The organism is Pseudomonas aestiva (assembly GCF_039908605.1).
Classification (GTDB): Bacteria; Pseudomonadota; Gammaproteobacteria; order Pseudomonadales; family Pseudomonadaceae; genus Chryseomonas; species Chryseomonas aestiva.
Genome location: NZ_CP150916.1, coordinates 3,659,504 through 3,715,430, shown reverse-complemented (window position 1 = coordinate 3,715,430; position 55,927 = coordinate 3,659,504). Strand labels below are relative to the sequence as shown.

The 55,927-nt window shown below is 66.1% G+C and carries 55 protein-coding genes and 1 pseudogene (1 of these 56 only partly in view); 46 read left to right on the top strand and 10 right to left on the bottom strand.

Annotation, left to right across the window (positions count from 1 at the left end; translation table 11 throughout):
• The 4 genes from AABM56_RS17265 to AABM56_RS17250 all read left to right on the top strand — a co-directional run.
• Positions 1 to 58, top strand: the final stretch of a protein-coding gene (locus tag AABM56_RS17265) for a DUF1653 domain-containing protein (protein ID WP_178083935.1). Its footprint begins 194 nt before the window's first position; 58 of the gene's 252 nt are visible here — the last part of the coding sequence; its start codon lies beyond the left edge, outside the window; it ends in the stop codon at positions 56 to 58.
• Positions 59 to 207: 149 nt separating this feature from the next.
• Positions 208 to 2,814, top strand: coding sequence for a type I DNA topoisomerase (gene topA / locus AABM56_RS17260; protein WP_133862800.1), 2,607 nt, complete (start codon positions 208 to 210; stop codon positions 2,812 to 2,814).
• 58 nt (positions 2,815 to 2,872) lie between these two features.
• Positions 2,873 to 3,391: a DUF6586 family protein gene (locus AABM56_RS17255; RefSeq protein ID WP_133862799.1), complete on the top strand. Its 519-nt coding sequence runs from the start codon at positions 2,873 to 2,875 to the stop codon at positions 3,389 to 3,391.
• A gap of 130 nt (positions 3,392 to 3,521) precedes the next feature.
• Complete coding sequence (locus tag AABM56_RS17250) at positions 3,522 to 3,758, top strand: hypothetical protein (protein ID WP_007162387.1); 237 nt, start codon at positions 3,522 to 3,524, stop codon at positions 3,756 to 3,758.
• A 63-nt stretch (positions 3,759 to 3,821) separates the two neighbouring features.
• On the opposite strand, the gene sulA is transcribed toward AABM56_RS17250, so the two are convergent.
• Positions 3,822 to 4,322 carry an SOS-induced cell division inhibitor SulA gene (sulA, locus tag AABM56_RS17245; RefSeq protein ID WP_133862798.1) on the bottom strand — a complete coding sequence of 167 codons (501 nt, stop codon included), beginning with the start codon at positions 4,320 to 4,322 and terminating at the stop codon, positions 3,822 to 3,824.
• 181 nt (positions 4,323 to 4,503) lie between these two features.
• Positions 4,504 to 5,115, bottom strand: coding sequence for a transcriptional repressor LexA (gene lexA, locus AABM56_RS17240; RefSeq protein WP_133862797.1), 612 nt, complete (start codon positions 5,113 to 5,115; stop codon positions 4,504 to 4,506).
• 236 nt (positions 5,116 to 5,351) lie between these two features.
• Here lexA and AABM56_RS17235 point away from each other — a divergent pair, with 236 nt between their 5' ends.
• From AABM56_RS17235 to AABM56_RS17225, 3 genes are all read left to right on the top strand, one after another.
• Positions 5,352 to 6,062 (top strand): TetR/AcrR family transcriptional regulator, encoded by a 711-nt coding sequence (locus AABM56_RS17235; protein WP_133862796.1) that lies wholly within the window; start codon positions 5,352 to 5,354, stop codon positions 6,060 to 6,062.
• Positions 6,063 to 6,142: 80 nt separating this feature from the next.
• Positions 6,143 to 7,135: a beta-N-acetylhexosaminidase gene (gene nagZ / locus AABM56_RS17230; protein WP_347883545.1), complete on the top strand. Its 993-nt coding sequence runs from the start codon at positions 6,143 to 6,145 to the stop codon at positions 7,133 to 7,135.
• An 11-nt stretch (positions 7,136 to 7,146) separates the two neighbouring features.
• A complete protein-coding gene (locus AABM56_RS17225) occupies positions 7,147 to 7,887 on the top strand; it encodes an S-methyl-5'-thioinosine phosphorylase (protein WP_133862794.1) in 741 nt (246 codons plus the stop codon).
• Positions 7,888 to 7,933: 46 nt separating this feature from the next.
• Here the strand turns inward: AABM56_RS17225 and mfd are convergent, their stop codons facing one another.
• Positions 7,934 to 11,383: a transcription-repair coupling factor gene (mfd, locus tag AABM56_RS17220; RefSeq protein ID WP_133862793.1), complete on the bottom strand. Its 3,450-nt coding sequence runs from the start codon at positions 11,381 to 11,383 to the stop codon at positions 7,934 to 7,936.
• A gap of 154 nt (positions 11,384 to 11,537) precedes the next feature.
• Between mfd and AABM56_RS17215 the strand changes: the two genes are divergently transcribed.
• Both AABM56_RS17215 and sthA read left to right on the top strand, forming a co-directional pair.
• Positions 11,538 to 12,980 carry a glyceraldehyde-3-phosphate dehydrogenase gene (locus tag AABM56_RS17215; RefSeq protein ID WP_158894588.1) on the top strand — a complete coding sequence of 481 codons (1,443 nt, stop codon included), beginning with the start codon at positions 11,538 to 11,540 and terminating at the stop codon, positions 12,978 to 12,980.
• Positions 12,981 to 13,190: 210 nt separating this feature from the next.
• Positions 13,191 to 14,585, top strand: coding sequence for a Si-specific NAD(P)(+) transhydrogenase (gene sthA / locus AABM56_RS17210; RefSeq protein ID WP_133862791.1), 1,395 nt, complete (start codon positions 13,191 to 13,193; stop codon positions 14,583 to 14,585).
• Positions 14,586 to 14,890: 305 nt separating this feature from the next.
• Here the strand turns inward: sthA and AABM56_RS17205 are convergent, their stop codons facing one another.
• The 3 genes from AABM56_RS17205 to AABM56_RS17195 are packed head-to-tail and all read right to left on the bottom strand — an operon-like array spanning position 14,891 to position 16,454.
• Entirely contained in the window at positions 14,891 to 15,607 is a 717-nt protein-coding gene (locus AABM56_RS17205; RefSeq protein WP_133862790.1) for a glycerophosphodiester phosphodiesterase, read from the bottom strand.
• An 8-nt stretch (positions 15,608 to 15,615) separates the two neighbouring features.
• A complete protein-coding gene (locus tag AABM56_RS17200; protein ID WP_133862789.1) occupies positions 15,616 to 15,906 on the bottom strand; it encodes a phosphodiesterase in 291 nt (96 codons plus the stop codon).
• Positions 15,903 to 16,454: a PilZ domain-containing protein gene (locus AABM56_RS17195; protein WP_133862788.1), complete on the bottom strand. Its 552-nt coding sequence runs from the start codon at positions 16,452 to 16,454 to the stop codon at positions 15,903 to 15,905. Before AABM56_RS17195 ends, AABM56_RS17200 begins: the two co-directional genes overlap by 4 nt.
• A 107-nt stretch (positions 16,455 to 16,561) precedes the next feature.
• Here AABM56_RS17195 and AABM56_RS17190 point away from each other — a divergent pair, with 107 nt between their 5' ends.
• The 16 genes and pseudogenes from AABM56_RS17190 to AABM56_RS17115 all read left to right on the top strand — a co-directional run bounded on the left by AABM56_RS17190 (position 16,562) and on the right by AABM56_RS17115 (position 30,362).
• Positions 16,562 to 17,812, top strand: coding sequence for a lipoprotein-releasing ABC transporter permease subunit (locus AABM56_RS17190; RefSeq protein WP_133862787.1), 1,251 nt, complete (start codon positions 16,562 to 16,564; stop codon positions 17,810 to 17,812).
• Positions 17,805 to 18,506 (top strand): lipoprotein-releasing ABC transporter ATP-binding protein LolD, encoded by a 702-nt coding sequence (lolD, locus tag AABM56_RS17185; RefSeq protein WP_026083696.1) that lies wholly within the window; start codon positions 17,805 to 17,807, stop codon positions 18,504 to 18,506. The genes AABM56_RS17190 and lolD overlap by 8 nt, the downstream gene beginning before the upstream one ends.
• A gap of 7 nt (positions 18,507 to 18,513) precedes the next feature.
• Positions 18,514 to 19,755 (top strand): lipoprotein-releasing ABC transporter permease subunit, encoded by a 1,242-nt coding sequence (locus tag AABM56_RS17180; RefSeq protein ID WP_133862786.1) that lies wholly within the window; start codon positions 18,514 to 18,516, stop codon positions 19,753 to 19,755.
• Between the two features lie 104 nt (positions 19,756 to 19,859).
• A pseudogene (locus AABM56_RS17175) lies at positions 19,860 to 22,100 on the top strand (DNA internalization-related competence protein ComEC/Rec2).
• Positions 22,101 to 22,148: 48 nt separating this feature from the next.
• Positions 22,149 to 22,784 (top strand): MotA/TolQ/ExbB proton channel family protein, encoded by a 636-nt coding sequence (locus tag AABM56_RS17170; protein WP_059315847.1) that lies wholly within the window; start codon positions 22,149 to 22,151, stop codon positions 22,782 to 22,784.
• The gene (locus tag AABM56_RS17165; RefSeq protein ID WP_133862784.1) at positions 22,781 to 23,221 is read left to right on the top strand and encodes a biopolymer transporter ExbD; all 441 of its coding nucleotides are present in this window, start codon (positions 22,781 to 22,783) and stop codon (positions 23,219 to 23,221) included. Before AABM56_RS17170 ends, AABM56_RS17165 begins: the two co-directional genes overlap by 4 nt.
• A complete protein-coding gene (gene lpxK / locus AABM56_RS17160) occupies positions 23,218 to 24,225 on the top strand; it encodes a tetraacyldisaccharide 4'-kinase (RefSeq protein WP_133862783.1) in 1,008 nt (335 codons plus the stop codon). Before AABM56_RS17165 ends, lpxK begins: the two co-directional genes overlap by 4 nt.
• A 14-nt stretch (positions 24,226 to 24,239) precedes the next feature.
• On the top strand, positions 24,240 to 24,425 hold the full coding sequence (locus AABM56_RS17155; protein ID WP_007162406.1) for a Trm112 family protein: 186 nt from the start codon (positions 24,240 to 24,242) through the stop codon (positions 24,423 to 24,425).
• Positions 24,422 to 25,186, top strand: coding sequence for a 3-deoxy-manno-octulosonate cytidylyltransferase (gene kdsB, locus AABM56_RS17150; protein WP_133862782.1), 765 nt, complete (start codon positions 24,422 to 24,424; stop codon positions 25,184 to 25,186). Before AABM56_RS17155 ends, kdsB begins: the two co-directional genes overlap by 4 nt.
• Positions 25,187 to 25,192: 6 nt before the next feature.
• Entirely contained in the window at positions 25,193 to 25,660 is a 468-nt protein-coding gene (locus tag AABM56_RS17145; protein WP_263259569.1) for a low molecular weight protein-tyrosine-phosphatase, read from the top strand.
• The gene (gene murB, locus AABM56_RS17140; RefSeq protein WP_133862780.1) at positions 25,650 to 26,672 is read left to right on the top strand and encodes a UDP-N-acetylmuramate dehydrogenase; all 1,023 of its coding nucleotides are present in this window, start codon (positions 25,650 to 25,652) and stop codon (positions 26,670 to 26,672) included. The genes AABM56_RS17145 and murB overlap by 11 nt, the downstream gene beginning before the upstream one ends.
• Complete coding sequence (gene petA / locus AABM56_RS17135; RefSeq protein ID WP_347883544.1) at positions 26,669 to 27,247, top strand: ubiquinol-cytochrome c reductase iron-sulfur subunit; 579 nt, start codon at positions 26,669 to 26,671, stop codon at positions 27,245 to 27,247. Before murB ends, petA begins: the two co-directional genes overlap by 4 nt.
• A complete protein-coding gene (locus AABM56_RS17130; RefSeq protein WP_133862778.1) occupies positions 27,244 to 28,437 on the top strand; it encodes a cytochrome bc complex cytochrome b subunit in 1,194 nt (397 codons plus the stop codon). Before petA ends, AABM56_RS17130 begins: the two co-directional genes overlap by 4 nt.
• The gene (locus tag AABM56_RS17125; protein ID WP_133862777.1) at positions 28,434 to 29,099 is read left to right on the top strand and encodes a cytochrome c1; all 666 of its coding nucleotides are present in this window, start codon (positions 28,434 to 28,436) and stop codon (positions 29,097 to 29,099) included. The genes AABM56_RS17130 and AABM56_RS17125 overlap by 4 nt, the downstream gene beginning before the upstream one ends.
• 232 nt (positions 29,100 to 29,331) lie before the next feature.
• On the top strand, positions 29,332 to 29,946 hold the full coding sequence (locus AABM56_RS17120) for a glutathione S-transferase N-terminal domain-containing protein (RefSeq protein ID WP_347883543.1): 615 nt from the start codon (positions 29,332 to 29,334) through the stop codon (positions 29,944 to 29,946).
• Between the two features lie 11 nt (positions 29,947 to 29,957).
• Positions 29,958 to 30,362, top strand: coding sequence for a ClpXP protease specificity-enhancing factor (locus tag AABM56_RS17115; protein WP_133862775.1), 405 nt, complete (start codon positions 29,958 to 29,960; stop codon positions 30,360 to 30,362).
• A gap of 94 nt (positions 30,363 to 30,456) precedes the next feature.
• On the opposite strand, the gene suhB is transcribed toward AABM56_RS17115, so the two are convergent.
• Positions 30,457 to 31,272 carry an inositol-phosphate phosphatase gene (gene suhB / locus AABM56_RS17110; RefSeq protein ID WP_133862774.1) on the bottom strand — a complete coding sequence of 272 codons (816 nt, stop codon included), beginning with the start codon at positions 31,270 to 31,272 and terminating at the stop codon, positions 30,457 to 30,459.
• 140 nt (positions 31,273 to 31,412) lie between these two features.
• On the opposite strand from suhB, the gene trmJ reads away from it, so the two are divergent.
• The 20 genes from trmJ (at position 31,413) to AABM56_RS17010 (ending at position 49,415) form a co-directional block, all read left to right on the top strand.
• Positions 31,413 to 32,201: a tRNA (cytosine(32)/uridine(32)-2'-O)-methyltransferase TrmJ gene (gene trmJ, locus AABM56_RS17105; protein WP_133862773.1), complete on the top strand. Its 789-nt coding sequence runs from the start codon at positions 31,413 to 31,415 to the stop codon at positions 32,199 to 32,201.
• An 84-nt stretch (positions 32,202 to 32,285) separates the two neighbouring features.
• Entirely contained in the window at positions 32,286 to 32,783 is a 498-nt protein-coding gene (iscR, locus tag AABM56_RS17100) for a Fe-S cluster assembly transcriptional regulator IscR (protein ID WP_017639755.1), read from the top strand.
• Positions 32,784 to 32,814: 31 nt separating this feature from the next.
• Positions 32,815 to 34,029: an IscS subfamily cysteine desulfurase gene (locus AABM56_RS17095; RefSeq protein ID WP_309741325.1), complete on the top strand. Its 1,215-nt coding sequence runs from the start codon at positions 32,815 to 32,817 to the stop codon at positions 34,027 to 34,029.
• Positions 34,030 to 34,056: 27 nt separating this feature from the next.
• Positions 34,057 to 34,443, top strand: a complete 387-nt coding sequence (gene iscU, locus AABM56_RS17090) for a Fe-S cluster assembly scaffold IscU (protein ID WP_007162419.1) — start codon at positions 34,057 to 34,059, stop codon at positions 34,441 to 34,443.
• Positions 34,444 to 34,452: 9 nt separating this feature from the next.
• Complete coding sequence (gene iscA / locus AABM56_RS17085; protein ID WP_133862771.1) at positions 34,453 to 34,776, top strand: iron-sulfur cluster assembly protein IscA; 324 nt, start codon at positions 34,453 to 34,455, stop codon at positions 34,774 to 34,776.
• Positions 34,777 to 34,784: 8 nt separating this feature from the next.
• A complete protein-coding gene (gene hscB / locus AABM56_RS17080; RefSeq protein WP_133862770.1) occupies positions 34,785 to 35,306 on the top strand; it encodes a co-chaperone HscB in 522 nt (173 codons plus the stop codon).
• 45 nt (positions 35,307 to 35,351) lie between these two features.
• The gene (gene hscA, locus AABM56_RS17075) at positions 35,352 to 37,211 is read left to right on the top strand and encodes a Fe-S protein assembly chaperone HscA (RefSeq protein ID WP_133862769.1); all 1,860 of its coding nucleotides are present in this window, start codon (positions 35,352 to 35,354) and stop codon (positions 37,209 to 37,211) included.
• Between the two features lie 7 nt (positions 37,212 to 37,218).
• Positions 37,219 to 37,557 carry an ISC system 2Fe-2S type ferredoxin gene (gene fdx, locus AABM56_RS17070; protein WP_133862768.1) on the top strand — a complete coding sequence of 113 codons (339 nt, stop codon included), beginning with the start codon at positions 37,219 to 37,221 and terminating at the stop codon, positions 37,555 to 37,557.
• Positions 37,558 to 37,568: 11 nt separating this feature from the next.
• Entirely contained in the window at positions 37,569 to 37,769 is a 201-nt protein-coding gene (iscX, locus tag AABM56_RS17065) for a Fe-S cluster assembly protein IscX (protein WP_133862767.1), read from the top strand.
• A gap of 91 nt (positions 37,770 to 37,860) precedes the next feature.
• Positions 37,861 to 38,292, top strand: coding sequence for a nucleoside-diphosphate kinase (gene ndk / locus AABM56_RS17060; protein ID WP_133862766.1), 432 nt, complete (start codon positions 37,861 to 37,863; stop codon positions 38,290 to 38,292).
• A gap of 93 nt (positions 38,293 to 38,385) precedes the next feature.
• Complete coding sequence (gene rlmN / locus AABM56_RS17055; RefSeq protein WP_273862940.1) at positions 38,386 to 39,525, top strand: 23S rRNA (adenine(2503)-C(2))-methyltransferase RlmN; 1,140 nt, start codon at positions 38,386 to 38,388, stop codon at positions 39,523 to 39,525.
• Positions 39,526 to 39,535: 10 nt separating this feature from the next.
• On the top strand, positions 39,536 to 40,306 hold the full coding sequence (gene pilW, locus AABM56_RS17050; protein ID WP_133862764.1) for a type IV pilus biogenesis/stability protein PilW: 771 nt from the start codon (positions 39,536 to 39,538) through the stop codon (positions 40,304 to 40,306).
• Complete coding sequence (locus AABM56_RS17045; RefSeq protein ID WP_133862763.1) at positions 40,303 to 41,280, top strand: helix-turn-helix domain-containing protein; 978 nt, start codon at positions 40,303 to 40,305, stop codon at positions 41,278 to 41,280. The genes pilW and AABM56_RS17045 overlap by 4 nt, the downstream gene beginning before the upstream one ends.
• A 27-nt stretch (positions 41,281 to 41,307) precedes the next feature.
• The gene (ispG, locus tag AABM56_RS17040; protein ID WP_133862762.1) at positions 41,308 to 42,420 is read left to right on the top strand and encodes a flavodoxin-dependent (E)-4-hydroxy-3-methylbut-2-enyl-diphosphate synthase; all 1,113 of its coding nucleotides are present in this window, start codon (positions 41,308 to 41,310) and stop codon (positions 42,418 to 42,420) included.
• 24 nt (positions 42,421 to 42,444) lie between these two features.
• Positions 42,445 to 43,752, top strand: a complete 1,308-nt coding sequence (gene hisS / locus AABM56_RS17035; protein WP_133862761.1) for a histidine--tRNA ligase — start codon at positions 42,445 to 42,447, stop codon at positions 43,750 to 43,752.
• Positions 43,753 to 43,763: 11 nt separating this feature from the next.
• On the top strand, positions 43,764 to 44,405 hold the full coding sequence (locus AABM56_RS17030; RefSeq protein ID WP_133862760.1) for a tetratricopeptide repeat protein: 642 nt from the start codon (positions 43,764 to 43,766) through the stop codon (positions 44,403 to 44,405).
• Positions 44,405 to 45,547: an outer membrane protein assembly factor BamB gene (gene bamB, locus AABM56_RS17025; protein ID WP_347883542.1), complete on the top strand. Its 1,143-nt coding sequence runs from the start codon at positions 44,405 to 44,407 to the stop codon at positions 45,545 to 45,547. The genes AABM56_RS17030 and bamB overlap by 1 nt, the downstream gene beginning before the upstream one ends.
• 78 nt (positions 45,548 to 45,625) lie before the next feature.
• Complete coding sequence (der, locus tag AABM56_RS17020; RefSeq protein ID WP_017639742.1) at positions 45,626 to 47,113, top strand: ribosome biogenesis GTPase Der; 1,488 nt, start codon at positions 45,626 to 45,628, stop codon at positions 47,111 to 47,113.
• A gap of 374 nt (positions 47,114 to 47,487) precedes the next feature.
• A complete protein-coding gene (locus AABM56_RS17015; protein ID WP_347883541.1) occupies positions 47,488 to 48,636 on the top strand; it encodes a pyridoxal phosphate-dependent aminotransferase in 1,149 nt (382 codons plus the stop codon).
• Positions 48,624 to 49,415, top strand: a complete 792-nt coding sequence (locus AABM56_RS17010) for an amidohydrolase (protein WP_347883540.1) — start codon at positions 48,624 to 48,626, stop codon at positions 49,413 to 49,415. The genes AABM56_RS17015 and AABM56_RS17010 overlap by 13 nt, the downstream gene beginning before the upstream one ends.
• On the opposite strand, the gene AABM56_RS17005 is transcribed toward AABM56_RS17010, so the two are convergent.
• Positions 49,416 to 50,564, bottom strand: coding sequence for an aminotransferase class V-fold PLP-dependent enzyme (locus tag AABM56_RS17005; protein WP_133862756.1), 1,149 nt, complete (start codon positions 50,562 to 50,564; stop codon positions 49,416 to 49,418). It lies immediately after the preceding gene.
• Positions 50,565 to 50,695: 131 nt separating this feature from the next.
• Between AABM56_RS17005 and AABM56_RS17000 the strand changes: the two genes are divergently transcribed.
• Positions 50,696 to 51,157 (top strand): Lrp/AsnC family transcriptional regulator, encoded by a 462-nt coding sequence (locus AABM56_RS17000; RefSeq protein WP_133862755.1) that lies wholly within the window; start codon positions 50,696 to 50,698, stop codon positions 51,155 to 51,157.
• A gap of 368 nt (positions 51,158 to 51,525) precedes the next feature.
• Here AABM56_RS17000 and AABM56_RS16995 read toward each other — a convergent pair whose 3' ends face one another.
• On the bottom strand, positions 51,526 to 52,476 hold the full coding sequence (locus tag AABM56_RS16995) for an aldo/keto reductase (protein WP_133862754.1): 951 nt from the start codon (positions 52,474 to 52,476) through the stop codon (positions 51,526 to 51,528).
• Between the two features lie 53 nt (positions 52,477 to 52,529).
• Positions 52,530 to 55,841 carry an EAL domain-containing protein gene (locus AABM56_RS16990; protein WP_347883539.1) on the bottom strand — a complete coding sequence of 1,104 codons (3,312 nt, stop codon included), beginning with the start codon at positions 55,839 to 55,841 and terminating at the stop codon, positions 52,530 to 52,532.
• Positions 55,842 to 55,927: the final 86 nt, after the last annotated feature.

The window sequence follows — 55,927 nt, the reverse complement described above, 5'->3', positions numbered from 1 at the left end:
CGCGCTGATCAGCGTCGAAGCCGATCCCTTGGGTCTGGATGCCACGCCGCAGCCTTGACCTTGCCGACATCGCCACTATATATAGCGGTGCCGCGTTGGCCGACCGCCCCCGGCGCACCAGACTGAAATCGGTCTGGTCCTCCATCCGCCGTTCCGGCGCTCGCCTTTCGCTCGCTTACCGCCTTCAAGCAGGAATCTGACTCTCCCATGGGTAAATCGCTGGTCATCGTGGAATCCCCGGCCAAGGCCAAGACCATCAACAAGTACCTGGGTAACCAGTACGTGGTGAAGTCGAGCATCGGCCATATCCGCGACCTTCCCACCAGCGGCGCCGGCACCGCCAAGGAGCCCGCCGCCAAGACGCGCAAGACCGCCGCCGAGGCGCCTGCGCTGTCACCCAAGGAAAAGGCCCGGCGTCAGCTGTTCGCCCGCATGGGTGTCGATCCGGAGCATGGCTGGAAGGCGCACTACGAGATCCTCCCCGGCAAGGAAAAGGTGATCGAGGAACTGCGCCGCCTGGCCAAGGACGCTGACACCGTCTATCTCGCAACCGACTTGGACCGCGAAGGGGAGGCCATCGCCTGGCACCTGCGGGAAGCCATCGGCGGCGACGACTCGCGCTACAAGCGCGTGGTCTTCAACGAAATCACCAAGAAGGCCATCCAGGAAGCCTTCTCCCGGCCCGGCGAACTGGACATCAATCGCGTCAACGCCCAGCAGGCGCGCCGCTTCCTTGACCGCGTGGTCGGCTATATGGTCTCGCCGCTGCTGTGGTCGAAGATTGCCCGCGGCCTGTCCGCCGGTCGGGTGCAGTCCGTCGCGGTCAAGCTGGTGGTGGAGCGTGAGCGCGAGATCCGCGCCTTCGTCCCCGAGGAATACTGGGAAATCCACGCCGACCTGGCCACGCCGAAAAAGGCCCAGGTGCGCTTCGAAGTGGTGCGCGAGAAGGGTGAAGCCTTCAAGCCGCTGAACGAAGCCCAGGCCAGGGCCGCCCTGACCAAGCTGGAGAAGGCTGCCTATCGCATCGCCAAGCGCGAAGACAAGCCGACCAGCAGCCGGCCCTCGGCACCCTTCATCACCTCCACCCTGCAGCAGGCCGCGAGCAATCGCCTGGGCTTCGGGGTGAAGAAGACCATGATGATGGCCCAGCGTCTCTATGAGGCCGGCTACATCACCTACATGCGTACCGACTCGACCAACCTGTCGGGCGATGCCATCGCCATGGCCCGCGGTTACATCGAGAGCGAATTCGGCAAGCAGTACCTGCCGGAAAAAGCCAATGTCTACGGCAGCCGCGAAGGCGCCCAGGAAGCGCACGAGGCCATCCGCCCATCCGACATTAACGTCAAGCCCAACAGCCTGTCGGGCATGGAGCGTGATGCCGAGCGTCTGTACGAACTGATCTGGCGCCAGTTCCTGGCCTGCCAGATGCCCCCAGCCGAATACCTGTCCACCACCGTGACTGCCGCGGCGGGTGACTTCGAGCTGCGTGCCCGTGGCCGCATCCTCAAGTTCGACGGCTATACCCGGGTCCTGCCGCAGCAGAGCAAGCCGGGCGACGATGACGTCTTGCCCGAGATGAAGCAGGGCGAGGACCTCGGCCTGGTCAAGCTCGATCCGAGCCAGCACTTCACCAAGCCGCCGGCCCGCTTCTCCGAAGCCAGCCTGGTCAAGGAGCTGGAGAAGCGCGGTATCGGCCGGCCGTCGACCTATGCCGCCATCATTTCCACCATCCAGGATCGCGGCTACGTGACGGTGCACAATCGCCGGTTCTATGCCGAGAAGATGGGCGACATCGTTACCGACCGGTTGAACGAAAGCTTCGCCAACCTGATGGACTTCAGCTTCACCGCCAACATGGAAGGCAATCTGGACAACGTCGCCCAGGGCGAACGGGACTGGAAGAATCTGCTCGACGAATTCTATGGGGATTTCAAGCAGAAGCTGGAATACGCCGAAGCGGGCGAGAAGGGCATGCGCGCCAATCAGCCGACCCTGACGGACATTCCCTGCCAGCTCTGCGGCCGGCCAATGATGATCCGTACCGCCTCCACTGGCGTCTTCCTGGGCTGCTCCGGTTACGCCCTGCCGCCCAAGGAACGCTGCAAGGCCACCATCAACCTGGTGCCCGGCGACGAGATCGCCGAAGACGACGAGGGCGAATCCGAATCTCTGGTCCTGCGTGGCAAGCATCGCTGCCCCATCTGCAGCACCGCGATGGATGCCTATCTGATCGACGAGCATCGCAAGCTGCACGTCTGCGGCAACAACCCGGATTGCCCGGGCTACGAGATCGAGGAAGGCAGCTATCGCATCAAGGGCTACGAAGGCCCGTCGCTGGAATGCGACAAGTGCGGCAGCGAGATGCAGCTCAAGACCGGCCGCTTCGGCAAGTTCTTCGGCTGTACCAACCCGGCCTGCAAGAACACCCGCAAGCTGCTCAAGAACGGTGAGCCGGCTCCGCCGAAGATGGACGCCGTACCCATGCCGGAGCTGCGTTGCGAAAAGGTCGACGACACCTATGTGTTGCGTGATGGCGCTTCGGGTCTGTTCCTGGCCGCCAGCGGCTTCCCGAAGAATCGCGAAACCCGTGCGCCGTTGGTCAGCGAATTGCTGCCCCATCGCGACGAGATCGATCCCAAGTACCATTATCTGCTCAGTGCTCCGGTGAAGGATGGCGAGGGTCGCCCGGCGGTGATCCGCTTCAGCCGCAAGACCAAGGAGCAGTACGTGCAGACCGAGGTCGAGGGCAAGCCCACCGGCTGGAAGGCGTTCTACGACGGCAAGAAGTGGCAGGTGGAAGAGAAGCGCTAGGGCCTCTGGCTTCGGCGCGAGACAGGCGGTCGGCGTGAGCCGGCCCGAGGAGAAGGGCATGGCCAACGAGCGTTACACCCGCACCAACCAGAAGCTCTATTTCGCCGGTCTGGCGCTGGACAGCTGGCGCTCGGCTCAGGCGGCACCTTCCGCGCAAAGCCAGGGCCGCATCATGGCCGAGCGCGAGGCCTGCCTGTTTCATCTGCATGGCGCCCTGCTGGGCCTCTGTCAGGAAGTGGCTGGTTTCTACCGTCATCCCACCATGGAGGCCACATCGCTCGCCATCCTGCTCTCACCCGAAGCCTTGAACGAAGCGCCCAGTCCGGAAATGGGTGAGCTGGTGGAGCTGGCTGGCAATTCGGAGACCTGGCTGGCACGGCTGATCGCCGAATACCAGCGGCTGCTGCAGCCGCCCCAGGCGCCACGACGGCCCAAGCAGGACCCGACGCTGGCCCTGATCGAGGCGGTCAGCCTGGAACCGGCCGAGCCGGAGCTGGGTCTTGAAGAAGTGGAAGCCTGGCGCGAATGCCTCAAGCAAACGGCGCTCAGATTCCGCGGTGCCATGACCGAGTGGTAGACCCGTTCCATTGGCAACTCATCCAAGGCCGTCAGGATGCTGGCCTTGCAGACCGTCGAAAAAGGCTCAGGCAAGTCGGCCTCTCAGACCCCACGCTGTTACACTATCCGCTTAGCTGTGGAGATACTGAATGACTACTGCCTACCTGGAAATCGTTGAACTCTCTGATGGTCGCATCGTGTTGCGCCGTGCGGACGACGAGGAAGCCCTCGTTACCCTTGAGTTTTCCAGCGATGCCAAGGATTTCCTGCATGGACAGCAGATAGAGGTGGCCAAGGCCATGTTCAACCTGGGCGTGCAGATGGCGGGTCGCCTGGCGGAAGGCGACAGTCTTCAGCGTGACGATCAACCCCGCGTCCTGCACTGACTCTCCGCCTGATCCGGCATTCCTCGCGGGAATGCCGCCGCTACATCCCTTTCTGCCTGCTGCCTATGCGAATCTGACGTTCAGACTCTGGCTGTTGCCCTGGGCCGCGGCGCGCGCCAGTTGCTGCTTGCCCGCATCGCTCAGGTCGTGCAGCCAGCTGATCACCGTATGACTCTGTCCCTTGCGCAACACCTCGCAGGCCAGTTGCAGGGTCTTGGCCGCGCTCGGCGTCTGCAGCAGCAGCACGCGCTCCGGATTCAGATGGGTACTGCGCAGCCAGGCGTTGCTGAGCAGCGACGGTGGCGTGACCAGGGTCAGCCAGCGGGCATCATCCTTGTCGCTCAGCTGGCGCAGGATGGGGGCCAGCAATTGCAGGCACTGCTCCTGGCTACCGTGCAGGGACATCTCGCTGAAAGTGTCCGGCAGCGGGGCGACCGGCAGCTCTCGTGCCGGCCTGCCGGGCTTGGGCAGAAAGGCGGTCAGCTCCTGCAGCAGGAGCTCGGGTGCCAGATCCAGCTCTTGAACGGACGAGCGCGGTGCATCGAACATCAGGGGAAATTGCATGGCGACCTCCTGGAGGCGACTCGATCAAATCCACTTGAGGTCATGTACCACGGATACATGACGTCACTGTGCTCAGCCTGGTCTTGAGCGCTTTCCGGAGCGCAAACAGATACCCCCGATCAAGACTTCGGCGTAAGGCAAAAGGCGTGATTAAGGCTGGCCCGAGGGCCAGCCTTAGACGTTAGCGGCGGATGACGCCAACGCTTAACCCTTCGATGGCGAATTCCTGGGTGGAAAGATCGACTTCGATAGGGGCGAACTCGGGATTCTCTGCCAGCAGGGTGACCTGATTGCCCGAGCGTTTGAATCTCTTCACGGTAACCTCGTCGCCCACCCGGGCCACGACAATCTGGCCGTTGTGCACCTCACGGGTCACATGGACGGCCAGGAGGTCGCCATCAAGGATGCCGACGTCTCTCATGCTCATGCCCTTGACCTTGAGCAGGTAGTCGGCACGTGGCTGGAAGAAAGCCGGATTGATGGCGCAGTTCTCTTCGACGTTCTGTTCGGCCAGGATGGGCGCGCCCGCAGCAACCCGACCGATAACCGGCAGGCTCTCGTCGGCTTTGCGCGTGGCATCCAGACCCGGAATGCGGATACCCCGAGAGGCGCCCGGCGTCATCTCGATGGCGCCCTTGCGTGCCAGGGCCTTGAGGTGCTCCTCGGCCGCGTTCGGCGATTTGAAACCAAGCTCCTGCGCGATCTCCGCGCGGGTAGGCGGAAAGCCATTGGCTTCGAGGCAACGCTTGATGAAGGCCAGGATCTCGGCTTGTCGCGGTGTCAGTTTCAGCATGATGCACGTCGCGTCGTCTAATGATGCTGTGATTATATACAGTAACTCCGGGTGCTAGGCAAGGCCGCTGCCCCTGGCTTCGGACGACAGGCCGAATTCACTGTAGATAGCGTTCAAATGACGGAATGACGTGCCTTCCGGGGCTTCGCATGGCTGTTCGCAGACCAGCCCGCGATTGACTTCGGTAGCGTTTGAAACATATGTTTCAAACGGAAATTCATCTATCGGGGAAGGTCATGGCGCAGTCGGATACCGTTGAACGCATTCTGGATGCGGCCGAGCAGCTGTTCGCCGAGCGCGGCTTTGCCGAAACCTCGTTGCGACTCATCACCACGCGAGCTGGGGTCAACCTGGCCGCGGTCAACTATCACTTCGGCTCGAAGAAGGCCCTGATCCAGGCGGTGTTCTCGCGCTTCCTCGATCCCTTCTGTTTCAACCTGGAGCGGGACCTCGATCAGTGGCAGCCGAAGCATGGCGAGGACGTGAGCCTGGAGGCGCTGTTGAATCTGCTGGTGGATCACTCCCTGGCCATCAAGCCGCGGCATGGCAATGACCTCTCGGTATTCATGCGTCTGCTGGGCCTGGCCTTCAGCCAGAGCCAGGGCCACCTGCGCAAGTACCTGGAACAGACCTACGGCCGCGCCTTCCGCCGCTTCCTGCTGCTGGTGAATCGAGCCGTGCCCGAGATCCCGCCGCTGGAGCTGTTCTGGCGCGCCCACTTCATGCTGGGCGCGGCGGTGTTCAGCATGTCCGGCATCAAGGCGCTGCGGGCGATCGGCGAAAACGATTTCGGCGTCGATACCCATACCGATCAGGTACTGCGACTCATGGTGCCCTTCCTCGCCAGCGGAATGCGCGCCCCCACGGCGATGCACGCGCCGGAGCTGGCTCAGGCGCAGTATCGGCCACGGCGGCCGGTGGTCGCGGAGACGGCCGAGAGCTACTAGGCTGCGAGGCCGGCGGTGCCTGGGGTAAGCTTGCGTCCCTTTCACGGCGCCGTGCGCCGGAGCATTCGGACGAGGTACCCATGCAAGGCTCTCTGATGGTCGATATCGCTGGCACCTGGCTCACCGCCGAGGATCGCCAGCTGCTGCGCCAGCCGGAGGTGGGCGGGCTGATCCTGTTCGCCCGCAACATCGAAACCCCGGGGCAGGTACGGGAACTGTGCCGTGCCATTCGCGCGGTGCGGCCGGAGCTGTTGCTGGCCGTGGACCAGGAAGGCGGTCGCGTGCAGCGCCTGCGCCGCGACGTGGTGCGGTTGCCGGCCATGGGGCAGCTGGGCGGGCGCGCGGACAGCGCGGAACTGGCCCGCCTCTGCGGCTGGCTGATGGCGACCGAGATCCTGGCAGTGGGGCTGGACTTCAGTTTCGCCCCGGTGCTGGACGTCGACCATGGGCGCAGCCAGGTCATCGGCGCCCGTTCCTTCGGCAGTACCAACCAGGTGATCGAGCTGGGCAGTGCCTTCATCGCGGGCATGGGCGACGCCGGTATGGCCGCCACCGGCAAGCACTTCCCCGGCCACGGCTGGGCCGAAGCCGACTCCCACTATGCCATTCCCACCGACGAGCGCGATCTGGACACCCTGTTGCGCACCGACCTGCGCCCGTTCCAGGCTCTCTTGCTGACCTTGGGTGCGGTGATGCCCGCTCACGTCATCTATCCTGCGGTGGATCCCCAGCCAGCCGGCTTTTCCCGCCGCTGGCTGCAGGACATCCTGCGCGGCGAGCTGGATTACCGTGGCGTAATCTTCAGCGACGACCTGTCGATGGCGGGTGCCCACGTCGCAGGCGATGCCGGCCAGCGCGTCGAGGCGGCGCTCACCGCCGGCTGCGACATGGGGCTGGTGTGCAATGACCGCGCAGCGGCCGAGCTGGCCCTGATCCGGGTGCAGCAGCTGGGCGTCTCGCCCGCGCCACGACTGGCCATCATGAGAGCCCGCCGCCTCGTCGATCTCGATTACCGCCAGCAACCGCAGTGGAGTCTTGCCCTGCGGCGGTTGCGCCAGGCTGAACTCATCTAAAGGACGTTTCCATGACTACCTACGCCATCATCGGCGGCACCGGTCTCACCGCGCTCGCCGGCCTGGAGCTGGACCAGGCCCAGACCTTCGCGACGCCCTGGGGTGTGCCCTCGGCGCCCGTGCAGCGCGGCCACTATGCCGGCCTACCGGTGCTGTTCCTGGCCCGCCATGGCCATCCGCACCGCATTCCGCCGCACCAGGTCAACTACCGCGCCAATCTCTGGGCACTCAAGGAAGCCGGCGCCGAGGCCATCGTCGCGGTGAATGCCGTGGGTGGCATCCATGCCGCCATGGGCAGCGGCCATCTGTGCGTGCCCCACCAGCTGGTGGACTACACCTGGGGGCGCGGCCATACCTTCTTCGAAGGCGCGGACCTTGCGCATGTCACCCACATCGACTTCAGCTTTCCCTACGACGAGTCCTTGCGCCAGCGGCTGCTGAATGCGCTGCGCAAGCTGCAGCTGCCGCACAGCGACCATGGCGTCTATGCCGCTACCCAGGGGCCACGCCTGGAGACGGCAGGAGAGATCGTCCGGCTGGAACGCGACGGCTGCGACATCGTCGGCATGACCGGGATGCCGGAAGCGGCCCTGGCGCGCGAACTGGGCCTGCCCTATGCCTGTCTGGCGCTGGTGGTGAATCCGGCGGCCGGTAAGGTGCAGCGGGAAATCACCATGGCCGAGATCGAAGCGGTCCTGGCCAGCGGCATCGACGAGGTGCGGCAGGTGCTGGCCGAGGTGCTGACGGGCTGATAGCGACCGAGCCGCTCCCGGGGATACCCGGCGAGCGGCTCTTCGATCAGCTGGCGGCGGGCGTCAGGCGATCGAACAGGGCTTCCAGGACGTTGAAGCGCTCTTCCGCCCGCTCCATCGGTACCTGGAATTTGAACAGGGTCGCGCCCTCCAGCCGATACTTCTTCGGCTGCGCCTGGATCATCTTCACCAGCACCAGTGGATCCACCTGGGTATCGGCGGCGAATTCCAGCCGCCCGCCCTGGGGGCCCGCATCCACCTTGACGATGCCCAGGCCTTCCGCGCGCAGCTTGAGCAGCGTCAGGCGCACCAGATTCTTGGTCGGTTCCGGCAGCAGTCCGAAGCGATCGATCATCTCCACCTGCAATTCCTTGAGCGCGTCTTCGTCCGCTGCCGAGGCGATGCGCTTGTAGAGGATCAGCCGTGCATGGACATCGGGCAGGTAGTCTTCCGGGATCAGCGCGGGGACGCGCATGTTGATGTCCGGACCGCCCCCCAGGGGCTTTTCTAGGTTGGGCTGCTCGCCTTTGCGGATGGCCTTGACCGCGCGCTCCAGCATTTCCATGTAGAGGGTGAAACCCACCGCCTGGATCTGTCCGCTCTGGCCTTCGCCGAGCAGCTCGCCGGCGCCACGGATTTCCAGGTCGTGGGTCGCCAGGATGAAGCCGGCCCCCAGGTCCTGGGCGCCGGCAATGGCTTCCAGGCGCTTTTCGGCATCCGGCGTCATGCCCTTGCGGGGCGGCGTGAGCAGGTAGGCGTAGGCCTGGTGGTGACTGCGCCCGACCCGGCCGCGCAGCTGGTGCAGCTGGGCCAGGCCGAACTTGTCGGCGCGCTCGATGATGATGGTGTTGGCATTGGGCACGTCGATGCCGGTCTCGATGATGGTCGAGGCCACCAGCACGTTGAATCTCTTGTGGTAGAAGTCGCTCATCACCTGTTCGAGATCGCGTTCGCGCATCTGCCCGTGGCCGATGCCGACGCGGGCCTCGGGCACCAGCTCGGCCAGTTCGCGGGCGCGCTTCTCGATGGTCTTGACCTCGTTGTGCAGGAAGTACACCTGGCCGCCGCGCAGGAGCTCGCGCAGCAGGGCTTCCTTGATCACCGCGTTCTGCTCCTCCATGACGAAGGTGCGCACTGAAAGCCGGCGGGCTGGGGGCGTGGCGATGATGGACAGGTCGCGCATGCCGGCCACGGCCATGTTCAGGGTGCGCGGAATCGGCGTGGCGGTGAGGGTGAGGATGTCCACCTCGCTGCGCAGCGACTTCAGCTGTTCCTTCTGACGCACCCCGAAGCGGTGCTCCTCGTCGATGATGGCCAGGCCCAGGTCCTTGAACTTCACATCGCCCTGCAGCAGCTTGTGGGTGCCGATGATGATGTCGATCTTGCCATCGGCCAGCTCCCGCGCGGCGGCGGCGACTTCCTGGGCCGACTTGAAGCGGCTCATCACCTCGACCCGTACCGGCCAGTCGGCGAAGCGGTCGCGGAAGCTGTTGTAGTGCTGCTGGGCGAGGAGGGTGGTGGGGACCAGCACCGCCACCTGGCGACCGCCGTGCACGGCGATGAAGGCTGCGCGCATGGCCACCTCGGTCTTGCCGAAGCCCACGTCGCCGCAGACCAGGCGATCCATGGGCGTGCCCGCCAGCATGTCCTTGTGCACCGCCTCGATGGCGGCCTGCTGGTCCGGCGTCTCCTCGAAGGGGAAGCCGGCGGAGAAGGTGGCGTAGTCGACGGCCGGGTCCCTGAAGGCATAGCCCTTGCGCGCGGCGCGGCGGGCATAGATGTCGAGCAGTTCGGCGGCCACGTCGCGCACCTGTTCGGCGGCCTTGCGCTTGGCCTTCTGCCAGGTCTCGGAACCCAGCTTGTGAAGCGGCGCGAGGGCATCGTCGGTGCCTGAATAGCGGGCGATCAGGTGCAGGCTGGCCACCGGCACATAGAGCTTGGCGTCGTCGGCGTATTCGAGCAGGAGGAATTCCTGGGGCTGGTCGTCCAGCTCCAGGGTGATCAGGCCCATGTAGCGGCCAACGCCATGGTCGATGTGCACTACCGGCGCGCCTTCGCGCAACTCGGTGAGATTCTTGATGACGTTCTCGCCGGCATCGCGACCCTTCTCGCGGCGGCGGCGCTGCATGATGCGCTGGCCGAACAGCGGATTTTCCGGAATCAGGGCGACGCCGGCGTCATCCAGCACCAGGCCCTCGTCCAGTGGCGCCAGGGCGATGGCGATGCGCTCGGCGCTGGCCTGGAAGGCCGCCCAGCCCTCGACCTGGCCGGGGCGCAGATTCAGGCGGGCCAGCAACTCCAGCAGCACTTCGCGGCGGCCGGCGCTTTCCGCGGTGAACAGCACCCGGCCGGGGAAGTCGGTGATGAAGTGCTCCAGGGCCGCCAGCGGCTGGCTGGCCTTGGCGTCGATGGCCAGGTCCGGCAGGGCGCGGGCGGCGAAGCGCTCACGGCCCACGCCGGATTCCAGGTCGTCCGCGCCAATGACCACCCGCGGCCAGTTCTTCAGGCGGGCGAAGCAGTCTTCCACCGGCAGGAAGACATCGGCCGGCGGCAGCAGCGGCCGCTCCGGATCGACCCGGCGGTCTTCGTAGCGATTGCGGACATCGGTCCAGAATTGCTCGGCGGCCTGCTCGATGCCGGGCAGGGAAAACACCTGGGTGTTGGCCGGCAGATAGTCGAAGAGGGTCGAGGTTTCATCGAAGAACAGCGGCAGGTAGTACTCGATGCCCGCCGGCGTGATGCCGCTGGCCAGGTCCTGGTAGATGGGACAGCGGCGATAGTCTACGTCGAAGCGCTCGCGGAATCGCGCGCGAAAGCCGGTCACGGCTTCTTTATGCAGCGGAAATTCCCGCGCCGGCAGCAGGCGGATGCTGTCGACCTTGTCGATGGATCGCTGCGTTTCCGGATCGAAGGTGCGCAGTGTCTCGATCTCGTCGTCGAACAGGTCGATGCGGTAGGGCAGGTTGCTGCCCATGGGGAAGAGGTCGATCAGGGCGCCACGCACGGCGAACTCGCCATGTTCGTACACCGTGTCCACATATCTATAGCCGGCTGCTTCCAGCCGTCCGCGGGTGGCTTCCACGTCCAGCCGCTGGCCGACGTCCAGCACCAGGCTGCTGCCGAGCAGGAAACGGGTGGGTGCCAGGCGGTGTAGGGCGGTCGCCAGAGGGACTACCAAAATACCGTGGGAGAGCTCCGGCAACCGATAAAGAGTCGCGACGCGCTGGGAGATGATGTCCTGATGCGGCGAGAAGACATCGTAGGGCAGCGTCTCCCAATCGGGAAAATTCAGCACCGGCAACTCGGGGGCGAAGAAGCGCAGTTCCTGCTCCAGGCGATCAGCGGTTTGGCTGTCCTGGGTGATCAGCAGGGTGAAGCGGCGAGTCGCGGCCTTGGCGGCTTCAGCGATGGCGAGGGCTAGCGCGGCGCCGGGCAGATTGCCCCACTGCTGGCGGCCGGCGGTTTCAGGAATTGACGGGGTACGCAAAACTGACACGCGGGCGGAACTCCGGTGGATTTCGGGAGGGTTGGGATTGTAACGACCGGCCTTTCGCGCTGTCAGTGCAGCGACGCGCGTCGATTGCCTGGGAGAGGCAGCGCGGTCATAATGTAGTTCCTTTTTTCAGCTCCTACATAGGGAAGGATTTGTCGTGAGTCAGAAGCCTGAGCAGTGCCTTGAAGAATGGATCGATCGCGAAGCGCTCGCCGAGGCCATGATTCCCCTGATTGGTCAGCTGTACCGTAACAACAATGTTGTGACCTCGATTTACGGTCGCGGTTTGGTCAACCGTTCGGTGATCTCCATTCTCAAGGCCCACCGGTTCGCCCGCCAGATCGACAACGTCGAGCTGTCCGTGCAGGACACCTACCCGCTGGTGAAGGCCCTGAGCGAGCTGGAACTGGGCGCCGCCTCCATCGACCTGGCCCGCCTGAGCCTGAAGTTCAAGGCCGAAGCCGCCGGGCGTGACCTCAAGGACTTCCTGCGCAGCGAGCTGTCCGCCGTGGTCGGCAAGCAGGGCGTCGAGCAGCGCAAGGGCAAGGACGTCGTGCTCTACGGCTTCGGTCGTATCGGCCGGCTGCTGGCGCGCATCCTCATCGAGCACCAGGGTAGCGGCGACGGCCTGCGCCTGCGCGCCATCGTCGTGCGCAAGGGCGCCGACAACGACCTGGTCAAGCGTGCCAGCCTGCTGCGTCGCGATTCCGTGCACGGTTCCTTCGACGGCACCATCACCGTCGACGAAGCCAACAGCACCCTGTGCGCCAACGGCACCCTGATCAAGGTGATCTACTCCAACGATCCCACCACTGTGGACTACACCGCGTACGGCATCCAGGATGCCATCGTGGTCGATAACACCGGCAGATGGCGCGATGCCGAAGGCCTGGGCCAGCACCTCAAGTGCAAGGGCGTCTCCCGCGTGGTGCTGACCGCACCCGGCAAGGGCAGCCTGAAGAACATCGTGCATGGCATCAACCATGACACCATCACCGCAGAAGACACCATCGTCACCGCGGCCTCCTGCACCACCAACGCCATTGTGCCGATCCTGAAGGCGGTCAACGACAAGTACGGCATCGTCAACGGTCACGTCGAGACCGTGCACTCGTACACCAACGACCAGAACCTGATCGACAACTTCCACAAGGGCGATCGCCGTGGCCGCAGCGCCGCGCTGAACATGGTGATCACCGAGACCGGCGCCGCCAAGGCCGTGGCCAAGGCCCTGCCGGAACTGGCTGGCAAGCTGACCGGCAACGCCATCCGCGTGCCGACGCCCAACGTTTCCATGGCGATCCTCAACCTGAACCTGGAAAACGGCACCAGCAAGGACGAGATCAACGAGTACCTGCGCGAAATGGCGCTGCACTCGCCGCTGCACAAGCAGATCGATTTCGTGAACTCGCCGGAAGTGGTCTCCAGCGACTTCGTCGGCTCCCGTCATGCGGGCGTGGTCGATGCCGGTGCCACCATCGTCAGCGACAACCGTGTCGTCCTCTATGTCTGGTACGACAACGAGTTCGGTTACAGCTGCCAGGTCGTGCGGGTACTGGAAGAGATGGCGGGGGTCAATCCGCCGGCCTTCCCGGCCTGAGTCTTGCGCGCTAGGCAAGGCTGACTTGCAAGAAAAAACGGGAGCCCACGCGGCTCCCGTTTTCGTTTTGACCGGGTTTTGCGCCACAATAGCGGCCCGTGACAAGAGGTCGTAGCCCCCTGGGGGCGATCTCGCGTCGGACCCGGCCTCGCATGAGGCGGTCCGGCTCCAGCCGTCGCCTGCGGACGGCTAACCTTCTGAGGAGAAAGCATGGCGGTCTATAGCTACGACGTGGTGGTACTGGGTTCGGGACCGGCCGGCGAGGGCGCGGCGATGAACGCCGCCAAGAATGGCCGCCGCGTGGCGGTGGTGGACAATCGCCAGGTGGTCGGCGGCAACTGCACCCACCTGGGCACCATTCCCTCCAAGGCCCTGCGCCATTCGGTCAAGCAGATCATCCAGTTCAACACCAACGAGATGTTCCGCTCCATCGGCGAGCCGCGCTGGTTCTCCTTTCCCGACGTGCTGCGCAGCGCCGAGCGGGTGATCGCCCGGCAGGTGTCGTCTCGTACCGGCTACTACGCGCGCAACCGGGTCGACCTGTTCTTCGGCACCGCCAGCTTCGCCGACGACAACACCATCGAGATCGTCAACCTGCGCGGTGACCTGGAGCGCCTGGTGGCCAAGCAGGTCGTCATCGCCACCGGTTCGCGTCCCTATCGCCCGGTGGACGTGGACTTCAGCCATCCGCGCATCTACGACAGCGACACCATCCTGTCGCTGACCCATACCCCGCGCCGGCTGATCATCTACGGCGCCGGGGTGATCGGCAGCGAATACGCCTCCATCTTCAGCGGCCTCGGCGTGCTGGTGGACCTGATCGACAACCGCGACCAGCTGCTCAGCTTCCTCGACGACGAAATCTCCGACGCCCTGAGTTATCACCTGCAGAACAACAATGTGCTCATTCGCCACAACGAGGAGTACGAGCGCATCGAAGGCCAGGAAAACGGCGTCGTCCTGCATCTGAAGTCCGGCAAGAAGCTGCGCGCCGATGCCCTGCTGTGGTGTAACGGCCGGACCGGCAATACCGACCAGCTGGGCCTGCAGAACGTGGGCATCTCGGTCAACAGCCGGGGCCAGGTCACCGTCGACGAGAACTACCGGACCTCGGTCGCCAACATCTATGCGGCGGGCGACGTCATCGGCTGGCCAAGCCTGGCCAGTGCCGCCTACGACCAGGGGCGTTCGGCGTCGGACAACATCCTGCACGACAACAATGGGCGGGTGGTCAACGACATCCCCACCGGCATCTACACCATTCCCGAGATCAGTTCGCTGGGCAAGACCGAGCGCGAGCTGACCCAGGAAAAGGTGCCCTACGAGGTTGGCAAGGCCTTCTTCAAGAGCATGGCGCGGGCGCAGATCTCCGGCGAACCGGTGGGCATGCTGAAGATCCTTTTCCACCGCGAGACCCTGCAGGTGCTGGGCGTGCACTGCTTCGGCGACCAGGCGTCGGAGATCCTGCACATCGGCCAGGCGATCATGAACCAGGAAGGTGCGGCGAACAGCATCCGCTATTTCGTCAACACCACCTTCAACTACCCGACCATGGCCGAGGCCTACCGGGTGGCGGCCTTCGATGGGTTGAATCGGCTGTTCTGAGTCGGCCTAGGTTGGGCGGACGGAGGCAAATGTCCGCTCGGCTAGCCCCCTCTCCCCTCGGGAGAGGGCTGGGGTGAGGGTACCCCCGTAGCAGCCTCCAGTGGAAAAGGCTGCGCCGTTTTCCACGCTACGGTTCTGCGTCGGCTTATATCGCGGCCATGGCGGTCCGCCGATGCGGCCGCTCCTACGGTAACGTTCGTGCCTGTAGGAGCGGCCCATGGCCGCGATGGCCAGATTTGGCTTTCGTAGGTTGGGTTGAGCGCAGCGAAGCCCAACACGTCCCGGGCTTCGACCTGCGCCAGCGCCTACCCCAACGTCCGTCGTGCCAGGCTCGGGAAGTCGGTGATCAGGCTGTCCGCGCCGAAGTCGGCCAGGCGGCGCATCAGGCTGGCGTCGTTCACCGTCCAGACCGAGACGTGCAAGCCCTGGCGCTGGGCCTTGAGCAGCCGCTCCGGGGTGCACAGCGTCCAGTTCAGCGCCAGCAGGTGGCAGTCGTAGTGAGCGGCCACCTTGAGCGGATCCAGCCAGGCGTACTCCGCCACCAGCCCACGCGCCAGATGCGGCGTATCGCGCTGCAGGGCGCGCAGGACCTCGCGCGAGGCGCTGGTCACGGTGATCCTGTCCTGCAGGCCGAATTCCTCGACCAGCTGGGCGATGGCCCTGACGGTCTGCGCCGCCCGCACCCGCGAGGCGCTCTTCACCTCCAGCTGCCAGTGTTCGAAGGCGCACTTCTCGAACAATTCGCGCAGGGTCGGAATGGGGCAGGGGCGTGGCCAGACCGGGCCGCCTTGGCGGGCATCCAGGGCGACCAGATCGGCGACGGCCTTTTCGCTGACCTTGCCGCCTCGCCCGGTGGTACGTTTCAGGGTCGGGTCATGAATCACCACCAGCTCGCCGTCCCGGGAGAGGTGCAGATCCAGTTCGCAGCGCCGGACGCCCAGCTCCAGGCACAGCTCGAAACCGGCCAGGGTATTTTCCGGTGCTTCGCCGCGGGCACCGCGGTGTCCGTAAATGAGGGTCATGGGGGCTCCTAGGGTGACTGGACCGGGCGCCGCGGTTCACGGACCGCGTCCAGCACCCGATCGTTTTCGAAATAGACGCTGAAATCTCTGTAGTCCCAGCGGCGAATCGCCGGGCGTCCGACCGGAGGATGCTCCTGGTCGGGCAGGCCGAAGCGCTCCAGAACCTGGCTGCGACTGTCGCCGCGCAGGGGCAGCGGGGTACTGCCATCGCCCTGCTGGCCCAGCGGGATCTGCAGGGTCTCGGCCCAGCCGGGCAGGGCGATACCGAGCAGCAAGGCCGCCAGCCAGGGGCGTTTCACGCCTCGTCTCCACGGTCGGCGCGGCGTACCCGGGCCTGCTGACGCAGGACATGGCGCGCCAGCAACTGGCGCTGGGCGTCTTCCAGGTCGATGAAGCTGGTGCCGATCTCGTACCCGCCGGCCACGGCCTGGCAACCGGTCACCTCCGCCAGCACCTGCAGGCCCAGGCCTTGGGGCGGCAATGCCATGCGCAGGTCGAGTCGGGTGCCCAGGGTGTAGGGCTCGGCATCGACGAAGGCCAGGCCGCCCTCGGACAGCACCACGTCGCGGGTGGCGCCGCTGTCGTGCAGCAGATTCCAAGTAAAGGCCTGGCCGAGCAGGTCCAGGCGCTTGTTCACCAGGCGCAGGCAGGCGGTGACGGCGCGGTCGCGCTCGTCCAGATTGCGCAGCAGGTGACGGGATTCGAATTCCAGCTGATGCAGTTCGCTCAGGAGTGCGAACAAGGGCGCGGTCTCGCCGGGGACCCCGTCGGCAGGGCTGATTTGCAGTGCGATACGGTCGGTGATGCGATAGTATTCCCGCCGTTCACGCGCGTCTGGGGTGGTCATGTCGGGCCGCTCCGTGGGTGATGGCCCCGAGTGTAGCCGGCGAGCCGGCACGGTGTCGCCGTCCAACCCGCAGGGCGCCTACGTCTTTCCGCCGTGCAAGCGAGCCTATGTTCAGACCCCTGCCGATCTACCTTGGCCTGCGTTACGTCCGCGCCAAGCGCCGCAACCATTTCGTCTCCTTCATCTCGCTCACCTCCATGATCGGCCTGGCCCTCGGCGTGGTCGTCATGATCGTGGTGCTGTCGGTCATGAACGGCTTCGATCGCGAGATGCGCGATCGCGTCCTCGGCATGATTCCCCATGCCACGGTGGAGTCCTACCAGCCGGTGCCCGACTGGCGCAGCGTGCGCGAGCTGGCGCTGCAGAACAGCCAGGTGGCCGCGGTGGCGCCCTTCACCCAGTTGCAGGGCATGCTGGCCCACGACAAGGCGGTGCAGACGGTGTTGCTCAACGCCATCGATCCGGCCGAGGAGCCCAAGGTCTCGATCATCCCCAGCTTCATGCGCGAGGGCCGGCTCGACGACCTCAAGCCGGGTGAATTCGGCATCATCATCGGTTCCCTGGCCGCCGAGAAACTGGGCGTGAAGGTTGGCGACAAGCTCACCTACATCGCCCCGGAAGTGGCCGTGACCCCCGCCGGCATGTTTCCGCGCATGAAGAGATTCACCGTGGTGGGCATCTTCAGCGTCGGCGCCGGCGAGCTGGACGGCTCGGTGGGCCTGATCGACATCGAAGACGCCGCGCGGCTGCAGCGCTGGCCGGCGAACGCGGTGCAGGGCGTGCGCCTCAAGCTGCACGACCTGTTCCAGGCGCCGGACGTGTCCTGGAACATCGCTCGCCAGCTGCCGGGCAAGGACTGGTACGCCCGCGACTGGACCCGGACTCACGGCAATCTCTACCAGGCCATCGGCATGGAAAAGACCATGATCGGCCTGCTGCTGCTGCTGATCGTCGCCGTGGCCGCCTTCAACATCGTCTCCACCCTGGTGATGGTGGTGACCGACAAGAAATCCGACATCGCCATCCTGCGCACCCTGGGCGCCACGCCCCGGCAGATCATGGCGGTGTTCATGGTCCAGGGGACCTTCATCGGCGTCATCGGCACCGCCATCGGCTGCCTGCTGGGCGTGCTCGCCGCGCTCAATGTCAGTGCCGCCCTGGCCTGGGTGCAACGGATCACCGGGCACCAGTTCCTCAACGCCGAGGTGTATTTCATCGACTACCTGCCGGCGCAGCTGCAGCTGCACGACGTTCTGCTGGTCTGCGGCGCGTCCTTCGCCCTGAGCTTCCTGGCCACGCTCTATCCCTCCTGGAGCGCCGCCCGTACCCAACCCGCCGAGGCCCTGCGTTATGAATGATCGAGCCGTTTTGCGTTGCCAGGACCTGGGCAAGCGCTACGAGGAAGGCCCCCAGACCGTCGAGGTGCTGAGCAACGTCCAGCTGACCCTGCAACCGGGCGAGCGGGTATCCATCGTCGGCAGTTCGGGGTCCGGCAAGACCACCCTGCTGAATCTGCTTGGCGGCCTCGACACCCCCAGCAGCGGCAGTGTCTGGCTCGATGGCGAGGAGCTGTCGGCGCTGAACGAGAAGGCCCGTGGCCTCTTGCGCAATCGCGCCATGGGCTTCGTCTACCAGTTCCACCACCTGCTGCCCGAATTCAGCGCCCTGGAAAACGTCTGCATGCCGCTGCTGATCGGCAAGGCCTCCATCGGCGAAGCCCGCGAGCGCGCCGCCAAGTTGCTGGAGCGGGTCGGTCTCGGTCATCGTCTGGGCCACAAGCCGGCCGAGCTGTCCGGTGGCGAGCGCCAGCGCGTGGCCATCGCCCGGGCGCTGGTCAACCAGCCCAAGCTGGTACTGCTCGACGAACCCACCGGCAACCTCGACCAGCACACCGCCCACGGCATCCAGGACCTGATGCTGGAGCTGTCCACCTCGCTGCGCACCGCCTTCCTGGTGGTGACCCACGACCAGGTGCTGGCTGGCCAGATGGACCGGATGCTGCGCCTGGACGAAGGCCATCTGGTCGACGCCACGCCGGCCCGGCAGGTCTGAGGTCGCCATGTTCAGACCGCTTTCGCTGTTCATCGGCCTGAGATACACCCGCGCCAAGCGGCGCAAGTCGTTCATCTCCTTCTTCTCGCTGGTTTCCATGTTCGGCCTGGCACTGGGCGTGCTGGCCATGATCCTGGTGCTGTCGGTGATGAACGGCTTCCAGGAAGAAATGCGCGGCCGCATCCTCGGCATGGTGCCCCATGCCTTCATCAGTGGTGCCCAGCCGCTGGACGACTGGCGCCCGCTGGCGGCCAAGGCCGAGCAGCAGCCCCATGTGCTGGCGGCGGTGCCCTATACCCAGTTGCAGGGCATGCTTTCGGTACGGGGTCGCATGCAGCCGCTGCTGGTGGACGGCATCGATCCGGCCCAGGAAAAGCGCGTGTCCATCGTCGGCGAACGCATGACCCAGGGCAGTCTCGACGCCCTCAAGCCCGGTGAGTTCGGCATCGTGCTGGGCGAGATCGCCGCGCGGCGTTTCCAGCTGGAGCTGGGCAGCCAGGTCACGGTGATCATCCCCGAGGTCGGTGCCACCGGCAGCATCACCCCGCGGCTACGGCGCTTCACCGTGGTCGGTACCTTCAAGGTCGGCGCCGAGCTGGATGCCTCCCTGGCCCTGATCAACGTCGCCGATGCCGCCCCGCTCAAGGGCTGGCAGCCGGGCCAGGTGGAAAGCATCCGCCTGGCGCTGGACGATCTGTTCCAGGCGCCGCGCATCTCCCGCGATGTGGCCAAGGCCCTCGGCGACGGCTACCAGGCGCGTGACTGGACGATCTCCCAGGGCAGTCTGTTCCAGGCCATGCAGATGGAAAAGACCATGATCGGCCTGTTGCTCCTGCTGATCGTCGCCGTGGCCGCCTTCAACATCATCGCCACCCTCATCATGGTGGTGGCCGACAAGAAGGCCGATATCGCCATCCTGCGCACCCTGGGTGCCACGCCCGGGCAGATCATGGCGGTGTTCATGGTGCAGGGCACGGTGATCGGCCTGGTCGGTACCCTGATCGGCGGCGTGCTGGGCGTCATCGCGGCACTCAACGTCAGCAGCTGGATCGCCGCCCTGGAGCACCTGGTCGGCCACAAGCTGTTTGGTGGTGACATGTACTTCATCAGCAACCTGCCGTCGCGGCTGGAGCTGGAAGACGTGGTGCTGATCGCCGTGGCCGCCCTGAGCATGAGTTTCCTGGCGACCCTCTATCCCGCCTGGCGCGCCTCGCGCACCTCACCGGCCGAAGCCCTGCGCTACGACTGATCTCCTGCCGGGCCAGGCGGCGCTACGCCCCTGGCTCTACGGCGTCCAAGCTGCTCTAATCCGCGCTTCCGAAGCCCTTTCGGCTCTCCAAGGATGGAGTCCTGATGCGCGCCGCTCTGCTGTCCTTCGCCCTGGGCGTGCTGCTCCTGCGCGCCTTCGCCACACTGCCGTCGCTATCCCTGCTGGCGGCCCTCGCGGCGGTGGAACTGGTGCTCCTGTTCACCCGCTTCCTGGCGCTCGGTGCCTTCGGGCTGGGCCTGGCCTGGGCGCTGCTCAATGGTCACTGGGCGCTGGACGATCGCCTGGATCCGACGCTGGAGCAGCGGGTGCTGTGGATCGACGGCGAGATCAGCGGCCTGCCCACGGTGGAGGCCGACTCGGTGGGTTTCGTGCTCGCCGGGGCAACCAGCCGCCGCGCGCTGAAGCTGCCGGCGCGGATCCGCCTGAGCTGGCACGGCGGGCCGCGCCCACTGCCCGGCGAACGCTGGCGCCTGGCCGCGGAGCTGCGCGGCCCCGCGGGTCTGGTCAACCCCCTCGGGCAGGATCGCGAAGCCTGGCTGCTGGCCCAGGGCATAGGCGCCACCGGCAGCGTCAAGGATGGCCAGCGCCTGGCCGCCGCCAGTGGCCTGGCGACCTGGCGCGACGGCATCCGGCAATACCTGCAGACGCGGGATCCGGCGGGGCAGGGTGGGCTGCTCGCCGCCCTGGTGGTGGGCTACGGCTCGGGTATCACCGCTGCCCAGTGGCAGCTGTTCCAGGACACCGGCACCGTGCACCTGATGGTGATCTCCGGGCAGCACATCGGCCTGATCGCCCTGGGCGTCTATGCCGGGGTGGTCCTTCTGGCACGCCGTGGTCTCTGGCCGCGTCAACTGCCCTGGCGCCTGTCCGCGGCGGTGCTGACGATCGCCACCGCACTGGGCTACGGACTGCTGGCCGGCTTCGAGGTGCCGGTGCAGCGGGCCTGCGTCATGGTCACCCTGGGCCTGCTCTGGCAACTCAGGCGCCAGCAGGTGCGGCTGGCGGACGCCGTGCTGCTGGCCCTGGCACTGGTGCTGGCCGCCAATCCGCTGGTCAGTCTGCTGCCCGGGTTCTGGCTGTCCTTTGGCGCCGTGCTGTTGCTGCTGTGGAGCTTTGCCGGCCGCCTGGGCCGACTGCCCTGGTGGCTCACCCTCGGGCGCGCCCAGTGGTGCATGGCCGTGGGCCTGGCGCCGCTGCTCCTGGCGCTGGGCCTGCCCCTGAGTCCGAGCGGCCCGCTGGCCAATGCCCTGGCCGTGCCACTGATGGACCTGGCCATCGTGCCCCTGGCGCTGGCAGGGACCCTGCTGTCCCTGCTCTGGTCGCCGCTGGGGATTCCGGCCTTGCTGCTGGCGGGTGGCCTGCTGCAGGGACTGCTCTGGCTGCTGAGCGGATTAGCGCACCTGGCTGCGGCCTGGCAGCCGGTCCTCGCGCCCACCTGGGCGCTGTGGCTGGCAGGGCTGGGGGCGCTGCTGGCGCTACTGCCCGCGGGTGTGCCGCTAAGAGGCTTCGGCGCGCTGCTGATGCTGCCGGGGCTGTTTCCCCCGCCGCCGGTACCCGCGGAGGGGCTGGCGCGGATCACCGTGCTGGACGTGGGGTAGGGCCTGGCGGTGCTGGTGCGCACCCGCGACCATGCGCTGCTCTACGACGCCGGTCCGCGCCAGGGTAGCTATGACAGCGGCGCCCGGGTCGTCCTGCCCAACCTGCAGGCTCTCCGCATCGGTGCCCTGGACGTCATGCTGCTCAGTCATGCCGATGCCGACCACGCCGGCGGTGCGCCGGCCGTGGCCAGGGGACTGCCGCCAGGGCAGGTACTCAGTGGCGAGGCGGGTCGGCTCACGCCGGAATTGCACGCGCGGGACTGCACGGACGGCGCCGAGTGGCGCTGGAACGAGGTTGTCTTCACCACCTGGTGGCACCCCGCGGCGGATTCCAATGCCTCCTCCTGCGTGCTCAGCGTCGCCGCGAGGGGCGAGCGCCTGCTGCTGACCGGCGACATCGATGCCCGCCGTGAAGCGGAGCTGGTGGCCAGCGGGGTACCGCTGGCGGCGGAGTGGCTGGTCGCTCCGCACCATGGCAGTCGCAGCGGTTCCAGCGCCGCCTTCATCGACGCCGTCCAGCCGCGCGGCGTACTGATCTCCCGGGGGCTGAACAATCGCTATGGCCATCCCCATCCCCAGGTGCTGGCGCGCTATCGCGAGCGCGGCGTGCTGCCCTACGACACCGCCGCGCTGGGCGCCCTGAGCTGGACCCTCGGTCGCTGGGAGGTACCACACGGGCAGCGCCAGGTGCGGCATTGGTGGCGGATAGCCCCGCCGACACCCTGAGGCGTTCGTGCTAGAGTGGCCGCATTTTGCGGCAGGGGTAACGCTCTCGTGTTCGAAATGGTCAAAGCTGGCGGCTGGATGATGCTGCCAATCATCCTCAGTTCCATCCTGGCCACGGCCATCATCGCCGAGCGGCTGTGGACCCTGAGACGCAGCCGGGTCGCACCGCCGACGCTGCTCGCCCAGGTCTGGCGCTGGATCCAGGACAAGCAGCTCAATGCCGAGCGGCTGCGCGAATTGCGCGCCGGATCGCCCCTGGGCGACATCCTCGCCGCGGGCCTGACCAACTCCCGTCACGGCCGCGACATCATGAAGGAAGCCATCGAGGAAGCCGGCAGCCGCGTGGTGCACGACCTCGAGCGCTATCTCAACACCCTCGGCAGCATCGCCGCCCTGGCACCCCTGATGGGCCTGCTGGGCACGGTGTTCGGCATGATCGACATCTTCAGCGCCTTCATGAACGACGGCATGGCCAATGCGCCCATCCTCGCCGGCGGCATCTCCAAGGCCCTGGTCACCACCGCCACCGGCCTGCTGGTGGCGATTCCCGCGGTGTTCTTCCATCGCTACCTGCTGCGACGGGTCGATGAGCTGGTGGTCGGAATGGAGCAGGAAGCGGTCAAGCTGGTGGACATCCTCCACGGCGATCGCGAGGTGGACGTCCGCGAAGGGGCTCCGGCGTGAAATTCCGTCGCCGCGCCGGGGGCGCCGCCCGCGAAGAGGTCTACATCAACCTGGCCTCCTTCATCGACGTCATCTTCGTCCTGCTGCTGTTCTTCGTGGTGACCGCGACCTTCAGCAAGCCCAGCCAGCTGAAGATCGAACTGCCCGAGGCCGACAGCGCCGCGGCGGCCGCCAACCAGGCCAAGACCCTGGAAATCAGCATCACCGCCGAAGGCCAGATGGCGCTCAACGGCCAGACCCTGGCGCGCAACGACCTGACCGGCCTGACCACCGCGCTGCAGCGTGAATCCGGCGGCGACAACAGCCTGCCGCTGGTGATCACCGCCGATGGCCGCGCGACCCACCAGTCGGTGGTCATGGCCATGGACGCTGCCGGCAAGCTGGGTTTCAGCCAGTTGCGCATCACCACCCTCGAGGCCCAGGCGAAGCGTCCGTGAGCCTGGGCGAGCGCCTGGTTCGCGCCTGGTACCAGGGGCATCCGGCCCTGGGCCTGCTGACGCCGCTCGAAGCCCTCTATCGCCAGATCGCTCGGCGCAAGCGCCAGCGTTTCCTGGCGGGGCAGGGCAGCATCCATCGCGCGCCGGTGCCGGTCATCGTGGTGGGCAATCTCACCGTCGGCGGTACCGGCAAGACGCCCATGATCCTCTGGCTGATCGGCCACCTGCGCGCGCGCGGGCTGAGGGTCGGGGTGGTCAGCCGAGGCTATGGCGCCACGCCGCCGAGTCTACCCTGGCGGGTGCGGGCCACCGACACCGCCGCCGTCGCCGGCGACGAGCCGCTGCTGATCGTGCAGCGCACCGGGGTGGCCCTGGTCACGGATCCCGATCGTGGGCGCGCCGTCGAACGCCTGCTCGCCGAGGAGCGGCTCGATATCATTCTCAGCGACGACGGCCTGCAGCACTATCGCCTGGCCCGCGACCTGGAACTGGTGATGGTCGATGCGGCGCGCGGCTTCGGCAATGGCCACTGCCTGCCGGCCGGGCCGCTGCGCGAACCCCTGGAGCGGCTGGCCGAGGTGGACGCCGTGATCCACAACGGCGCCACTGTCGATCCTGCCGACGGCTACGGCCTGACCCTGCAGCCCAGCGCCCTGGTCAATCTGCGCAGCGGCGAGACGCGATCGCTGGATTTCTTTCCCCCGGGGCAGCGCCTGCACGCCCTGGCCGGCATCGGCAACCCCGGCCGTTTCTTCGCCACCCTCGAAGGACTACACTGGCAGCCGTTGCCCCATGCCTTCGCCGATCACGCCACCTACAGCGCGGCAGAGCTGGCCTTCACCCCGGCACTGCCGCTGGTGATGACCGAGAAGGACGCGGTCAAGTGCCGGTCCTTCGCCACCGCCGACTGGTGGTACCTGGCGGTGGACGCCCAGCCCTCGGCCGCCTTCGTCGCCTGGCTGGATGGGCGTCTCGACCGGCTCCTGCCCGAACACTCTCACTGACGGAATCTTCGCCCATGGATCTCAAGCTGCTGGACATCCTCGCCTGCCCCCTGACCAAGAGCCCGCTGATCTTGAGCGACGACAAGACCGAGCTCATCAGCAAGGCCGCCGGCCTGGCCTTCCCGATTCGCGACGGCATCCCGGTGATGCTGGAAAGCGAGGCGCGCATCATCACCACGGACGAGCGTCTGGACAAATGAGCACCGCGTTCACCGTCGTCATCCCGGCGCGGCTCGCCAGCACCCGACTGCCCAACAAGCCGCTGCTCGACATCGCCGGCAAGCCGATGATCCAGCACGTCTGGGAGCAGGCCCGGCGCAGTGGCGCCGAGCAGGTAGTGGTGGCGACCGACCACGACGACATCCTGCGTGCCTGCGAAGGCTTTGGCGCCCGGGTCCTGCTGACCCGTGCCGACCATGCCTCGGGCACCGATCGCCTGGCCGAGGTGGCCGAGCTGCTCGGCCTGGCCGCTGACGCCCTGGTGGTCAACGTCCAGGGCGACGAGCCGCTGATACCACCGGCGGTGATCGACCAGGTGGCCAATAATCTCGCTGCCCATCCCGAAGCCGGCGTGGCCACCCTGGCCGAGCCGATCGCGGACGTCGACAGCCTGTTCAATCCCAATGTGGTCAAGGTGAGCACCGACCTGAACGGCCTGGCGCTGACCTTCAGCCGGGCGCCGCTGCCCTGGGCGCGCAATGCCTTCGCCGCTGATCGCGCGCAGCTGCCCCAGGGCTTTCCCTACCGCCGCCACATCGGCATCTACGCCTATCGCGCCGGCTTCCTCGCCGATTTCGTCAGCTGGGGTCCCTGCGCCCTGGAAGAGACCGAAGCCTTGGAGCAATTGCGCGCCCTCTGGCACGGCGTGCGTATCCATGTCGCCGATGCCCTGGAAGCGCCCCAGGCCGGCGTGGATACCCGAGAAGATCTCGAGCGCGTCAGACGCCTGCTGGGAGCCTAGATGACCCTGCGCATCCTGTTCGTCTGCATGGGCAACATCTGCCGTTCGCCCACCGCCGAAGGCATCCTCAGGGCCAAGCTGGACGCCGCCGGCCTGACCGAGGTGGTGGAGCTGGATTCGGCCGGCACCGGTGACTGGCATGTCGGCAAGGCCCCGGATCCCCGTGCCATCCAGGCCGCGGCGGGTCGCGGCTATGCCATCGGTGACCTGCGCGCGCGTCAGGTCGCCGAGGATGATTTCCAGCGTTTCGACCTGATCCTGGCCATGGACCAGGACAACCTCGCCTGGCTGGAACAGCTGCGCCCGGATGAAGGCGCCGTGCCCGAACTCTTCCTGGCGCGCCAGGGCCTGGCGGTGGACGAGGTGCCGGATCCCTATTACGGCGGTGCAGTCGGCTTCGAGCGGGTCCTCGACCTGCTGGAAAGCGCCTGCGATGGCCTGGTCGCCGAGGTGGCTGCCCGTCATGGTCGCTGAGCTGCAACAGCAGGTCCCCCTGCAAGGCCTCAACACCTTCGGCCTGGTGGCGCAAGCCGATCGCTATCTGGAAGCCGCCAGCGACGCCGAGGTCCGCGCGGCCCTGGCGTTGGCCCGGCAACTGGACGTGCCCCTGCGGGTGCTGGGCGGTGGCAGCAACCTGGTCCTGCCCGAACGGGTCGAGGGTCTGGTGCTGCGGTTGACGTCCCGCGGCATTCGTCTGCTGGCGGAGGAGGGCGATGCCCTGCTGGTGGAAGCCGAAGCCGGCGAGCCCTGGCATCCCTTCGTCATGGCCACCCTGGCCAATGGCTGGTACGGGCTGGAAAATCTCAGCCTGATCCCAGGCACCGTGGGCGCCTCACCGATCCAGAACATCGGCGCCTATGGCGTCGAACTGAAGGACAGATGCGCCGGGGTCACGGCACTCGATCGCCACAGCGGCGAGCTCCATGACCTCGGCCCGGCCGATTGCGCCTTCGCCTATCGCGAGAGTCGCTTCAAGGCCGAGGCCGGGCGCTGGATCGTGCTGCGGGTACGCTTCCGGCTCAGTCGCAAGCCGCAGCTGGTGCTGGACTATGGTCCGGTACGCCAGGCGCTCAACGCGGCGGGCGTCACGCAGCCAACGCCCGAAGCCGTCAGCGCGGCCATCTGCAGCATTCGCCGGAGCAAGCTGCCCGACCCTGCGGTGCTGGGCAATGCCGGCAGCTTCTTCAAGAATCCGGTGGTGACCGCCGCCGAAGCCGCAGCTCTGCATGAGCGCTATCCAGGCCTGCCGATCTATCCCCAGGCCGATGGCAGCGTCAAGCTGGCCGCTGGCTGGCTGATCGATCAGGCCGGCTGGCGCGGCCATCGCGACGGCGCCGTGGGGGTGCATGCCGCCCAGGCGCTGGTGCTGGTCAACTTCGGTGGCGCCCGCAGTCGCGACGTCCTGGCCCTGGCCGAGCGCATCCGCGCCTCGGTGCGCGAGCGCTTCGGCGTGACGCTGGAGATGGAGCCGGGAAGCCTGACGTGACCGCTGACGCCCCCGATGCCCAACGCCGTCGCCTGCTGATCGCCACCACCTCCGCCGTCGGCGGTCTGGGCCTGGCGGCGGGCAGCGTGCCCTTCGTCTGCGCCCTGCGGCCCAGTCGGTCGGCGGAGGTGGCGGCGGCGCCGGTCGAGGTGGATCTCCAGGCCTTGCGCGAAGGCGAGCAACTCACGGTGCAATGGCGTGGCCAGCCGGTCTGCGTCCTGCGCCGCAGCGCGGCGGACCAGGCCCGCCTGCTGACCGACGAGGCAGGGCTGGCCGACCCGGATTCCCGGGAATCCAGCCAGCCACCCTATGTCGATCCGCGCCTGAGATCGCGGCGGCCGGACATCTTCGTCGTCACCGCGATCTGCACCCACCTGGGCTGCATTCCCTCCCTGGCACCAGGCGCGGCGGACCGGGACGGGGGCTATCTCTGTCCCTGCCATGGCTCCCACTTCGATCTCGCCGGGCGGGTCTATCGTGACCAGCCGGCACCGCTGAATCTGGCCGTGCCGCCCCATCATTTTCGCGGCGACAATCTGCTGGTGATCGGCAGCGACGAGGAGGGCGCGACATGAGCAACGACGAGCCCGGCTGGCTGGAGCGACGGCTGCCCCTGGGCGCCTTCTGGCGCCGGCACTTCAGTGACTACCGGGTGCCGCGCAATCTCAACGTCTTCTACCTGTTCGGCTCGCTGCTGCTCTTCATCCTGGCGCTGCAGGTGCTGACCGGACTCTGGCTGCTGTTCGGCTATGAGCCGACGGTGAAGGGCGCCTTCGCCTCGGTCCAGCTGTTCATGCGCGAGGTGCCCTTCGGCTGGCTGATCCGCTACCTGCACGCGGTGGGCGCCTCGGCGCTGTTCGTCTGCCTCTACCTGCACATGCTGCGCGGCCTGCTCTATGGCTCCTGTCGGGCGCCGCGCGAGCTGGTCTGGAGCTTTGGCGTGCTGCTCTACCTGCTCCTGCTGGCCCAGGCCTTCTTTGGCTATCTGCTACCCTGGGGGCAACTCTCCTACTGGGGCGCCCAGGTGTCTCTGAGCGCGGTCGAGGCGCTGCCCCTGGTGGGCCCGACCCTGGCCGATCTGCTGCGCGGCGGGGTGGTGCTGTCCGACGCCACCCTGCGGCGCTTCCAGGCCCTGCATGTGGTCGGGCTGCCGCTGCTGATCCTTGCGCTGGTGAGCCTGCACGTCGTCGCCCTGCGCCAGACCGGCTCGAACAACCCCGAGGGTGACGAGCGCGATGTCCGAGGTGCAGCCGGGGTGCCTTTCCATCCCTATCTGACGCTCAAGGACCTCTGTGGTCTGGCAGTCTTCCTGCTGGTGTTTCTCGCCGTGGTGCTGCTGGCGCCGGACCTGGGCGGACTGGTGCTGGAACCGGCCAACCAGCAGCCGGCCGATCCGCTGGTGACCCCTGCGCACATCGCCCCGCCCTGGTACCTGTCGCCCTTCTATGCGCTGCTGCGGGCGGTGCCGAGCAAGGCCGGCGGTCTCGGCCTGGCGGCTCTGGCCATCGCCCTGCTGTTCGTGCTGCCCTGGCTGGATCGCAGCGCGGCCCGCTCGATCCGCCACAAGGCCTGGCCGGCGCGGCTGGGGCTGTACCTGGTCTGCCTGGCCTTTGTCGCCCTGGGAATACTGGGCGTGGTCGCGCTGACCGATGGGCGTCTGTGGCTGGCGCGCCTGGCCGCGGGTGTCTATTTCATCGGCCTGCTGGGCATGCCCTGGTACAGTCGGCTGGGTCGTCCGCGTGCCTCCGCGGAGTCCCGGTCATGAGTCGCGGGCTGCTGCTGGGCCTGCTTCTGCTGTGCAGCGGTCTGGCCATCGGTGCCGACGGTGATCCCCGGGCTGGGGCCATCAGCTTCGGCCGCTATTGCCTGGCCTGTCATGGCCAGGAGTACCAGCGCTTCGACCGGGTCGCCGCCGATCTGCACCTGGACCTCGCCAGCTGGGCGCCCGGACGCACTGTCAGCGCGCCCATGCTCGGCCTGCTCAAGCCCGAGGATGCCCGGCGTGCCTTCGGCAGCGTGCCGCCGGATCTCACTCTGATCGCCGCGGTGCGCGGCGAGGCCTGGCTGCGCGCCTTCCTGCAGGAGTTCTACGTGGCGCCCGGGCGGCCACTCGGGGTCGACAACCTCAGGGCGCCCGGCACCCGCATGCCCGATGTTCTGGCCGCCTTGCGCGGCCGCCAGGTGCGCGACTGCAGCGCGGGACGTTGCGTGCTGCGTCTGGAACCCGGCAGCGGCGCCCAGACGCCCGAACAGTTCGCCCGTACCGTCGACGATCTGGTCGCCTACCTCGGCTATTCGGCGGCGCCGGAACGTAGTCTGGCCTGGCGCCTCGCGCCCTGGGTGCTGGGCTATCTGCTGCTGTTCGCCGTCCTGGCCTTCCGGCTCAAGCGCGAATTCTGGCGGCGATTGCCCGACAGTGAGCGATGAGACGGAGGCTTGTCTGAAAAGTAGCCGAGCGAAGGTAAGGCAGGGCAAAAATCAGCGAGGAAGCGGACCGGGCTCGCGCTCGAGTTTGCAAAGGGTAAATGAGCATTCCGAGCTGATTTTTAACGCAGCATCACCGATGCGCAGGCAGTTTTTAGACAAAGCCTAGGTCTCGGGCGGCAAGGTGCGAGATAATCCCGCCTTTGCAGCTTCGCCCCCAACGGGGGAGGGACCCATGGGCGCCATAACCCGCCTGACCTGTTTCCATGATGCCGAGGATCACTACAGCCACCGGATCCGTCTGATCCTGGCGGAAAAGAACGTCGAGGGCGAGCTGATCGCCGTACGCCGTGGCGAATGCCCGCGGCAGCTGGCCGAGCACAATCCCTATGGCACCGTGCCGACGCTGATGGATCGCGACCTGGTGCTCTATGGCACCGAGGTGCTCATGGAGTATCTCGAGGAGCGCTATCCGCACCCGCCGCTGTTGCCGGCCTATCCGGTCACCCGCGGTCAGTCACGGCTGCTGATGCACCGCATCGGGCGCGACTGGTGCACCCTGGTGGACGCCATCCTGCAGGCGGCGCCGGGCGCCGACCTCGCCGCCGCGCGCAAGGAATTGCGCGAGAGCCTGACCGGCGTGGCGCCGATCTTCGCGGAAAAACCCTTTTTCCTGAGCGACGACTTTTCCCTGGTGGACTGTTGCCTGCTCCCCCTCCTGTGGCGACTGCCGCGCCTGGGCATCGAATTGCCCCGGGCCGCCAAGCCGCTGCAGGACTACATGGATCGCATGTTCGCGCGCGACAGTTTCCGATCCAGTCTTTCGGTCACCGAGCGTGAGATGCGCTAGAGGAGAACCCCATGAATTCCAGTCGCCCCTACCTGGTCCGCGCGCTCTACGAGTGGATCGTGGACAACGACTGCACGCCCCATCTGCTGGTCAATGCCGACTACGCCGAGGTGCGCGTGCCGCCGGGCTATGCCAACGACGGCCAGATCGTGCTGAACGCCTCGCCCAGTGCCGTGCGTGACCTGCACATGGACAACGAAGCCGTGAGCTTCAACGGTCGCTTCGGCGGCGTGGCCTACAACCTCTATGTCCCGATCGGCGCCATCCTGGCCATCTATGCCCGGGAGAACGGCCAGGGCATGGTCTTCGACAGCGAGCCCACCCCGCCGGATGACCAGGGTCCCGACAGCGGCGGCAGCAAGCCCGAGGCACCCAAGCCGGCACCGGCGCGGCCGAGTCTGAAAGTGGTCAAGTGAGCCCTGACGGCCTGCCGCGGAGTCTCGCTGCGGCAGGCAGGAAAAAGCCCCTGTCGGCGCTGCCGGCAGGGGCTTTTTCGTAAGCCAGGTGAACTCAGCGCTTGAGCGAGGCCGGCAGGTGCGGCTGGATCTGCGTCAGCAGGCCACGGAAGCACTTGGGGTTGCCGGCGACGATGTGGCCCTTCTCGAGGAAGTCGTGGCCGCCATTGAAGTCACCGATCAGGCCACCGGCTTCCTGGACCAGCAGAGCGCCTGCGGCCATGTCCCATTCCGACAGCCCCATTTCCCAGAAGGCGTCGAAACGACCGGCGGCGACATAGGCCAGGTCCAGCGCGGCGGAGCCGGCGCGGCGGATGCCGGCGGTCTGGCCGATCAGGCTGCGAAACATGCCCAGGTAGTTGTCCAGGTGGTCGACGTCATTGGCGCGGAAGGGGAAGCCGGTACCCAGCAGGGCACCTTCCAGGCTGCGCCGATTGGTGACACGGATGCGCCGGCCGTTCAGGGCGGCGCCGCGGCCACGGCTGGCGGTGAATTCTTCCTGGCGCACCGGATCCAGCACCACGGCGTGTTCCAGGCGGCCCTTGTACTTGCAGGCGATGCTGACCGAGAAATGCGGGACGCCACGCAGGAAGTTGGTGGTGCCATCCAGCGGATCGACGACCCAGACGTAGTCGGCGCCTTCGCCTTCGCCCGCCAGGTAGCCGGATTCCTCACCGTAGAAACCATGAGTGGGGTAGGCCTTGCGCAGGGTGGCGAGGATGGTCTGCTCGGCGGCTCGGTCGACTTCGGAGACGAAGTCGTTGGCGCCTTTTTCATCGACGGCGATCACGTCCAGGCGCTCAATCGAACGGAAAATCAGTTCACCGGCGCTGCGGGCCGCGCGCAGTGCGATGTTCAGCATGGGCTGCATGGATAAATCACCTGGGTTGTATAAGGAAAGCCGGCAATGATAGCAGACTTCGCGGCGCTGGAAGGGGTATTCGTGGCCAGCGGGCGCGTGTGGGCGTAGTATACGGCGCCGATTTCCCGCGTCCGCTCGAGGATAGCCACGTGCTGAATAACATCCGCGTCGTTCTGGTCAATACCAGCCATCCCGGCAACATCGGCGGTGCCGCCCGGGCAATGAAGAACATGGGCCTGTCGCGCCTCTATCTGGTCGATCCCGAGGACTTTCCCAGTGGCGAGGCCAATGCCCGCGCCTCCGGGGCCAATGACGTGCTCGACGCCGCCATTGTGGTCGATACCCTGGAAGAAGCCCTGACCGGCTGCAGCCTGGTGCTGGGCACCAGTGCCCGCGATCGCCGCATCCCCTGGCCGCTGCTCGATCCGCGGGAATGCGCGACTACCTCCCTGGCCCAGGTGGAGCAGGGCGGCGAGGTGGCCCTGGTATTCGGGCGCGAGTATGCCGGCCTGACCAACGAAGAGTTGCAGCGCTGCCACTACCACGTGCACATCCCCTCCGATCCGGCGTTCGGCTCCCTCAATCTCGCTGCGGCGGTCCAGGTGCTGGTGTACGAGGTGCGCATGGCCTGGCTGGCGGCGCAGAACCAGCCGACCAAGATGAACAAGGTCGAGGCCACCGCCATGCTCAACACCCAGCCGGTGACGGTGGAAGAGCTGGAGCTCTATTACGAGCACCTGGAGCAGACCCTGGTGGAGATCGGCTTCCTCGATCCGGCCAAGCCGCGCCACCTGATGAGTCGCTTGCGGCGCCTCTATGGCCGGGCCGGCATCAGCAAGCTGGAGATGAACATCCTGCGTGGCATCCTGACCGAAACCCAGAAGGCTGCCCGCGGCGAATCCCACCTGCGGACTATCCCGCCGATAGATAATGCCTGAGTGATTTGGTTGGTTTTATAGTTGACCTTTTTTGTCGGGAATCCGATAATCGAGGTCATCCGATGCAACCCGCTCGAGTTCGTCATGAGACTGACCACCAAAGGCCGCTATGCCGTAACCGCCATGCTCGACCTGGCGCTGCACGCCCAGCGGGGCCCGGTGTCGCTGGCCGACATTTCCGAGCGGCAGGGCATTTCGCTGTCCTATCTGGAGCAGCTGTTTGCCCGGCTGCGCCGCGGTGCGCTGGTCAACAGCGTACGCGGCCCCGGCGGCGGCTATCAGCTAGCGCGCGACATGGGCGGTATCCATGTGGCCCAGGTGATCGATGCCGTCAACGAATCCGTGGATGCCACCCGCTGTCAGGGCGGTGGGGGCTGTCACCAGGGTGATACCTGCCTGACCCACCACCTCTGGTGCGACCTGAGCGATCAGATCCACACCTTTTTGAGTGGCATCACCCTGGCCGACCTGGTCGCCCGCAACGAGATCCAGCAGGTGGCCAAGCGTCAGGACACCAAGGCCTGTGCCAGCAAGCAATCGCCCTTAGCGGTCGAAAAAATCGAAGCGTCCACCATCGACTGAGCAGAGACGCCCGTCTGATTAGGAGTAACCGATGAAATTGCCGATCTACCTAGACTATTCCGCCACCACGCCCGTCGATCCGCGCGTCGCTCAGAAGATGAGCGAGTGCCTGCTGGTGGACGGCAACTTTGGCAACCCCGCATCGCGCTCCCACCTGTTCGGCTGGAAGGCCGAGGAAGCCGTGGAAAACGCCCGTCGTCAGGTGGCCGAACTGGTCAACGCCGACCCGCGCGAGATCGTCTGGACCTCCGGTGCCACCGAGTCCGACAACCTCGCCATCAAGGGCGCCGCGCACTTCTACCAGAACAAGGGCAAGCACCTGATCACCTCCAAGATCGAGCACAAGGCGGTGTTGGACACCACCCGCCAGCTCGAGCGCGAAGGCTTCGAGGTCACCTATCTCGAGCCGGGCGAAGACGGCCTGATCACCCCCGACATGGTCGAGGCGGCCCTGCGTGACGACACCACCCTGGTGTCCATCATGCACGTCAACAACGAGATCGGTACCGTCAATGACATCGCCGCCATCGGCGAGCTGACCCGCTCCCGTGGCGTGCTCTTCCACGTCGACGCGGCCCAGTCCACCGGCAAGGTCGAGATCGATCTGGAAAAGCTCAAGGTCGACATGATGTCCTTCTCGGCGCACAAGACCTATGGTCCCAAGGGCATTGGCGCCCTCTACGTCCGTCGCAAGCCGCGCGTGCGTATCGAGGCCCAGACCCACGGTGGCGGCCATGAGCGTGGCATGCGTTCGGGCACCCTGGCGACCCACCAGATCGTCGGCATGGGCGAAGCCTTCCGCATCGCCAAGGAAGAGATGGTCCAGGAAAATACCCGCATCAAGGCCCTGAGCGATCGCTTCTACCGGCAGTTCGAAGGCCTGGAAGAGGTCTACCTGAACGGCAGCCTGATCCATCGTGTACCGCACAACCTGAACCTGAGCTTCAACTACGTCGAAGGCGAGTCGCTGATCATGGCGCTCAAGGATCTGGCGGTCTCGTCCGGTTCGGCCTGTACCTCGGCGTCCCTGGAGCCGTCCTACGTCCTGCGCGCCCTGGGCCGCAACGACGAGCTGGCGCACAGCTCCATTCGCTTTACCTTCGGTCGCTTCACCACCGAAGAAGACGTTGACTACGCCGCGAGCAAGGTCACCGAAGCCGTCAACAAGTTGCGCGAATTGTCTCCGCTGTGGGACATGTTCAAAGAAGGCGTAGACCTGAGTCAGGTCGAGTGGCAAGCCCACTGACCCACCCTGATAAGCGAGGATTGAACCATGGCATACAGTGAAAAGGTCATCGACCACTACGAAAATCCGCGCAACGTCGGCAAGTTCGACGCGGCCGATCCCGATGTCGGCACCGGCATGGTCGGCGCCCCGGCCTGCGGCGATGTGATGCGCCTGCAGATCAAGGTCAACGAGCAGGGCATCATCGAAGACGCCAAGTTCAAGACCTACGGCTGTGGCTCCGCCATCGCGTCCAGCTCCCTGGCCACCGAGTGGATGAAGGGCAAGAGCATCGAGGAAGCGGCGTCGATCAAGAACAGCATGATCGCCGAAGAACTGGCTCTGCCGCCGGTGAAGATCCACTGCTCGGTACTCGCCGAAGACGCCATCAAGGCGGCGGTCAGCGACTACAAGCAGAAGAAAGGCCTGCTCTAAGGAGGAACCATGGCGATCAGCATGACCGAGTCCGCCGCCCGCCACGTGCAGCGTTCCCTCGAGGGGCGCGGCAAGGGGGAGGGCATCCGCCTGGGCGTTCGTACCACGGGCTGCTCGGGACTGGCCTACGTGCTCGAATTCGTCGATGAATTCGCGCACGAGGACCAGGTGTTCGAGAGCCATGGCGTCAAGGTCATCATCGACCCCAAGAGCCTGGTCTACCTGGACGGCACCGAGCTGGATTTCGTGCGTGAAGGCCTCAACGAGGGCTTCAAGTTCAACAATCCCAACGTGCGTGGCGAGTGTGGCTGCGGCGAAAGCTTCAACATCTGAGGCCGGCCATGGGTAAGCCCTGTCACTTCGCGCTGTTCGAGATCAGGCCCGCCTTCGAGATCGACCAGGCGGGCCTGGCCTCGCGTTACCGCGATCTGGCGCGCACGGTCCATCCGGATCGGTTCGCCGATGCGCCGGAGCGTGAGCGTCGCCAGGCGCTGGAGCGCTCGGCCGAGCTCAACGAGGCCTATCACGTGCTGCGCGCCCCGTCGCGCCGCGCGCGCTATCTGCTGGAGCTCGAAGGGCACGAGATGCCGCTCGAAGCGACCATCCAGGACACCGACTTCCTCATGCAGCAATTGCAGTGGCGCGAGGAACTGGAGGACCTGCAGGACGCGGGCGACAGCGCGGGCATCCCCGCCTTTCGCCAGCGGCTCAAGGATGCGCAGCGCGACATCGAACAGGCCTTCGCCGCGATCTGGCAGGACCCCGCCCAGCGTGAGCCTGCCGAGCGCCTGGTCCGTCGCATGCAGTTTCTCGACAAGCTGGCCAGCGAAATCCGCCAGCTCGAAGAGCGTCTGGACGATTAATCACAGGTGTCGCTCAGGCACCGACAACCATAAGCCGACTAGCCAATGGCTCTATTGCAGATAGCCGAACCCGGAATGGCGCCCAAGCCGCACCAGCGCAAGCTGGCGGTGGGTATCGATCTGGGCACCACCAATTCCCTCGTGGCCGCCGTCCGCAGTGGCGTGGCCGAGACCCTGCCCGATCTGCAGGGCGAGGTGATCCTGCCGTCCGCCGTGCGCTACACCGCCGCTGGCGTGGAAGTGGGAGCGGGCGCCAAGGCCGCTGCCGCCCAGGATCCCTTCAACACTATCCTTTCCGTCAAGCGCCTCATGGGGCGTGGCATCGCCGACGTCAAGCAACTGGGCGAGCAGTTGCCCTATCGCTTCGTCGCCGGTGAATCGGAAATGCCCTTCATCGATACCGCTGCCGGGCGCAAGAGTCCGGTGGAGGTCTCTGCCGACATCCTGCGGGTGCTGCGCGAGCGGGCCGAGGCGACCCTGGGTGGCGAACTGGTCGGTGCGGTCATCACCGTGCCGGCCTATTTCGACGATGCCCAGCGCCAGGCCACCAAGGACGCCGCCCGCTTTGCCGGCCTGAATGTCCTGCGCCTGCTCAACGAGCCGACCGCGGCCGCCGTGGCCTATGGCCTGGACCGGGGCGAGGAGGGCGTGGTCGCCATCTACGACCTGGGCGGCGGTACCTTCGACATCTCCATCCTGCGCCTGACCCGCGGTGTCTTCGAGGTCATGGCCACCGGTGGCGACAGCGCCCTGGGCGGTGACGACTTCGATCACGCCATCGCCAGCTGGATCGTCCAGCAGGCCGGGCTGTCCAGCGATCTGGATCCGGGCACCCAGCGGCGCCTGCTGCAGAGTGCCTGCGCCGCCAAGGAAGCCCTGTCCGCTGCCGAGCGCGTCGAGGTCGGTCATGGCGACTGGTCGGGCGTGCTGGAACGCAGCACCTTCCAAGAACTCATCGCGCCGCTGGTCGCGCGCAGCCTCAAGGCCTGTCGCCGCGCCCTGCGCGATGCGGAAGTGGAACCGGCGGACATCGCCGCCGTGGTCATGGTCGGCGGTTCCACCCGCATGCCCTATGTCCGTGAAGCCGTGGGCGAGCTGTTCGACTGCACCCCGCTCACCGACATCGATCCGGATCGCGTGGTCGCCATCGGGGCCGCTCTGCAGGCCGATTCCCTGGCCGGCAATCGCGCTGGCGAAGAATTGCTGCTGCTGGACGTCATCCCGCTGTCCCTGGGACTCGAGACCATGGGCGGCCTGATGGAGAAGATCATTCCGCGCAACACCACCATTCCCGTGGCGCGGGGCCAGGACTTCACCACCTATCGCGACGGCCAGACCGCCATGCTGGTGCATGTGCTGCAGGGCGAGCGCGAACTGGTCAAGGACGCCCGCTCCCTGGCCCGTTTCGAATTGCGCGGTTTCCCGCCCATGGTCGCCGGTGCCGCCAAAATCCGCGTCACCTTCCAGGTCGATGCCGATGGCCTGCTCGGCGTCAGCGCCCGCGAGCTGTCCAGCGGCGTGGAAGCCAGCGTCCAGGTCAAGCCGTCCTACGGCCTGACCGACGGCGAGATCGCCAACATGCTGCAGGACTCCTTCCGTCATGCCGGTGACGACATGCAGGCCCGCGCGCTGCGCGAGCAGCAGGTCGAGGCCCGGCGGCTGATCGAGGCGGTCACCGCCGCGCTGGCCGCCGACGGCGAGCGCCTGCTGGACGCCGAGGAGCGTCAGGTGATCGAGCTGGAAATCGGCCAGTTGGCCGAGCTGCTGGACGCCACCGACCTCCAGGCGCTCGAAGACCAGACCAAGCGTCTTTCTCACGTAACCGATGCCTTCGCCGCCCGGCGGATGAACGCCTCGGTCAAGGCGGCCCTGGCGGGTCGTCGTCTCAACGATATCGAGGAGTAGTTCCATCATGCCGCAGATCACCCTGCTGCCCCACGCCGAGCACTGCCCCGAGGGGGCGGTCTTCGAAGCCAGCGAAGGCGAAACCATCATCGCCGCGGCCATGCGCAACGGCATCGACATCGAGCACGCCTGCGAGATGTCCTGTGCCTGCACCACCTGCCATGTGGTCGTCCAGGAAGGCTTCGATTCCCTCGCGCCCTCCGATGAGCTCGAAGACGACATGCTGGACAAGGCCTGGGGTCTGGAGATGCGTTCGCGCCTGTCCTGCCAGGCGGTAGTAGGCAGCGAAGACCTGGTGGTGGAGATTCCGCGCTACACCATCAACCAGGTTTCCGAAGGTCACTGAGGACAGCTGTCATGGCATTGAAATGGACCGATGTGCTGGATATCGCCATCGAACTCAACGACACCCATCCCGACGTGGATCCGCGCTACGTGAATTTCGTCAAGTTGCGCAACTGGGTCGTGGAGCTGCCGGAGTTCGACGACGATCCCCAGCGGGGTGGCGAGAAGGTGCTGGAGGCCATCCAGGCCGCCTGGATCGAAGAGTCCGCCTGACGCATCGCCCGTACCGCGCTACGCTTTTCACCGGGACCCGCGTATAATCCGCGGGTTTCGTTTTTGCTCTATTCCCACATTCGGAGTTCACATGTCTGTTCAACGTACCCTGTCGATCATCAAGCCCGATGCCGTAGCCAAGAATGTCGTCGGTGAGATCGTCACCCGCTTCGAGAAGGCTGGCCTGCGCGTCGTCGCTGCCAAGATGGTCCAGCTGTCCGAGCGCGAAGCCGGTGGCTTCTACGCCGAACACAAAGAGCGTCCCTTCTTCAAGGATCTGGTCTCCTTCATGACCTCCGGTCCGGTCGTGGTCCAGGTGCTGGAAGGCGACAACGCCATCGCCAAGAACCGTGAGCTGATGGGCGCCACCGATCCCAAGAAGGCCGACGCCGGTACCATCCGCGCCGACTTCGCCGTCTCCATCGACGAGAACGCCGTCCACGGTTCGGACTCCGAAGCGTCCGCCGCTCGCGAGATCTCCTACTTCTTCGCAGCCACCGAAGTCTGCGAGCGCGTCCGCTAAGGATGAGCGCCGGCCAGGGAAGCGGCCAGCCCGCCTTCCTGGCACCGCCCGCGTCTTGCGCGGGTTTCAAACAGATTTCGTCGAGGTGATCCCATGACCACAGCCACCGATAAGGTCAATCTGCTGGGCCTGACCCAGCCGCAACTCGAGTCGTTCTTCGAGTCCATCGGGGAGAAGCGCTTTCGCGCCGGCCAGGTCATGAAGTGGATCCATCACTTCGGCATCGACGATTTCGACGCCATGAGCAACCTGGGCAAGGCGCTCAAGGAAAAGCTCAAGGCCGCCGCGGAAATCCGTGGCCCCGAGATCGTCAGCGAAGACATCTCCCGCGACGGCACCCGCAAGTGGGTGATCCGCGTCGCCTCCGGCAGCTGCGTCGAGACCGTCTACATCCCGCAGAATGGCCGCGGCACCCTGTGCGTGTCGTCCCAGGCCGGTTGCGCGCTGGACTGCAGCTTCTGCTCCACCGGCAAGCAGGGCTTCAACAGCAACCTCACCGCCGCCGAGGTGATCGGTCAGGTGTGGATCGCCAACAAGTCCTTTGGCAGCGTACCGGCCAAGATCGACCGCGCCATCACCAACGTGGTGATGATGGGCATGGGCGAGCCGCTGCTGAACTTCGACAACGTCGTCGCCGCCATGCGCATCATGATGGACGACCTCGGCTACGGCATCTCCAAGCGCAAGGTCACCCTGTCGACCTCGGGCGTGGTGCCGATGATTGAAGAGCTGGCCAAGCACATCGACGTCTCCCTGGCGCTGTCGCTGCACGCGCCCAATGACGAGTTGCGCAACGAGCTGGTGCCGATCAACCGCAAGTATCCGCTGGCCATGCTGCTCGACGCCTGCCAGAGATACATCCGGCAACTGGGCGAGAAGCGCGTCCTGACCATCGAATACACCCTGCTCAAGGACGTCAACGACCTGCCCGAGCACGCGCTGCAGATGATCGAGCTGCTGCGCAACGTGCCCTGCAAGATCAACCTGATTCCCTTCAATCCCTTCCCGCACTCCGGGTACGAGCGGCCGAGCAAGAACGCCACCCGCCGGTTCCAGGAGCTGCTGGTGCAGGCCGGTTTCAACGTCACGGTACGGACCACCCGCGGTGACGACATCGATGCCGCTTGTGGCCAGCTGGTAGGGCAGGTCATGGACCGCACCCGCCGCAGCCAGCGCTATATCGCCGTTCGCCAGCTCGACGGTGCCGAAACCGTAACGCCGCTCCAGGGCTGAGGGCGCGACCATGGCGATCACGCGCTTTGCGGCTGTCGCGCTCGCCCTGCTGGTCGGTGGCCTCGCCGGCTGCGTGACCGAGGGTGATCGCAACCCCATGGATACCCGCCAGGGACGGATGCAGGCTCGTGATGCCTATATCCAGCTCGGCCTCGGCTATGTCCAGCAGGGCAATACCGAGCAGGCCAAGGTGCCGCTGAAGAAGGCCCTGGAGCTGGATTCGTCCAGCGCCGACGCCCATGCCGCGCTCGGACTGGTGTTCCAGGCCCAGGGCGAAACCGACCTGGCCGATCAGGAATACCGCCTGGCCCTGCGCGAGCGGCCCCACGATGCCCGCATCCTCAACAACTACGGCAGCTTCCTCTATGAGCAGGGGCGCTACAAGGATGCCTACGAACGCTTTACCCAGGCCGCCGAGGACAGCCTCTATCCGGAGCGCGCCCGGGTGTTCGAGAATCTCGGCCTGACCGCCCTGCGACTCAATCAGGTCGACTTGGGCAAGGAAAATCTGGAAAAATCCCTGCGGCTGGATCGCAATCAGCCCAGGGCCCTGTTCGAATTGGCTCAATTGGCCTACCAGACGCGCGATTACGTGCCGTCCCGGAGCTATTACCAGGCCTTCAGCCAGCTAAGCCCCCAGGATGCCCGCAGCCTGCTGCTCGGGATCCGTCTTGCCGAGGTGTTCAATGATCGCAACACCGCCGCGAGTTACGCCCTGCAGCTGAAGCGCCTCTACCCGAACTCACCTGAATATCGTCAACTTCAGTCGGAGCAGAAATGACCGCAGTGCAATCCGAAGCGGTACACGCCGGACGGGGCAATCCCGGTGAGATCTTGCGTCAGAAGCGGCTGGAGCTTGGCTGGAGCCAGGCCCAGGTCGCTCAAAATCTCAATCTCAGTGAGCGCATCATCGAGCAGCTCGAGTCCGGCAACTATCAGCAGATGCCGGGGCACACCTTTGCCCGCGGCTACACCAAGGCCTATGGCAAGCTGCTCGGCCTGGACCAGATCGAGCTGGTGCGGACCTTCGACGGCTATACCGGCACCGATGCCAAGGGCAGCACCGTGCACAGCCTGGGGCGTCTCGACGAGCCGGTGCGGCTGTCGCGCAATGTCCTGAGGTTCGTCAGTTTCATCCTGGTGGTGCTGATCATCGCCATGGGCCTGTTCTGGTGGCAGGAGCGCAGTCGCCAGGCCTCCAGCGCCAGTGCCGTGAGCATGGAGCATGTCGAGGTCGAGGGCGCCGACGGCAAGACCGAGATCCATCCCATCGACGAGCCGGAAGAACAGCCCCCGGTCGCCGCCCAGCAGCCGGCGACCACCGTGCCTTCCCCGGTGGGCACGCCGATGCCGGATGCCAATGCCGTCGCCGCCATGACTGCACCTACCGCCGCGCCCACCCCGGCCCCGGTAACGGGTTCAACCACGCCTGCTCCCACGGCGCCCACCGCTGCGGCCCCTGCCGCGCCGGCCAGCGCGCCTGCCGCGGCGCCCGTCGCCGGCAGCGACAGCCTGAACATCCGGTTCACCGCCAGTTGCTGGACGCAGGTCAGCGACGGTACCGGCAAGATCCTCTTCAGTGGCGTGAAGAAGGGCGGCGAGAGCCTGGATTACGCCTCGATCAAGGCACCGGTGAACATCCGTCTCGGTTTCGCCCGCGGTGCCCAGATCTCCTACAACGGCCAGGTCGTCGACCTCGCGCCCTACACCAAGGGCGAGACCGCCCGCATCAAACTCGGTCAGGCCGGACAATGACGTCCGGCGACCCCATGGGAAACCAGCATGCATAGCGAATCGCCCATCAAACGTCGGTTGTCCCGCAAGATCTGGGTCGGCTCGGTGCCGGTCGGCGGCGATGCCCCCATCGCCGTGCAGAGCATGACCAACACCGAAACCTGCGACGTCGATGCCACCGTGGCCCAGGTCCAGCGCCTGCAGGACGCCGGTGCCGACATCGTGCGCATCTCGGTGCCCGACATGGACGCCGCCGAAGCCTTCGGTCGCATCAAGCAACGTGTCAGCCTGCCGCTGGTGGCCGACATCCACTTCGACTACAAGATCGCTCTGCGCGTCGCCGAGCTGGGTGTGGACTGCCTGCGCATCAACCCGGGCAACATCGGTCGCGAAGACCGGGTCAGGGCGGTGGTCGACGCGGCCCGCGAGCGCGGCATCCCGATCCGCATCGGCGTCAACGCCGGTTCGCTGGAAAAGGACCTGCAGAAGAAGTACGGCGAGCCCACCCCGGAAGCCCTGGTGGAGTCGGCCATGCGCCACGTCGACCACCTGGAGAAGCTGGACTATCCGGACTTCAAGGTGAGCGTGAAGGCCAGTGACGTCTTCATGGCCGTGGCCGCCTATCGCCAGCTGGCCACCCGCATCGAGCAGCCGCTGCACCTGGGCATCACCGAAGCCGGTGGCCTGCGCTCGGGTACGGTGAAATCCGCCGTGGGTCTGGGCATGCTCTTGGCCGAAGGCATCGGCGACACCATCCGCATCTCGCTCGCGGCCGATCCGGTCGAGGAGATCAAGGTCGGTTTCGACATCCTGAAATCCCTCCGCCTGCGTTCGCGGGGTATCAACTTCATCGCCTGCCCGAGCTGCTCGCGGCAGAACTTCGATGTGGTCAAGACCATGAACGAGCTGGAAGGGCGCCTGGAGGACCTTCTGGTCCCCTTGGACGTCGCGGTGATCGGCTGCGTGGTCAACGGCCCCGGCGAAGCCAAGGAGGCCCACGTCGGCCTGACCGGGGGTTCGCCGAACAACCTGGTGTACATCGACGGCAAGCCGGCCTCCAAGCTGAACAACGACAATCTGGTGGACGAGCTGGAAGGGCTCATCCGCCGCAAGGCGGCCGAAAAGGCCGAAGCGGATGCCGCACTCATCGCGCGCAGCTGAAAGATCAAGGAATAAGGCCCTTTCGTGAGCAAGTCCCTGCAAGCCATCCGTGGCATGAACGATATCCTGCCGGAGCAGACTCCGGCCTGGCGCTACCTGGAACGTACCTTCGCGACGCTGCTCGATGGCTATGGCTACCACGAGATTCGTCTGCCCATCATGGAGTTCACCGAACTCTTCGCCCGCGGCATTGGCGAGGGCACCGACGTGGTCGACAAGGAGATGTACACCTTCCTCGATCGCAACGAGGAGTCCCTGACCCTGAGGCCGGAAGGCACCGCGGGTTGCGTGCGGGCCGTGCTCGAACACGGCATGACCGGCGGTGGCCAGGTGCAGAAGCTCTGGTACGCCGGGCCGATGTTCCGCTACGAGAAGCCGCAGAAGGGCCGCTATCGCCAGTTCCACCAGATCGGCGTCGAGGTCTTCAACCTGCCCGGTCCGGACATCGACGCCGAGCTGATCGTGCTCACTGCGCGCCTCTGGCAGCGCCTGGGTCTGACCGACGCCGTCACCCTGCAGCTCAACAGCCTGGGTTCCAGTGCCGATCGCGTGCGCTATCGCGAAGCCCTGGTGGCCTATCTGCAGGACCGCTTCGAGCAGCTCGACGAAGACAGCCAGCGCCGCCTGACCACTAATCCGCTGCGCATCCTCGACAGCAAGAACGCCCAGACCCAGGCGCTGCTGCAGGACGCCCCGACCCTGGCGGATTATCTGGACGACGAATCCCGCGCCCACTTCGACGGCCTGAAAGGCCGCCTGGACGCCGCCGGCATCCGCTACCAGATCAATCCCAAGCTGGTACGTGGCCTGGACTACTACGGCCGTACCGTCTTCGAGTGGGTCACCGACAAGCTGGGTGCCCAGGGCACCGTCTGCGCCGGTGGCCGCTACGACGGCCTGATCACCCAGTTCGGCGGCAAGCCCACCCCAGGGGTCGGCTTCGCCATGGGCGTCGAGCGCCTGGTGCTGCTGCTGGAAACCCTGGAGCGGCTGCCCGGTGATCTGCAGCGCCCCGCCGATCTCTATCTCTGCGCCTTTGGCGAGGCGGCCGAACTGGCCGGCCTCAAGCTGGCCGAGCAGCTGCGCGACGCCCGTCCCGACCTGCGGCTGCTGGTCAACGCCGGCGCCGGCAGTTTCAAGAGCCAGTTCAAGAAGGCCGACAAGAGCGGCGCGCTCTGGGCGATGATCCTGGGCGACGACGAATTGGCCACGCAACAGGTGGCACTCAAGCCGCTGCGTGGCGACGCGCCCCAGGAAAAGGTCGACTTCGCGGCCCTGGCCGCCCGTCTGGACGAGATTTTGCCCCCGGCCGGTTCCGGTCGCGGGAATTGAGGAGAACGGATTTGAGTTCCATCGACGACGACAATCTGGTGGTCGCCAAGGCCTGGTGGCAGCGTAATGGCAAGCCGCTGCTGGCCGGTGGCGTCATCGCCCTGGTGGCGGTACTGGGCTGGCAGGGCTGGCAGCGCTATCAGAACAACCAGGCGCAAGGCGCCTCGGTGCTCTATCAGCAACTGGTGGAAGCCGCTCTGGCGCCCGGCGGCAAGGTCGACACCGCTCGGGTGACCGATACCTACGGCAAGCTCAAGCAGGATTATTCCGGTACCGCCTACGCCCAGTACGGAAGTCTCTTCGTCGCCAAGGTGGCGGTGGAGAACAATCGCCTGGACGACGCCGCCGCCGAGCTCAAGGCCGTGGTGGACAAGCCCCACGACGCCGAACTCGGCGAGCTGGCGCGTCAGCGTCTGGCCCGGGTGCTGGCGGCCCAGGGCAAGGCCGAAGAAGGCCTCAAGCTGCTGGATGGCGAGGCACCCAAGGCCTATGTCGCCAATCGTGAAGAATTGCGTGGCGACCTGCTGGTGGCGCTGAAGAAGCCGACCGAGGCCCGCGCCGCCTACGAAAAAGCCCGCGCCGCGCTGCCCAACGATGCAGCCGAAGGCGTGCTGCAGATGAAACTCGATGATCTCGCCAAAGGAGACGCCTGATGTTGCGCTGGAAGCCTATCGCGGTACTGGGTCTCGCCCTTGCGGTCGTCGGGTGCAGCAGCACCGGCAAGAAGGAATTGCCGCCGGCCGAGCTGAAGGACATTAAGGCCGAAGTCCGGCTGGATGAAGTCTGGAGTCGCTCGGTGGGCGACGGCCAGGGCAAGGAATACAACCGCCTGGTGCCGGCTGTGGACGGCCAGACGATCTTCGCCGCCGATGCCGATGGTCGGGTCATGGCGATGAATCGCGAGACCGGCCAGGCGCTGTGGAAGAAGGACCTGGACCTGCCGGTGTCCGGTGGGGTGGGGGTCGGCTCTGGCCTGGTGCTGGTCGGCACCCTGCGTGGCCAGGTGATCGCCCTCGACAGTGCCAGTGGCGACGAGAAGTGGCGCGCCCAGGCGTCCAGCGAAGTGCTCTCCGCTCCAGTCGTCAACAACGACGTGGTGGTGGTGCAGTCCCAGGATGACAAGCTGCAGGCCTTCGAGCTGGGCAGTGGTACCCGTCGCTGGATCTACGAAGACACCCAGCCGGTGCTGAGTCTGCGCGGTACCGGTGCGCCCCTGGTCACCAACCAGGTGGTCATGGCCGGTTTCGCCAGCGGCAAGGTGGTCGCCCTGGACGTGCAGCGCGGCCTGCCGCTGTGGGAACAACAGATCGCCGTGCCCAAGGGCCGTTCCGAACTGGAGCGGATCGTCGACGTGGACGGTGGTCTGTCGCTGTCGGGCGACACCCTCTATGTGGTCAGCTACAACGGCCGCGTGGCCGCGCTCAATCCGGCCAACGGCCAGATCCTCTGGCAGCGGGACGCCTCCAGCTACGACGGCGTCGCCGAAGGCTTCGGCAACGTCTACCTGAGCCTGGACAACGGCACCGTGGAAGCCGTCGAGGAATCCTCGACTTCTTCGCTCTGGACCAATGCCGATCTGGCCCGTCGCCAGCTCACCGGCCCGGTGGTCTGGTCGAGCAACGTGGTGGTGGGCGACTACGCCGGCTACATCCACCTGCTGAGCCAGGTCGATGGGCGTTTCGTCGGTCGCACCAAGGTCGACGGTGATGGCGTCCGGGTACGGCCACTGGTCGTCGGCGACATGCTCTATGTTTACGGCAATGGCGGTAAACTCGTCGCCTATCGTCTGCGCTAGAAACTATTATCCTCAACCGATGGCCGCTACCGTGAAGTTCGGTAGCGGCCATCGTGTTTTCTGCTCTGGGAGAGCCGCATGGTTCCCGTAATTGCCCTGGTGGGGCGGCCGAACGTCGGCAAATCCACGCTTTTCAACCGCCTGACCAAGACCCGGGACGCCATCGTCGCCGACTTTGCCGGCCTGACCCGCGATCGCAAGTACGGCGAAGCCAAGTGGCAGGGACGCACCTACATCGTGGTCGACACCGGCGGTATCTCCGGTGACGAGGAAGGTATCGACCTGAAGATGGCCGAGCAGTCGCTGCAGGCCATCGAAGAATCCGATGCGGTGCTGTTCCTGGTGGACTCCCGCGAAGGCATGACCGTCGCCGATCAGATGATCGCCGAGCACCTGCGCAAGCGAAACAAGCGCACCTTCCTGGTGGCCAACAAGGTCGATACCGTCGACCCGGATATCGCCCGGGCGGAATTCAGCCCGCTGGCCATTGGCGACGCCTATCCCATCGCGGCGGCCCACGGGCGCGGCGTGAACAGCCTGCTGGAAGACGCCCTGGGCGTCTTTCCCAAGGATGAGGTCGAGGTCGAGGAGCTCACCGAGGAGCAGGTGCGCGCGGCCGCGGAGGAGGGTGGTGACGTCTTCCGTCGCGTGCAGGGCATCGACGAGACCACCGGCATCAAGATCGCCGTGATCGGCCGGCCCAACGTCGGCAAGTCGACGCTGGTCAACCGCATGCTCGGCGAAGAGCGGGTGATCGTCTATGACCAGGCCGGCACCACGCGCGACAGCATCTATATTCCCTTCGAGCGCAACGAAGAACGCTACACCCTGATCGACACCGCCGGCGTGCGCCGTCGCGGCAAGGTCTTCGAGGCGGTCGAAAAGTTCTCGGTGGTCAAGACGCTGCAGGCGATCCAGGACGCCAACGTGGTGATCTTCGTCATGGACGCCCGCGAAGGCGTGGTCGAGCACGACCTCAACCTGCTCGGCTTCGTGCTGGAGACCGGTCGTGCCCTGGTGATCGCGCTCAACAAATGGGACGGCATGGAGTCCGGCGAGCGCGACTACGTCAAGACCGAACTGGAACGCCGGCTGCTGTTCGTCGACTTCGCCGACATCCACTTCATCTCGGCGCTGCATGGCACTGGCGTGGGCCACCTGTACAAGTCAGTGCAGCAGTCCTTCGCCTCGGCCACCACCCGCTGGCCGACCAGTCGCCTGACCCAGATCCTCGAGGACGCGGTGCAGGAGCACCAGCCGCCGATGGTCAGTGGTCGGCGCATCAAGTTGCGCTATGCCCACCTGGGTGGCGCCAACCCGCCGCTGATCGTCATCCACGGCAACCAGACCGATGCGGTACCCAAGTCCTATACCCGCTATCTGGAGAAGACCTATCGCCGGGTGCTCAAGCTGGTGGGTACGCCGATCCGTATCGAGTACCGCGGTGGCGAGAACCCCTTCGAGGGCAAGAAGAACACCCTCACCGAGCGCCAGGTCAACAAGAAGCGCCGGTTGATGAGCCACCACAAGAAGGCCGAGAAGAAGCGCAAGGACAAGCGCCGGTAGACCGGCAGGACGTTGCGCAGGGAAAGGGGGCTCAGGGGAGCCCCCTTTTTCTTTGGTAGAGGGTTGGGGTGAAGGTGCTCCTCGCGCACCGAACTGCCCCCTCTCCCTCTGGGAGAGGGTTGGGGTGAGGGCGTCCCCGCGGATTCATCAGTGGAAAAGGCTGCGCCGTTTTCCACGCTACGGTGGTCGCCTGCCTCGCGGCCGAGGCGGTGCACCGAACGACCCCTCTCCCAGAGGGACAAGGGATGTTTGGATCAGGCTCAGCACTTCGGATTATCCGAGTTCGCTGTCTTGCACTACCCGGCAAGACTTGCCCTCGCGCGCAAAAAATCGCAGTCTGCCGATCTCCTTCCAGCCAGATCCGTGCCCGCGCGATGATCCAGAGCAAGCTTCCCGACCTCGCCGTCACCATCTTTACCCGCATGTCCCAGCTCGCCGCCCAGACCGGTGCGCTGAATCTGTCCCAGGGCTTTCCCGATTTCGACGGCCCGGCCGAGCTGCTCGCGGCGGTCGGTCGCCATGTCGCGGCCGGTCACAACCAGTACGCACCCATGACCGGACTGCCGGCGCTGCGCCAGCAGGTGGCGGCCAAGGTCGCCCGCTTCTATGGTCGAGAGGTGGATGCCGAGGCCGAGGTCACCATCGTGCCCGGGGCAACCCAGGGCCTGTTCTGCGCTCTCCAGACGCTGGTGCGGCCAGGCGACGAGGTGATCGTCTTCGATCCCTGCTACGACAGCTACGAACCCTCGGTGCAACTGGCTGGCGGGCGCTGCGTGCACGTGCCCCTGGCGCTGCCGGGCTTCGGTATCGACTGGACGGCACTGGAAGCCGCCCTGAGTCCGCGCACCCGCGCGATCGTGCTCAATACCCCGCACAATCCCAGCGGGGCCCTGGTCAGCGCTGCCGAGCTGGACCGCCTGGCCGCGCTGATCCGCGGGCGCGATCTCTACCTGGTCAGCGACGAGGTCTACGAGCACTTGGTCTATGACGGCGAGCGCCATGCCAGCGTCATCGCCCACGACGAACTCTATGCTCGCGCCTTCGTGGTCAGCTCCTTCGGCAAGACCTATCACGTCACCGGCTGGAAGACCGGCTACGTGGTGGCGCCGCCGGCGCTGTCGGCCGAGTTGCGCAAGGTGCACCAGTACGTGAGCTTTTGCGGGGTGACGCCGATCCAGGGCGCCCTGGCTGATTTCATGGCCGCCCATCCCGAACACCTCAGCGAGCTGCCGGCCTTCTACCAGGCCAAGCGCGATCTCTTCTGCGATCTGCTGGGCAACTCGCGCTTCAGCTTCCAGAGGGCCGCCGGCACCTATTTCCAGGTGGTCGACTATTCCGCCATCCGCCCGGATCTGGACGACGTGGCCATGGCCGAATGGCTGACCCGCGAGCATGGCGTCGCCGCCATTCCGCTGTCGGTGTTCTACCAGACGCCGCCCGCGAACCTGCGCCTGGTGCGCTTCTGCTTTGCCAAGCGCGAAGACACCCTGCGCCAGGCAGCGGAGCGGCTATGCGCGATCTGACCCCCACCCGGGACCTGCGCCTGGCGCTGGTGCAGAGCGAACTGGCCTGGCACGACCCGGCCGCCAACCGTGCCCATTTCGAGGCGCTGCTGACGGAAGTCGGCGAGACCGATCTAATCATCTTGCCGGAGATGTTCACCACGGGCTTTTCCATGGAATCGGCCGCGCTCGCCGAGCCTGCGGAGGGTCCGACAGCGGCCTGGATGAGCGAACAGGCGCAACGTCTCGGCGCGGTGGTCACCGGCAGCCTGATCGTGCGGGACGCGGATGGGCAGCACCGCAATCGCCTGCTGTGGGCGACGCCCAATGGCGAATTGCAGCACTACGACAAGCGCCATCTGTTTCGCATGGCCGGCGAGCACGAGCACTATGCCCCGGGCGAGCAGCGGCTGCGGGTGACCCTCAAGGGTTGGCGAATCCGCCCGCTGATCTGCTACGACCTGAGATTCCCGGTGTGGAGTCGCGCCCAGGACGATACCGACCTGCTGCTCTATGTCGCCAACTGGCCGGCGCCGCGGCGCGGGCACTGGAATCGCCTGCTGCCGGCGCGAGCCATCGAGAACCTCTGCTATGTCGCCGCGGTGAATCGCCTCGGCAGCGACGGCAATGGCCATCCCTATGCGGGCGACAGCCAGGTGCTGGACTTCCAGGGTGAACCCCTGATCGAGGCCGGCGCGGAATCCGGCATCTTCCACACGACGCTCTCGGCTACCGCCCTCACAGCCTATCGCGAGCGCTTTCCGGCGCAGCGCGATGCCGATGCCTTCCGCCTGGGCTGATCAGGCCCAGAAGGGCGCTGGCTGGGCGGCGTGCTGGTGGATCAGGGTGACGGCCTGGTCCACGTCCGCCGCGGTGGTGTAGCGGCCCAGGCTGAATCTGTAGCTGCGTGCGGCCTGTTCCGAAGTGAGGCCTAGACCCAGCAGTACATGGGAGGGCGCCGCCTTGGCCGAACTGCAGGCCGAGGTGGTCGAGAAGGCCAGCTGGCGCTGCAATGACGCGGTGTCCAGCGGCGTGGCGAAGGTCAGATTCAGGGTATGGGGAATGCGCTGCCGGGCACAGCCATTGAGCTGCATGCCGGGCAGCGTCTGCACCCCGGCCAGGAACCGCTCGCGCAACTGGCCGAGTCGCTCGTTCTCCCGCGCCATGGCCTGGCCGGCGAGGGCGAAGGCGGTACCCATGCCGACGATCTGGTGGGTGGCCAGGGTGCCGGAACGCAGCCCGCGCTCGTGGCCGCCGCCATGGATCTGCGCCTGCAGGGCACCCTCGGCACGCGGACCCACATAGAGGGCGCCGATGCCCTTGGGCCCATAGGTCTTGTGCGCGGAAAAGGACATCAGATCGACTTCCGGGCCGGTCAGGTCGAGGGCAACCTTGCCGGTGGCCTGGGCGGCGTCCACGTGGAAGAGGGCGCCCCGGGCGCGGACCAGCCGGCCGATGGCGTCGATGTCGGTCAGGGTGCCCAGTTCGTTGTTCACCACCATCAGCGAGACCAGGCAGGTGTCCGCCCGCCAGGCCTGCTCGACGGCGGCGGGGGTGATCAGACCTGCCGCATCAGGCGTCAGGTAGGTGACGGTGAAGCCCTCGGCTTCCAGTTGGGCCGCGGTATCGAGCACCGCCCGGTGTTCCAGGCAACTGGTGATCAGATGGCCGCGCCCGCGACGGCGAGCCACGCCGAGCAGCGCGAGGTTGTTGGACTCGGTAGCACCGGAGGTCCAGACCAGCTGCTCGGGCCGGGCGCCGACCAGATCGGCCACCTGCTGGCGAGCGGTGTCAACGGCGCGCTGGGCGTCGTTGCCGAAGGCATGGCCGCGAGAGGCGGGATTGCCGAAGACGCCCTGCCGACCCAGGCAACCCAGCATGGCTTCGATGACGACATCGTCGACAGGGGTGGTGGCGGCGTAATCGAAATACAGGGGATAAGCGTCCATGGCGGCCTCGCGCGTTTGAGTGAAACTAGGCTAACGCTCACGCTCGTGAAGAAATTTGCTTTTTTATCTCTTATTGGCGTTTTCAGGAGAATAAAATTCTCTTAAATAGCTTTTCTGGAGAAAGCCATTTCATGGATCGCTTCGATCGCGCCATCCTCGAGATCTTGCAGCAGGACAGCACCCGACCGGTGGCCGATATCGCCGAGCGCATCGGCCTGGGCACCACCGCCTGTTGGCGGCGGATCCAGAAGCTGGAGGAGCAGGGGGTCATCCGCGCCCGGGTGGCGCTGCTCGATCCCCGGCAGCTCAACGTGGGGGTGACGGTGTTCGTCTCGGTGCGCACCAACCAGCACGCCATGGACTGGCTGCAGCGCTTCCACGAGGCGGTGGCGGCCATTCCGGAGGTGGTCGAGCTCTATCGCATGGCCGGCGACACCGACTACCTGATGCGTATCGTGGTCCCGGACATCGCTGCCTACGATGGCGTCTACAAGCGTCTGATCCAGGTGCCGGGATTACTGGACGTCAGCTCCAGCTTCGCCATGGAGCAGATCAAGTACAGCACGGCCTTGCCACTGGATTATGTGCGGTAGGAGCTGATGAAGATCGTAGCGTGGAAAACGGCCCAGCCTTTTCCACTCTTGATATCGGCTGCGTGGGATCACCCTCATCCCAGCCCTCTCCCGGAGGGAGAGGGGGTGTGTGAGCGGGCGCTGGGCTTTGGCGGCCAGGTAGATCATCAGCGGCTGCAGAGGTGACTGATGCGTAGCGTGGAAAACGGCGCAGCCTTTTCCGCTCTTGATATCGGCTGCTGGAGCCACCCTCACCCCAGCCCTTTCCCGGAGGGAGAGGGGGTTGTCCGAGCGGGCGCTCGATATCGGTTGCGTGGGATCACCCTCACCCCAACCCTCTCCCAAAGGGAGAGGGGGGCTGCTCCGTGCGCGTCCGTGGTCACGACACCTCAGCGATAGGCGCTGACCTGATTCAGCAGGGTGATGTCATCGGCCGGTAGCTGCAGCCGGGTGGCGGCCACCAGGTCGTCGAGTTGGGCCTGGGAGGTGGCGCTGGCGATGGGCGCGGTGATGCTGGGGCGGGCGATCAGCCAGGCCAGGGCGACCTGGGCCGGGGTGGCGTCGTGCTTTTCGGCGATCTCGTCGAGGCCGGCCAGGATGGCCACGCCGCGTTCGTCCAGGTAGCGCTTGACCATCTCCGCGCGCGAACCCTGCAGATCGTCCTTGGTGCGGTACTTGCCGGTCAGGAAGCCGCTGGCCAGGGAGAAGTAGCTGATCACGCCCAGGCCGAGTTCCTCGACCACCGGTTCCAGGTCGGTCTCGTAATCCTGGCGTGCATGCAGGTTGTAGTGGGGCTGCAGGCTCTGGTACGCCGGCACGCCCAGGCGTTCGGCGATCCTGGCCGCTTCGCGCAGGCGCTGGCCACTGTAGTTGGATGCGCCGATCACCCGCACCTTGCCTTGCTCCACCAGCCGCGCGAAGGCGCCCAGGGTTTCCTCCAGCGGCGTGTCCTCATCGTCGCAATGCGCCTGATAGAGATCGATGCGATCGGTCTGCAGGCGCTTGAGCGAAGCCTCCACCGCCTGCTGCACATAGCTGGCCTTGAGGCCCTTGCGGCCTTCACCCATGTCCATGCCCAGCTTGGTGGCCAGGATCACCTGGTCGCGCTTGCCGCTGCGGGCGAACCATTTGCCCAGCAGGGTCTCGGATTCACCACCGCTGTTGCCGGGTGCCCAGCGCGAATAGACGTCGGCGGTGTCGATGAAGGTCAGGCCCGCCTCGAGCAGGGCGTCCAGCATGCGAAAGGACTGGGCTTCGTCCAGCGTCCAGCCGAAGACGTTGCCACCGAAGCAGAGTGGCGGCACCTGGAGGTCTGAGTGGCCAAGGGTACGTGTGTGCATGGAATCCTCATCCGGTTGGGGGCGTCATGCAGGTTACGACCGATGGCCGCGGCTCAAGGTTCGAGGCGTGATGACCCCGGCCACTCCCGCAGGGGAAGGGGTTTGCCGAGGGCGTAGCCCTGGGCGTAGTCGACGCCGATGGTGCCGAGCAATTCGAAGGTGGCCTGGGATTCGACGAATTCGGCGATGGTCTCGGCGCCCAGGTGATGGGCGACCTGGTTGATGGACTCGACGATGGCGCGATCCAGCGGATCCTGATCGAGGGTGCGGATGAAGCTGCCGTCGATCTTCACGTAGTCGACGCGGAAGTGCTTGAGGTAGGCGAAGGAGCTGAGGCCGGCGCCGAAGTCGTCCAGGGCGATGCGGCAGCCGCGTTCGCGGACCTGGCTGATGAGCGCGGAGGCCACCGAGAGCTTGTTGATCACCGCGGTCTCGGTCAGCTCGAAGAGCAGGCGCTGCGGATCCAGCGGCGAGGCGGCGATCAGCTCCAGCAATTCGGGCAGAAAGTCGGGATCGCTCAGGCTGTTGCCCGAGAGGTTGATGCCCACGTGCAGCTCGGGTCGTTCCTGCAGCCAGGGCACCAGCTCGACCAGCACCTGACGCACCACCCAGCGGTCGATGCTGCTCATCAGGCCGAAGCGTTCGGCGGCCGGGATGAAGGTGGCCGGCGAGATCAGCTGACCCTGGACATCGCGCAGGCGCAGCAGCAGCTCGACGTGCTGCGCGGTGCTGCCGGTGGCGCGAGTGGGGACGATGGTCTGGGCGTGGAGCTCGAAGCGGTGCTGCTCCAGGGCCTCGCGCAGGCCGCTGGCCATGAGGATCTCGCGGTGCTGGCGCTCCACGTCCTCGCTGCCGGCGCGATAGAGCGCCGCGCGATTGCGCCCGGCGTGCTTGGCGGTGTAGCAGGCCACGTCGGCCTGGCTCATCAATTCGGCCGGGCTGCGGGTCTCGGCGGTGATGGCGACGATGCCGGCACTGGCGCCGACGTCGTAGATCCGGTTCTGCCAGTTGAAGCGTACGGCACCTATGCTGGCGATGAGTTTTTCGGCGACGGCCTCGGCCTGTACCAGGTCGCAGTCGCGCAGCAGCAGCGCGAATTCGTCGCCACCGATGCGCGCCACCGCGTCCGAGCCACGCAGGGAATCGCGCAGCAGGGTGCCCAGTTCGCGCAGCAGCAGGTCGCCGGCGGCATGGCCGGCGGAGTCGTTGACCACCTTGAAGCGGTCCAGGTCGATGAAGCACAGGGCATGCTGGGTGGTGCCGGCCTGGGCCTGCTGCCAGGCGGCGTCCAGCTCCTGCTCGAACTTCAGGCGGTTGTAGAGACCGGTAAGGGCGTCGTGGGAGGCGTTGTAGCTCAGCTCGCGCTGCAGGTTGCGGGCATGGGTGACGTTCTGGAACACCAGCACCGCGCCGATGATGTGGCCATCCACCGTGCGTACCGGTGCGGCGGAGTCCTGCACCTCGTGTCTTTCGCCCTGGCGGCTGAGCAGCACCGCGCCTTCGTCCAGCGAGGTGATAGTCTGCTCGCGCAGGCAGCGGGTCACCGGACTGGGCAGCACCTCGTCGCTCTGGCTGTCGTGGATACGGAAGACCTCTTCGTGGGGTCGACCCTGGGCATCCGCCAGCGACCAGCCGGTCAGCTGTTCGGCGACCGGATTGAGAAAGAGGATGCGGCCGTCCATGTCGGTGGTCAGCACGGCGTCGGCGATGGAGGCCAGGGTGACCTGCAGCCGTTCCTTTTCCTCGTAGAGCGCCGTGGTCAGCTGGTGGTGCTCGGTGACGTCGCGGTTGCTGCCGACCAGGCGTACATGACCGTCGGCCTCGACCACCGAGATCAGCTCGGAACGGATATGGCGGACCTCGCCGCCGGGACCGCCACGGTTGATGCGGAAGTTGAAGGTGTAGAACATCGACTCGCTGACGACCTTCTCGAACACCTCCAGCGAGCGCGCCTTGTCGTCCGGGTGGATGAAGGTGAGCCAGAAGTCCATGTCCCGGCTGAGATTGTCGGGGGCGATGCCATAGAGATCGCGCAGCCGGGCATCGGCATTGAAGCCCGGACTGCGGGTGTCCCATTCCCAGATGCCCACGTTGCTGGCACGGATGGCCAGTTGCAGCCGCTCGCGCAGCCTGGCGTTGGTCGCCTCTGCGCGGCGCTGGGCGTCGATGTCGCGGGCCTGCAGCAGATAGCCGGTGAGCAGATCGCCGTCGTCATGGTCGGGCGACAGTGCCAGTTGCATCCACAGCCCCTGGCCGTCGCGGTGCAGCAGACGGCGGGTCTGTTCGCCTTCCTCGATCGTCAGGGACTCTTCGGCGTCGGCGATCAACTCCTTGAGCAAGCGGCCGTCGAGACTGTGGCGCGGATAGCCGAGCATGGCCTCCAGGGCCAGGTTCACCTGGCTCAGGCGGCCCTCCACCGACAGCAGCGCCATGCCATAGGGCGCGGCGCTCAGGGCATGGCGAAAGCGCGCCTCGTTGCGCGCCAGGCGCTGGTTGTGATGACGGCTCTGCTGCACGGCGGCGGCCAGCAGCAGCGGTGGAATCTGCATCAGGGCCACGGGAATGTAGGTCAGGGCTTCCTGTACCAGGGAGGCGCCGCGGACACCGAGCAGATAACCGTGGGCCACCAGGTAGGTGAAGATCAGGATGTTCAGGCCGCCCACCACCGCGGTACCCGCGGCGCTGAGCCTCAGGGTCATCAGCAGCAGCAGGGTGGAGACGTAGACGAAGGGATAGGGCACGTAGGCCAGCAGGGCGAGCACCAGCCCGGGGCTGATCAGCAGCAGGACGACGAATTCGCGGGCGCCCTGGCGGCTGAACTGCTGCCAGTGCAGCGGACGGCGGAGAAAGGCCAGGGGCATCACCACCAGCAGGCCGAGGGCGTCCCCGAGGTACCAGTGCAAGGCGACCCGCAGCAGCTCGGGATTGCCCTGCTGGGCGGCGATCAGCGTTCCCAGGGCGGTGCCGGGCAGGGGCGTCACCAGTACACCGTAGAACAGCAGTCGGCCCATGGCCGCGACATTGCGTTCGGGATGGAGGATGCGATCGTGCAGCAGCCAGGTGCCGAACAGGATCTCGGCCAGATTGGGTAGGGAATAGAGCGCGCCGATGGCCGGCTGGCCGCTGAAGGGCAGCTCGGCCAGGGTGCCGGCCAGCCAGATCGCCAGCAGTTGCAGCGGCCAGCGGCGGGGCGCCGAGCGCAGCAGCCAGGCGATCGCCAGGCCATTGGGCAGCCAGAGGGTGGCCACGGTGGTGGACGCCTGGCGGGTGAAGAGGATGCACAGGACCGAGCTGAGCAGGAACAGCAGTGCCAGCGCGGTGGCGTCACGCAGCGGAGAGGTATTTCGCGACAGAGTGGAAGTCATTGCCTATCCAGACACGCTGCTCGGCCGGCAGGTGCCGGGCAGACGAGACGATCCCGAAGAAGCGGGGAGTATCTCCGCTGGTTGGC

Excerpts from the sequence above, each read along its gene's own strand:
- pilW (WP_133862764.1), top strand. The coding sequence starts at position 39,536 with ATGGCGATCACGCGCTTTGCGGCTGTCGCGCTCGCCCTGCTGGTCGGT.
- hscA (WP_133862769.1), top strand. The coding sequence starts at position 35,352 with ATGGCTCTATTGCAGATAGCCGAACCCGGAATGGCGCCCAAGCCGCAC.
- AABM56_RS17195 (WP_133862788.1), bottom strand. The coding sequence starts at position 16,454 with ATGACCACCCCAGACGCGCGTGAACGGCGGGAATACTATCGCATCACC.
- ndk (WP_133862766.1), top strand. The coding sequence starts at position 37,861 with ATGTCTGTTCAACGTACCCTGTCGATCATCAAGCCCGATGCCGTAGCC.
- AABM56_RS17255 (WP_133862799.1), top strand. The coding sequence starts at position 2,873 with ATGGCCAACGAGCGTTACACCCGCACCAACCAGAAGCTCTATTTCGCC.
- lexA (WP_133862797.1), bottom strand. The coding sequence starts at position 5,115 with ATGCTGAAACTGACACCGCGACAAGCCGAGATCCTGGCCTTCATCAAG.
- AABM56_RS17250 (WP_007162387.1), top strand. The coding sequence starts at position 3,522 with ATGACTACTGCCTACCTGGAAATCGTTGAACTCTCTGATGGTCGCATC.
- iscR (WP_017639755.1), top strand. The coding sequence starts at position 32,286 with ATGAGACTGACCACCAAAGGCCGCTATGCCGTAACCGCCATGCTCGAC.
- iscX (WP_133862767.1), top strand. The coding sequence starts at position 37,569 with ATGGCATTGAAATGGACCGATGTGCTGGATATCGCCATCGAACTCAAC.
- AABM56_RS17180 (WP_133862786.1), top strand. The coding sequence starts at position 18,514 with ATGTTCAGACCGCTTTCGCTGTTCATCGGCCTGAGATACACCCGCGCC.
- AABM56_RS17155 (WP_007162406.1), top strand. The coding sequence starts at position 24,240 with ATGGATCTCAAGCTGCTGGACATCCTCGCCTGCCCCCTGACCAAGAGC.
- suhB (WP_133862774.1), bottom strand. The coding sequence starts at position 31,272 with ATGCAGCCCATGCTGAACATCGCACTGCGCGCGGCCCGCAGCGCCGGT.
- iscA (WP_133862771.1), top strand. The coding sequence starts at position 34,453 with ATGGCGATCAGCATGACCGAGTCCGCCGCCCGCCACGTGCAGCGTTCC.
- kdsB (WP_133862782.1), top strand. The coding sequence starts at position 24,422 with ATGAGCACCGCGTTCACCGTCGTCATCCCGGCGCGGCTCGCCAGCACC.
- hscB (WP_133862770.1), top strand. The coding sequence starts at position 34,785 with ATGGGTAAGCCCTGTCACTTCGCGCTGTTCGAGATCAGGCCCGCCTTC.
- AABM56_RS17130 (WP_133862778.1), top strand. The coding sequence starts at position 27,244 with ATGAGCAACGACGAGCCCGGCTGGCTGGAGCGACGGCTGCCCCTGGGC.
- ispG (WP_133862762.1), top strand. The coding sequence starts at position 41,308 with ATGCATAGCGAATCGCCCATCAAACGTCGGTTGTCCCGCAAGATCTGG.
- AABM56_RS17235 (WP_133862796.1), top strand. The coding sequence starts at position 5,352 with ATGGCGCAGTCGGATACCGTTGAACGCATTCTGGATGCGGCCGAGCAG.
- AABM56_RS16995 (WP_133862754.1), bottom strand. The coding sequence starts at position 52,476 with ATGCACACACGTACCCTTGGCCACTCAGACCTCCAGGTGCCGCCACTC.
- AABM56_RS17225 (WP_133862794.1), top strand. The coding sequence starts at position 7,147 with ATGACTACCTACGCCATCATCGGCGGCACCGGTCTCACCGCGCTCGCC.
- AABM56_RS17095 (WP_309741325.1), top strand. The coding sequence starts at position 32,815 with ATGAAATTGCCGATCTACCTAGACTATTCCGCCACCACGCCCGTCGAT.
- topA (WP_133862800.1), top strand. The coding sequence starts at position 208 with ATGGGTAAATCGCTGGTCATCGTGGAATCCCCGGCCAAGGCCAAGACC.
- nagZ (WP_347883545.1), top strand. The coding sequence starts at position 6,143 with ATGCAAGGCTCTCTGATGGTCGATATCGCTGGCACCTGGCTCACCGCC.
- murB (WP_133862780.1), top strand. The coding sequence starts at position 25,650 with ATGGTCGCTGAGCTGCAACAGCAGGTCCCCCTGCAAGGCCTCAACACC.
- bamB (WP_347883542.1), top strand. The coding sequence starts at position 44,405 with ATGTTGCGCTGGAAGCCTATCGCGGTACTGGGTCTCGCCCTTGCGGTC.
- AABM56_RS17005 (WP_133862756.1), bottom strand. The coding sequence starts at position 50,564 with ATGGACGCTTATCCCCTGTATTTCGATTACGCCGCCACCACCCCTGTC.
- fdx (WP_133862768.1), top strand. The coding sequence starts at position 37,219 with ATGCCGCAGATCACCCTGCTGCCCCACGCCGAGCACTGCCCCGAGGGG.
- der (WP_017639742.1), top strand. The coding sequence starts at position 45,626 with ATGGTTCCCGTAATTGCCCTGGTGGGGCGGCCGAACGTCGGCAAATCC.
- AABM56_RS17000 (WP_133862755.1), top strand. The coding sequence starts at position 50,696 with ATGGATCGCTTCGATCGCGCCATCCTCGAGATCTTGCAGCAGGACAGC.
- AABM56_RS16990 (WP_347883539.1), bottom strand. The coding sequence starts at position 55,841 with ATGACTTCCACTCTGTCGCGAAATACCTCTCCGCTGCGTGACGCCACC.
- sthA (WP_133862791.1), top strand. The coding sequence starts at position 13,191 with ATGGCGGTCTATAGCTACGACGTGGTGGTACTGGGTTCGGGACCGGCC.
- lolD (WP_026083696.1), top strand. The coding sequence starts at position 17,805 with ATGAATGATCGAGCCGTTTTGCGTTGCCAGGACCTGGGCAAGCGCTAC.
- AABM56_RS17045 (WP_133862763.1), top strand. The coding sequence starts at position 40,303 with ATGACCGCAGTGCAATCCGAAGCGGTACACGCCGGACGGGGCAATCCC.
- AABM56_RS17190 (WP_133862787.1), top strand. The coding sequence starts at position 16,562 with ATGTTCAGACCCCTGCCGATCTACCTTGGCCTGCGTTACGTCCGCGCC.
- AABM56_RS17010 (WP_347883540.1), top strand. The coding sequence starts at position 48,624 with ATGCGCGATCTGACCCCCACCCGGGACCTGCGCCTGGCGCTGGTGCAG.
- AABM56_RS17015 (WP_347883541.1), top strand. The coding sequence starts at position 47,488 with ATGATCCAGAGCAAGCTTCCCGACCTCGCCGTCACCATCTTTACCCGC.
- iscU (WP_007162419.1), top strand. The coding sequence starts at position 34,057 with ATGGCATACAGTGAAAAGGTCATCGACCACTACGAAAATCCGCGCAAC.
- rlmN (WP_273862940.1), top strand. The coding sequence starts at position 38,386 with ATGACCACAGCCACCGATAAGGTCAATCTGCTGGGCCTGACCCAGCCG.
- AABM56_RS17205 (WP_133862790.1), bottom strand. The coding sequence starts at position 15,607 with ATGACCCTCATTTACGGACACCGCGGTGCCCGCGGCGAAGCACCGGAA.
- AABM56_RS17120 (WP_347883543.1), top strand. The coding sequence starts at position 29,332 with ATGGGCGCCATAACCCGCCTGACCTGTTTCCATGATGCCGAGGATCAC.
- AABM56_RS17115 (WP_133862775.1), top strand. The coding sequence starts at position 29,958 with ATGAATTCCAGTCGCCCCTACCTGGTCCGCGCGCTCTACGAGTGGATC.
- AABM56_RS17125 (WP_133862777.1), top strand. The coding sequence starts at position 28,434 with ATGAGTCGCGGGCTGCTGCTGGGCCTGCTTCTGCTGTGCAGCGGTCTG.
- sulA (WP_133862798.1), bottom strand. The coding sequence starts at position 4,322 with ATGCAATTTCCCCTGATGTTCGATGCACCGCGCTCGTCCGTTCAAGAG.